Consider the following 56,861-nt stretch of genomic DNA (forward strand, 5'->3'; position numbering starts at 1 on the left):
GGTCCGCCGAAGCCGGCCTCGGCATCGGCGACGATCGGCGCGAACCAGGTGTCGACCGACAGGCCGTTGCCTTCCGAGGTCTCGATCTGATCGGCGCGCTGCAGCGTGCGGTTGATGCGCTTGACCAGTTCGGGCGCCGCATTGGCGGGATAGAGCGACTGGTCCGGATACATGGCCGACGCGGTGTTGGCGTCGGCGGCTACCTGCCAGCCCGAGAGATAGATTGCCTTCAGCCCGGCACGCACCTGCTGCATCGCCTGGTTGCCCGACATGGCGCCGAGTGCATTGACGAAGTCTTCCTCGTGGATGAGCTTCCACAGCCGGTTGGCGCCCATTTCGGCAAGACTCTGGCGTATCTGGACCGACCCGCGCAGCCGCTTCACATCGTCCGGCGAATAGGCTCGTTCGATGCCGTCGAAGCGGCCTTCGGGCGCGGATGGGACAAGATTGTAAAAATCAGTCATTGGTCACTCCAGATCAATCGATGCCAGTGTCTTGAAACGCCGCACCCTGGGATGGTGTGCGTCGTCTGTGTGTGACATCATTTACATTGCGCCGCGACGAGAGCGAGGAAAAAACGCCATTTCCGGTAGAAAATAAGAGAAAACCTGTGTTGTGTTTGACTGCTTGCCGCTGTAAATCTGTCATGATTGTAAAAAGATGGTGCGCCGTTCATCGCTCGCAAGTCGTGTAAATTCCTGTCAAGGAAAGCCGATGGCCGACCAGAAGATATTCGCCGGGCCGCGCATCCGCCGCATCCGCATCGCCAAAGGCCTGACCCAGACGGCGATGGCCGAGGGGCTCGGCATCTCGCCGTCCTATCTCAACCTGATCGAGCGCAACCAGCGGCCGCTGACGGTGCAACTGATCCTGAAGCTGGCCTCTGTCTACAAGGTCGACCCGCATGAATTGCAGGGTGAGGCGAGAGGGTCGATCTCGGCCTTGAAGGAAGTGTTCGGCGACCCGCTGCTTGCCGGTGAATTGCCGGGGGACCAGGAACTGATCGAACTGGCCGAGGCAGCCCCCAACGCATCGGCTGCGATGATAAAACTGTTTCGCGCTTACCGCGAGCAGGCCGAGCGGCTGTCCGATCTCAACGAGCTTCTGGCGCGCGAGGGCCGCGCCACGGCGCTGTCCGGTGCGCGGCTGCCGATCGACGAAGTGCACGAGATTTTCGAGCGCCGGCCGAACCATTTTGCAGCACTGGAGGAAGAGGCCGAGGCCTTCACCTCGGTGCTCGACCCCGGCGACGATCTGTTCGGCGCGTTGAAGGCGTGGCTGAAGCGCGAGTATGGCATTGTCGTTAAAGTGCTGCCGGTCGCCACCATGCCGAACTGGCGCCGCCGTTATGACCGTCATTCGCAGCGTCTTTTTCTATCGGAGCGGCTGTCGCCGTTCGACCAGTTGCGCGAAGTCGCCATGGAGGCCTGCCTGATCCGCATGACGGTCGCGATCGCCGGCGAAATTCAGGCGCTGAAGCTCGGTACGGACGAAGCCCGCCGGCTCGCCCGCTTCGAGTTCGGCCGCTACGCCGCCCATGCCTTGATGATGCCCTATCAGGCCTTTCATGCCGCCGCCGTGCGGGCTCGTTACGATATCGATGTGCTGCGCTCGCGTTTCGGCGTCTCCTTCGAACAGGCGGCGAACCGCCTGACCATGCTGCAGCGTCCTGGCTTGTCCGGGGTCCCGTTCTTCATGCTCGAGGTCGACAATGCCGGCAACCGCTTCCGCAAGGCCGGCGGACAGGGCTTTCCGCAAAGCCGCTTTGGCGGCGGCTGCCCGAAACTGCCGGTCCATGCCGCTTTCGCTTCGCCTGGCCAAATCCTGGTCGAGGCGGTGGAAATGCCCGACGGCGCCGAGTTCCTCTGCATCGCACGCACGCTCGAGGGGCCGCAGGGTTCGTTCTCCGAGCGCCCGCGCCGCACCGCGCTGCTGTTGGGCTGCGATATCGGCTTTCGCGACGAGACCGTCTATGGCGCCGGGCTGCCGGCAAAGGCCGGACAGGGCGCCGCCACGCCGGTCGGTCCCGCTTGCCGGCTGTGCGAACGCATCGGCTGCCTCGCCCGCGCCGAGCCGCCGGTGACCCGTCCGCTGGGCCTGGACGAGATGGTGACGGGCCTGAGCGCCTTCGATTTCCAGTGATGCTTCTCGGGATGGAGGTCGCGGAAGACTGCAGCTGTTTGCGCTAAGCAATAGAGCGCGGCCCGAACCATCGCCGAACCAAATATTGATTAAGCATCGGCGCTGCGCTATCGAAGGTGAGCTGCAGGGCAGCCAAGGGGGGGACGGCTTATGAACAGGAAAGCTTTGTGGCTTGGCGTGGCGCTCGCCCTTTTGGCGGGGCCTGTTCTGGCAGAAAAATCCTCGGAATTCTTCAAGGACTATCAACAGTATAGTGACGACGGCAAGGCATTCCTGGACAAGATCGACCCCAAGGCCGGCATGATCGACCTTCTCGAAGGCATCCATCTCGATCTCAAGGACAAGTTCTATTTTCTGGGCAAGAAGGACGCGACCTCCGTCCTGACCGAGGCCTGGGGCAATCCGGCTGATACCGCGTCCGAAGCAATCGGCATGATCTTCCCGGCCAAGTACGAGCCCATCGCCGGCAACGGTTGGGGCATCGAATTGCGCTATGAAAAGATCGGCCATGTCGATGACGCCGACGCCGCATCCATCGACTATACCGAATTGCTGAGCAGCATGCAGGCGGACACGCTGTCGGGCAATGATCAGCGGGTGAAGGACGGCTTTCCCCCGATCAAGCTGATCGGCTGGGCCTCGCCGCCGGTCTATGATTTCGTCCACAAGCGGCTGCACTGGGCCAAGGAACTGCAGTTCGGAGACGATACCGTCCACACGCTCAATTACGACGTCCGTTTCCTCGGCCGGGAAGGCGTCTTCGTGATGAGCTACATCGCTACGGTTGAACAATTGCCGGAGATCAAGCAGAGCCTGGACGAAGTGCTGGGCGTGGCGGACTTCAACACCGGCAAGAAATACACCGATTTTCTGCCCGGCACCGACACGGTCGCCGCGGTTGGCATTGGCGGCCTCATCGCTGGAAAACTCGCGGCAAAGGCCGGCCTGATTGCGGTCGCGCTCATCGCCCTGAAAAAGTTCGGCATTCTGCTGCTGGTACCGTTGGCCGGTCTTTGGCGCTTTATCCGCGGCAACAAGGGCATGTCCTAGAAACGGCGGTGTTTGCCCGTATGGCTGCCGGTTGGCGGTGCGCCAAAGGGAATGCCGGGCTGGATCACGTCCGGGGGTAGCCTATGCGCTAGGCGAATACGGCACGTTTCTGTCATCCATTGTGCATCATGCCGCCCCGAGATAGCCGACAGTCGCACCCCATGACCGATACCGCATCTTCTCCAATCGCCGCACCGCCGATCGTCTCGCCGCGCGAAGAGCGGGTTGGCTTGCTGCTGGTGTTCCTGTCGGCGCTGATGTGGAGCTTTGGCGGCACTATCGCCCGCTTCATCGACACCGCTGACAGTTGGACGGTGGTGTTCTGGCGCTCGCTGTGGGCAGCTGTGTTCCTGATTTGCTTCATGGCCTGGCGCGACGGCTGGCGCGGCATGTTGCGGCTGTTTCGCGACATGGGCCTGCCCGGCCTTGCCGTGGCCGTCTGTTTCGCCACGGCGTCGACGTGCTTCGTTGTCGCGCTCGCCTACACCACCGTTGCCAATATCCTGTTGATGCAGGCCGGTGTGCCGCTGCTGGCGGCATTGCTTGCCTGGGTGCTGTTTCGCGAACGCGTCGCCGTCGCGACCTGGGTGGCGATCGCCGCCGTCATCGCCGGCGTCGCCATCATGGTGTCGGAATCGCTCGACGGCGCCGTATCGCCCATCGGCGACGGGCTGTCGCTGCTGATCGCCGTCATGTTCTCGATTGCCACCGTCATCACCCGGCGCTTCGCCCATGTGCGCATGACGCCGGCGACGTGCCTCGGCACGATGCTGGCAGCGGCTTTCGCCGCATCGCAAGCCACGCAGTTTGCCACGTCGGCCCACGACATGGCTTTCCTGTTTGCCTTCGGCGTCATCAATCTCGGCCTGGGCCTTGCCTTCTTCGCCACCGGCGCGAGGCTGGTTCCGGCGGCGATCGCAGCACTCCTCGGCACGTTCGAGCCGATCCTCGCACCGATCTGGGTCTGGCTCGTTCATGGCGAGGTGCCCTCGGTGCGCACCATCATCGGCGGCGCGGTGGTGGTCGCCGCGCTGCTCGTCCATATCGCGCTTGAATTCAAGCGCCAGGCGAGGCCTGCACGGCCGGGGACCACCGGCCTGCCATCCCCTAATTGACCCGCCTTTCCCTTGGTTGAGCCCGTCTTCCCTAATTACGCCCGTCTTTGCCCAATTACCGAAGCCGCACGCCCGATTGACCGAGCTTCCCCGCGCGGGCCATTGACAACCTTGCTGCGGCACGGGCAGGCTGGGGGCACGGCAACAACAAGACAGGCTTATCTTGCCAAGTGTCCCCGCCGGTCGGACCAAGACCGGACCACAGCGTCGTATCCCTGCCCGCGCCACGGCGAAAGCCTCTGACGGCGTCAGCGCGCCCGCCATGCGGGCACACAGAGCCATCATCTGCCGCTCGTCGAACCGCCCGGACGGCGCTGGCAGTTCATGCTTGTGGCTGCCCGGAAAGCTCAATACTCTGAAGCAAATGCCCAATCGCGCTCGAACAGCGACGACTTGGCGAAGGAACACTCATCAAAGGAGAACAGCATGATCCGCAAAGCGCTCTGGCTTTCGGCAACCTCGGCATTTCTGACGCTTTTCGCCGTCGGCGGCCATGCCGAGGATCGCGTCGTCAACGTCTTCAACTGGTCGGATTACATCGACAGTTCGATCATTGACGACTTCACCAAGGAGACCGGCATCAAGGTCGTCTACGACACCTTCGATTCCAATGAAATCCTCGAGACCAAGCTGCTTGCCGGCGGCAGCGGCTATGACGTCGTCGTGCCCAGCGGCAACTTCCTGGCCCGCCAGATCCAGGCCGGCGTGTTCCAGAAGCTCGACAAGTCGAAGCTGCCCAACATTTCCAACATGTGGGACACGGTTTCGGAGCGCACCGCCAAATACGATCCGGGCAACGAATATTCGATCAACTACATGTGGGGCACGGTCGGCATCGGCTACAACATCAAGAAGGTGAAGGCAGCACTCGGCACCGACAAGATCGACAGCTGGGATGTGTTCTTCAATCCCGACAGCCTGGCCAAGCTGAAGGACTGCGGCGTCTATGTGCTGGACTCGCCGGCCGACATCATCCCGGCGGCGCTCAAATATCTCGGCCTCGATCCGAACAGCACCTCACCTGACGACATCGCCAAGGCCGAGGAGACGTTGCTGAAGGTGCGGCCGTATATCCGCAAATTCCATTCGTCCGAATACATCAACGCGCTCGCCAACGGCGATATCTGTTTGGCGGTCGGCTGGTCGGGTGACGTCTTCCAGGCACGCAACCGCGCGGTCGAGGCCAAGCAAGGCGTCGAGATCGGCTATTCCGTGCCCAAGGAAGGCGCCCAGATGTGGTTCGACCAGATGGCGATTCCCGCCGATGCGCCGCATGCCGCCGAGGCACTCGAATTTCTCAACTACATGATGAAGCCGGAAGTGATCGCCAAGTCGTCCAACTATGTGCTGTACGCCAACGGCAACAAGGCTTCGCAGCAGTTCGTCGACAAGGCGCTGCTGGATGATCCGGCGGTCTATCCGGACGCCGAGACCTTGAAAAAGCTCTATACGGTCCAGCCCTACGATCCCAAGACCCAGCGCCTGATCACGCGCAGCTGGACCAAGATCGTCACCGGCCAGTAAGCAATGCGACATGGTCCCGGCAGTCATCTGCCGGGACCATTCTTCTCTGGGGCAAGAAGCAAAAAAAACAGGACGGAGTGGGACATGAAATCGCTTGGCAGCATCCGCAGGGATTTCGCGCCATGGAACGACCCGAACGCCAAGCCATATATCCAATTCGAGAATGTCACCAAGAAGTTCGGTGACTTCACCGCCGTCAACAATCTGTCGCTGACCATTTTCGAGCGCGAGTTCTTCGCCCTGCTCGGCGCGTCGGGCTGCGGAAAGTCGACGTTGCTGCGGATGCTTGCCGGCTTCGAGGAGCCCACCGCCGGCCGTATCCTTCTCGACGGCCAGGACTTGCGCGGCATCCCGCCCTACCGCCGCCCGGTCAACATGATGTTCCAGTCCTTTGCGCTGTTCCCGCATATGAGCGTGGAAAAGAACATTGCCTTCGGCCTCAAGCAGGAAGGCATGCCGGGACCGGATATCGAAAAGCGCGTCGCCGAGATGCTGAAGCTGGTGAAGCTAGAGCAGTTCGCCAAGCGCAAGCCGCACCAATTGTCGGGCGGCCAGCGCCAGCGCGTCGCGCTCGCCCGCTCGGTTGCCAAGCGGCCAAAAGTCTTGCTGCTCGATGAGCCGCTCGGCGCGCTCGACAAGAAGCTGCGCGAGGAAACGCAGTTCGAGCTGATGGACCTGCAGCAAAATCTCGGCCTTACGTTCGTCGTCGTCACCCACGACCAGGAAGAGGCGATGACCATGGCCGACCGCATCGCCATCATCGACAAGGGCGAGGTGATGCAGGTGGCGACGCCGGCGGAAGTCTATGAAGCCCCCAGTTCGCGCTTCGTTGCCCACTTCGTCGGCAATGTGAACATGTTCGAGGGCAAGGTCGCCGAGCGTGCGGCAAACACCACGCGCATTACCGGCGCGACAGGGGCCCAGATCGTCGTCGAAAACAGCACCGATACAAAGGCCGGTTCCGACATCGTCTTCGCCATCAGGCCGGAGAAGATCAAGGTGTCGTCGAAGAAACCGGCCGACGCAGTCAATGCGCTTGAGGGCGAGGTCTACGACGTCGCCTATCTCGGCGACATGACCGTCTACCACATCAGGCTGGATGACGGCCAGATCATCAGGGCAAGCGCGCTCAACGCTGCACGCGTCACCGATGATCCGCTGACCTGGAACGACCGCGCCTGGGTCTCCTTCCGGCCGGATGCCGGCGTCGTGCTGACACGGTAGGGGGCGGCCATGTCCAACATCGCCACCACCGGCACCGGCCCATCGACAGCGGCCAAACCGTTTCTGACACGGCTCGGCGCCGGCTTCGTCAGCCGGCTCGTCATCATCGTGCCTTATCTCTGGCTGCTGTTCTTCTTCTTCATCCCGTTCATCATCGTCTTCAAGATTTCGCTGTCGCAGTCGGCGATCGCCATGCCGCCCTACACGCCGGCGCTCGATTTCAGGGACGGCATGTCCGGGTTCTTTGTCCGCTTCCGCGAACTCAGCTTCGACAATTATGTCTGGCTAACGCAGGACGCGCTCTACTTCAAAGCCTACGTGACCAGCGTTATCATCGCTGCAGTCTCGACGATCCTGACCTTGCTCGTCGGCTTCCCGATCGCCTACGGCATGGCCCGCGCGCCGGCGACGATCCGTCCGACCTTGCTGATGCTGGTAATCCTGCCGTTCTGGACGTCGTTCCTGATCCGCGTCTATGCCTGGATCGGCATCCTCAAGCCCGAGGGTCTGCTCAATCAGCTGCTGTTGTCGCTGCACATCATCAATCAGCCACTGATCATCCTCAACACTTACACGGCGATCTTCATCGGCATCGTCTATTCCTACCTGCCATTCATGGTGCTGCCGCTCTATTCCTCGCTGGAAAAGATGGATTATTCGCTGATCGAGGCGGCAAAGGATCTCGGCTGCCCGCCGACATCAGCCTTCTGGAAGATCACCTTCCCGCTGTCGCTGCCCGGGGTCATCGCCGGCTGCCTGCTGGTGTTCATTCCAGCGGTTGGCGAGTTCGTCATTCCCGATCTGCTCGGCGGCTCGCAGACGCTGATGATCGGCAAGACCTTGTGGAATGAATTCTTCGCCAACCGTGACTGGCCGGTGTCGTCGGCCGTCGCCGTCATCCTGCTGCTGCTCCTGATCGTGCCGATCATGCTCTTCCAGCAGGCCCAGGCACGCGCCCAGGAGCAGGACAAATGAACGCCACCTGGAGCCGCTTCAACGTCACCTCGGTCGTGCTGGGCTTTGCCTTTCTCTATCTGCCGATCGTGCTGCTCATCGTCTTCTCCTTCAACGAGTCGAAGCTGGTCACCGTCTGGGGCGGCTTCTCGACCAAATGGTATGCCTCGCTGTTCCACAATCAGGGGCTGATGGACGCCACCTGGGTGACCGCGCGTGTGGGTGTCATCTCCGCCACTGTGGCAACCGTGCTCGGCACGCTGGCGGCACTGACCTTGACCCGCTACACCCGCTTCCGCGGCCGCATCCTGTTTTCCGGCATGGTGTTTGCGCCGCTGGTCATGCCGGAAGTCATCACCGGCCTGTCGCTGCTGCTGCTGTTCGTTGCCGTCGGTCTCGACCGTGGCTTCCTGACCGTGACGCTTGCTCACATCACCTTGACCATGTGCTTCGTGGCCGTCGTCGTGCAGTCGCGCCTGGTGTCGTTCGATCGTTCGCTGGAAGAAGCTGCCTTGGACCTCGGCGCAACGCCGGTAAAGACCTTCTTTCAGATCACGCTGCCGGTCATCATGCCGGCCATCGTCTCCGGCTGGATGCTGGCCTTCACCCTGTCGCTTGACGATCTGGTCATCGCCTCCTTCACCTCCGGGCCTGGCGCCACCACGCTGCCGATGAAGATCTACAGCCAGGTGCGGCTCGGCGTGACGCCGGAAATCAACGCCGCCTGCACCATCCTGATCGCCGTCGTGGCGGTAGGCGTCATCATCGCTTCGGTCGCCAACAAGCGGCGTGAGGTGCAGCGCCAGCTCGACGAACAGGCCGCGCAGCGCGGTTGATTGCGTCAAACGAGGGATAGGGCGGTTCCGGTAAGGGACCGCCTATTCGCCTGAGACGCCGCGGCTGATCGGCGAGATGAACGGCGTGCTCCAGGTGCCGCCGACGAAGAATGACGACTGGTTGGATCCCTGCTGGCCATTGACCGGTGCCGCTGCCGGGTCGGCCTGGGTGACACCCCCCGAAAGCGCCAGCCCGCGTCCGCCGTAAGAGGCGATGCCGGACAGCCAGACCTTGTATTTCGCCGAATTGGCCTCGGCCTTGTCCAGCCTTGCCACACCCTTCGAGATGGTGGCCTTGAGCTCGGCGCCGTCCATCGGCAGTGTCCCGTCCGAGACGTCGTCGAGCGCGAAGAAGCCGCCCTGTTCCGTGTGCTTCAGAAATGCCGGCAAATTGAGCCCGCTCAGCGCGCCAGGCCCGAACGTCGCAGAGACCGAGCCGTCCGCGTTCTCGAAGATCGAGTCCCAGGATTTGCCCGGCCCTTTGAGAATGACCGAGACAGTGCCGGTGCTGGCCGGCACCAGCCGCGTCATTCCGGCCGCGGTGCCGAAAGCGGCGCCGTCAATGTCGGAGGCGAGCAGCCGGATCTCGACCTGCGAGCCCTCCGGTTTGCGGTCGAAACGCAGGCTACTTTGCACGTTGCCGCCAAAGGCCGACGCATCGGAGATATCGAAGACGGCAAGCCCGTTCTTCACCTGCGCCGTGGCGGCGACGTCGGCAAGCTGGATTGCGCCGGCCGAGGCATGCGCCGCTGACAGCCTCAGATCGAGATTGATCCGGTCGGCGAAGCTGGTGTCGATTTCGCCGGGACCGGTCTCGCCGGTCGGCGCCAGCGGCGTGAAGGCCGAAAACAGCGACCTGAGGTCGAGCGTATCGAAGGCGAGTGTGCCTGATATCACCGGCAAGGCGTCGCCGAACGAAAAATCCAGCGCCCCCATTCCCGGGTTGTTGTCGAGCGTCACCGCGGTGTTTTCGAATTTGACGCGGCCGGCGGTCGCCGTGATCTTGCTCGAAATCGAGACCGAACCGATCGCCGTACCAGGAGCAATGCCGGCCTGCGACCATTCCAGCACGCGCCGCAGCGAGGGCGCGGCGAATTTCGCCTGGCCATCGAAATAGGCGTTTTGCGACATGCTGGCCGTGCCGTCGAACGAGAAGCTGGCCGGCGCTGCCTTGAACGAAAACGTGACCGGTGCGGCGCCGCCGGCAAACAGCACCAGCGGCTTGGGCGAGGCGGCATCGACGGTGACGCTCTCGCCGCGCCAGATTCCGGTCGCCGACAAGGTCGCGTTGCTGTTCATCGCTGCCCAGCTCGCCTGGCCGGACAGGCTGGTCAGCAATTCGACGTCCTTGCCGCCGACGGAGGCGACCATGCGGCCGTCCCTGAATTCCACGGTGCCGAACGGATCGGCGGGCAGCTTGTTCAGATCCGGCTTCGTCGGATCGGCGTTGACCACGCCGCGCGCCGTGTCGATGGAGCGGGTGATGCGTCCGCCCGTTGGCATGGCGGGCAGGAATATGCCGTTTGCGGCGCGCTGGACCCGGATCGTCGGCCGCACCAGCCGCGCCGTCGAAAACACCACATCGCCCTGCAGCGCCGCCATGGCCGAAAGGTCGACCTCGACCCGTTCGGCCTCGATCACCGGCGGCGCGTCGGTCTCGGTCCACTGCGACAGCGTGACGTCGCTCAATATGGCGCGGAACTTCGGCCACACCTCGATGCGCGGCGAACCGGCGATGGTGACCCTGAATCCGCTCCACGCGCTCATCTCCCAGGCAATGCGATCGCGCACGATCCGGGTCGAGGCAATCAGCGGCAGAGCGGCGACGACCAGCGCGATGACGAGCACGGCAACGCCGATCGCCCATATTCCGCGCCGGATCAAAGGTGATGGCATATTGCCCCGGTTGCTTTCATTCCGATAAAAATCGCCTGACGGGTGTAACCGCCAGTTGTCACCACGCCTTCCAGTCGTCACTACGACTTAGGGCTGAGGCATTTCAAGTCTTTATGGCCCGGCGATGGCAATTGCGCACACATGGCCGAGTTTAGCGGAACAAAATCTTGCTCTGCCGCACGGTGGTAGGCATAAGCGATGCAGCTTCAGCCTGCTACGAGGCGCGGCGTTTTTGGGACAGCGCGCCTGTAAAGCTGAGGCTAGTGCATGTCGCCCGGAAGAGTGCAGCGGTTCCGGGACAACGACGTGCATCAAAACAAAAGCATATCTATCTTGCGACGCGACGGGCTTCAAGGAGGATCGATAATGGCTGCCGAAGCACCGCTCTGGACCCCGACGCAAGACCAGATCGACGCAGCACCACTGACCGCGTTCATGAAGGCAGCAGCGGCCAAAAGCGGCACATCCTTCGCCTCCTACGCCGAACTGCACCGCTGGTCGGTCGAGGATCGCGAAGGCTTCTGGAGCCTGCTGTGGGACTTTTGCGGCATTGTCGGCGACAAAGGGACCGATGGGACGGTGCTCGTCGATGGCGACAAGATGCCCGGCGCATCGTTCTTTCCCGATGCGACGCTGAACTTCGCCGAGAACCTGCTGAAGAAGACCGGTTCCGGTGACGCGATCGTCTTTCGCGGCGAGGGCAAGATCGAGCGGCGGCTGTCGTGGAACGAACTGCACCAGCTGACTTCGCGCTTTCAGCAGCTTTTCCTGTCGCTCAAGGTAAAAAAGGGCGACCGCATCGCGGCGATGATGCCCAACATGCCGGAAACCGTCGCCGCCATGCTGGGGGCCGCCTCGATCGGCGCGGTCTGGTCGTCCTGTTCCCCCGATTTCGGCGAGCAGGGCGTGCTCGACCGTTTCGGCCAGATCGAGCCGGTCATATTCATTGCGCCGGACGGCTATTGGTACAATGGCAAGGCAATCGAGGTAGCCGACAAGATCGCTGCCGTTGCGGCGAAGCTCGAAACCGTCCGCAAGGTCCTGATCGTCGACTATCTCGGTACCTCGCGCGATATCGCAGCGATCATCGACAAGGCCGTGGCGCTCGAAGAGGCGGTGTTACCCTTTACCGCCAAAGCGGTCACGTTCGAGCGGCTGCCGTTCGCGCATCCGCTCTACATCCTGTTCTCGTCAGGTACCACTGGCATTCCCAAATGCATCGTCCATTCGGCCGGCGGCACGCTGGTCCAGCATGTCAAGGAACACCGGCTGCATGCCGGACTCATCGAAGGCGACCGCTTCTTCTACTTCACCACCTGCGGCTGGATGATGTGGAACTGGCTGGTGTCGGGCCTGGCCTCGGGCGCCACGCTGCTGCTCTATGACGGCTCGCCCTTCCACCCCGACGGCAATGTGCTGTTCAGCTTCGCAGATGCCGAGAAGATGACCTTTTTCGGCACCTCGGCCAAATTCATCGATTCCGTACGCAAGGCCGGGCTCAAGCCGATCCGCAGCCATGATCTGTCGTCCGTGCGGGCGATTTCCTCCACCGGCTCACCGCTGTCGCCGGAGGACTTCCGCTTCGTCTATGACGGCATCAAGAAGGACGTGCATCTGGCCTCGGTTTCCGGCGGCACCGACATCGTCTCCTGTTTCGTGCTCGGCGTACCGACGCAACCGGTCTGGACCGGCGAGATCCAGGGTCCCGGCCTCGGCCTTGCCGTCGATGTATGGGACGATGACGGCAAGCCGATCCGCGAGCAAAAGGGTGAGCTGGTCTGCACAAAAGCGTTCCCGTCGATGCCGATCGGCTTCTGGAACGATCCTGAGGGCAAGAAATACCAGGCCGCCTATTTCGAGCGCTTCGACAATGTTTGGTGCCACGGCGACTTCGCCGAATGGACCGCGCATGGCGGCATGATCATCCACGGCCGTTCCGACGCGACGCTCAATCCGGGCGGTGTGCGCATCGGCACGGCGGAGATCTACAATCAGGTCGAACAGATGCCGGAGATCCTTGAGGCGCTGTGCATCGGTCAGGATTTCGACAATGACGTCCGCGTCGTGCTGTTCGTGCGGCTGGCCGCCGGCGTGACGCTGGACGAGGATCTGGAAAAGCGCATTCGTTCCAAGATCCGCAGCGGCGCCAGCCCGCGCCACGTGCCGGCAAGGATCGTCGCCGTCAGCGACATTCCGCGCACCAAATCGGGCAAGATCACCGAGCTTGCAGTGCGCGACGTGGTGCATGGCCGCGCCATCAAGAACAAGGAAGCGTTGGCCAATCCAGAGGCGCTGGAGCTGTTCAGGAACCTGCCGCAGCTGGCTGAGTGACGCGGCCGGGATGGTTAACCAGATATGTCGGTCGAATTTACCTAGATTTCATGAGTGGTACACATTCGTAAATTTTTTGGACGGCCGGTAAGGAGTTGTTAAGGCCCGGCGCCGATAGTCGCACGTAACTTGAGGGAGAAATCCCGTTCCTCGTCCCCTGAGGATCAGATTCGCTCAAGCCCCCGTTGTGACAGCAAATCCCATTTAAGGCGTCCTGTTGGACGCCTTTTCTTTGTCCGGGATTCTCGCCCGGGAATGGCCGGCCCTATTCGGCCAGCACCCGCGTCGACGGGAAGGCGACCTCGACCAGCGTCCCTTCGCCCGGCGTCGAGGTGATGGTGAAGCGGGCGCGGTTGGCTTCCACCATCGCCTTGGTCAGCGGCAGGCCGAGACCGGTGCCGTCGCCACGCCCGCGCTTCAGCGCATTGATCTGCTTGAATGGCTTCAGCGCCTGCTCGATCTCGGCATGGCTCATGCCAATGCCGGTATCGCGCACCCGCATGACAACGTCGCCGGAGGTTTCATAGGCGGTCGACACGATCACCTGTCCGCCGGCTTGCGTATAGCGAATGGCATTGGACAGGATGTTGAGCGCGATCTGGCGCACGCTTCTGAGGTCGGCGACCACTTCGGGCAGTCGCGAGGCGAAGCTGGAGCGAATGATGACACGCTCGCGGTTGGCCTGCGGCTGCATCATCGCCACCGTCTCCGCCAGCGTATCGTTGAGCGACACCGCCTCGTAGTCCATTTCCTGCTGGCCGGCCTCGATCTTCGAAATGTCGAGGAGGTCATTGACGAGATCGAGCACATGGTTGCCCGAGCGGTTGATGTCTCTGAGATAGTCGCGGTAGCGGTCATTGGCTACCGGGCCGAACTTCTCGTCCACCATCAGCTCGGAAAAGCCGATAATGGCGTTGAGCGGCGTGCGGATCTCGTGGCTGATGCGGGCGAGGAAATCGGTCTTCTGCGAGGAGGCGCGCTCGGCCACCGCGCGCGCCTGGGTCAGATCCTCTTCGGCCCGCTTCCACTGCGTGATGTCGCGCACCACGGCGCAGAAGCCGCTGTCATTGGGCAGCCTGCCGATGGTCATGAACAGCGGGATGAAGCGCCCTTGCGCCTCGCGCCCGATCACCTCGCGGCCATCGTTCATCACACTCGCCACGCCGGGCTCGGACAGGCCGTTCAGATAGTCGCGCGCCGCGCGCTGGCTTTCGATGGCAAACAGCGAGGCGAACGGTTTACCGGTGACGTCGTCGCTGTCGAAGCCGAACAGCGCCTCGGCCGGCCGGCTGATCGAGCGGATGTCGCCGTCGCGGCCGATCAACACCACACCATCGGTCGCGGTGTCGATGATGGTGCGCATCTCGGCAATGCGCGCTTTGAGTTCGGAGACATCGGGCTGCGTCTGCTCCTCGGCTGCGAGATGCGCAACCATCGGCGGCTCGTTATCGCCGGTACGTCGCACCACCAGCATCAGCGCCTTGCCGGCGCGCCACGGCACCGAACGCAAAATGGCTTCGATCGGAAATTCCTGGCCCTCGCGCGTCTTCAGTTTGAGTGTGTGGTCGCTTTCGCCGGCCATTTCTGAATAGGGATCGGCAAACAGCGCGTCGAGCCCGCCGGCGTCGCTCAGGTCCTCAAGCGTGTCATAGCCGGTCAGGCCGAGGAATTCCTCATTGGCGTAATGAAGCTCGTCGCCCGAATGGATGAGCAGCGGCACCGGCAGCTTGCCGAGGATCGACGTGTCAGGGGCCTTGTGTTCATCTCCGGCCGAGAATGCCGAAGGCATGAACCCCTCAAGCTTGAGCGGCGGCACTTTCAGGCGCTGTGGTTCTGCCGGCACTGTGTCCGCATCGCCGGCCTTGTCCCCGTCTTCCACGGCGGAATCGGTCGCCTCGTCGGACGGCGCCCAATCCTCATTGTCCTCGGCATCGCGGAAGTCGGCCGACGTCATGCTGTCGTCTTCACCGGCATTGGCCGGCGTCTCGGCAACAACCGGCTGTGGCTCTGCGGCCTCGACGATCTCTTGGGCTTGCGTATCATCCGGTTCGGAAGCCAGCGCAGGTTCGTCGTTGGACGACGTTGCTTCCGTACTGTCTTCGGTGACGGAGCCTCGTTCGGGATCGGCATAGTCGAGCAGGGAGCGCGACACTGTCGGCGCCTTCGCCTCGCCTGCTTCGCCGTCCGCAAGGCCGTCGTCCGGCTGCTCGCCGTCAAGCCGCGCGAGATCCTTTTCGTCCTCGGCATCGCTTTCCGGCGGTTCGGCCTCAGCCGTTTCATTTTCGGGTGCGGTTGCCGATGGTTCAGCCACGGCAGCCGGGCCGGCTTCGCCCGGACTCGAGACCTCGGCGGGCCGCCGGGCTGGCGCGGCTGTTTCAGCCTGGTTCGCCTCGACATGATCCGGCTTGAGCTCATCTGCCTTGGCCTGGTCTGGCGTTACCTGATCCGGATTGGCCGGTTCGGCCTGCTTGGCAGTCTCCGGCTGCTCCGGCGGGGGATTGTCCTTCTTCAGCCGCTCGCCGATTTCGCGGAAAGCGCTGCGCTCCAGCGTCGACAGGCCCCTCTCGCTTGTCGGCTGCTTGTCGTTGGCGGGCTGCCGATGCTCGGCCAGCCGGATGACCTTGTCGGCAAAACGACGTTCCTGCTTCGGCACGATGGTCAGCGCCGGCACTTCGCCCTCGAACGGATCGGCCGCCCTGGGAGCTTCCGCCACGGGCTGTTCCGGGGCCGGCTCAGCTGCTGCCGCTGGCGCGCCATTGGGGACCAGCGCCATGCCGATTGCTTCCGGATCGACCACCGCATCGCCGGCGCGGGCGACGCCGAAACCACGAAAACCTTCGAAGGCGCGGCTGCGGCCATAGACAGGCAGTGCTGCCAGATCGACCGGTATCTTCAGGTCGGAGCCGGCAACCGGCCACAGTACCGAGCGGCCCGACCAGGTGTCGCGCCGTTCAAGCAGGCCCGCGATCTCGCCCGAGGCGTCGAGGCCGAAAGTTGTCGCGACGTCCTTGAAGCGGCGGCCGATCACGTCGGCGGCGGCTTTGCCGACAATGTCGCCGAATTCCGGCGACAGCGCGCTGAACTTGCCGTCGGCGTCGGTGCGCCAGACGAAGCGCAGCGGCGGCGCCGAGCGGTCGACCTCACGTTTGGCGGGAGGCGCAGCCGGTGGGGCTGCGTCAGAGGGCAGGGCGGGCGCAGCGGCACTGCTGTCCAACTGCGCACTCTCGGCCGGGGAAACAGAGTCCGGCTCGGCCTGCGCCGGGCTGTCCGGCTCGCCCGCCTGCGGCTCTTCGCCGGCATGGAAGTACCAATGATCATGTTGCGCCGGCGCGCTGTCATTCGCCGCCTGCTCGCGGCCGGTCGTCTGCTCGCGATGGTCCGCCTTTGTATCGGTGGACGCCGAAGCATCATGCTCGGTGGCAGCCGGACCTGTCTCCCCGACATCAGGTGCGGCCGCGAGTGGGGCGCCCTGATTCCCGCTTGCGGTGGGCTGGTCAGCCACCGCATCCACCGTTACCGCGTTCTCCGCGGCGGCTTGCGCCGGGCCATCGTCGACCTGCGCTGCAGCAGGTTCGGCATCCAGCTCGCCGACAGGATTTTCCTCACCGAGCTGATCCTCGTCGATGACCACCAGCAGATGCCTGGACTCGGTCAGGCGCGCGAAGCCGGCCGGATAGGACGTGGCGCCGCCGGGGACCAGCCGCTTGACCATGCGGTCGTCCTGGCTCGCCACGTCGGCGACAAGCGCGGCCAGCGTCTCAGGTCGGATGGCGAGCGCGCCAAAGCCATCCGAAGCCGCCTCGACAGTGCCGGCGGCGTCGACAAAGGCGATGAAATGGCCGTCTTCGGTAAAGCCGCTGATCGCGCGGGCCGCAATCTCGGCAGCACTGCGCGAGCCGGCCTGCGCTGCCGGCACCACCAGCATGATGGCGCTTTCGCCGTCCGGCATCGTGACCGCACTGGCCAGGAAGCCGACGGCGCGGCTGGTGATGCCGGTCGCCAGCCGTACCGTAATGGCGCGGTCGCTGCCGATCTGCGGGAAGCCCGCGGTCGCCATGATCTGACGCCTGGCGATCAGCGGCAGCTGTGCCGAGGCGCCGATGATGGCCTCGATATCGGGATAGCCGAACACCGCAGCGCCCGGGCCGTTCGCCCAGATCACCTGTTCGAGGTCGGCCGACAGAATCGCGATCGCGTCGCCGGCGGCGAAGCGCTGGCGAACCGCATCGAGCACGGCGACATCGAGGAAAGAGTAGTTCTCGGAAGGCATGCGCTTGGCGGACCCTTTCGGTGAAACCTCTTGGCGAACCCCTCTTGGCGAACCTACAAGGCGGGCAATTTGCAGTTAACGCTTTGTTAATAAAAGCCCGCGCGGCGAAGGTCCACAAGCCATGGCGGGAAGCAGGTGGAATCTCTGGCCACTTGGTTAACAGCCCCTCGGAATGCCCTTGGGTAACCTCTTGGGGTAACGCATGGGAAGAAATTATGGTGCACTGCAACAAAGATATTGCATCGCACAAAAAAACCGCTATATTGCCATCATACATGAACGAGACGGCTTTTTGTCAAAGCCGCTACCCCGAAAGGATGGAAAATGACCAAGGCCAAGACCGCTGAGACCATCGAAAACGTCGAATTCCCGAGCTTCGACGCTTCCAAGGCAACCGACCAGATCCGCGCTTTCGCCGAAAAGGGCGTCGAGCAGTCGAAGGAAGCCTACTCCAAGCTGAAGACCGGCGCCGAAGAGACCCAGAAAGTCCTGGAATCGACCTTCGAGACTGCCAAGACCGTTTCCAGCGACCTGTCGCTCAAGACCATCGCCGCTCTGCGCGCCAATGCCGAAGCCGGCTTCTCGCATCTCGAGGCCCTCATCGGCGCCAAGTCGCTGTCGGAAGTGGTCGAACTGCAGACCGCCTTCCTGCGCAAGCGCGTCGAGACCACGGTCGAGCAGGCCAAGGACTTCCAGGCTGTTGCTTCGAAGGCTGCCGAAGACGTCGCCAAGCCGGTCAAGACCGCTTTCGAGAAGGCCCTGAAGGACATCAAGGCCGCCTAATAATTGCGCACAACTCTGCGATGCATCAAAACGTCGCATTTCGTCAGACAAATAGGTGTGCGATAGAGTTGTCCAAATGAATACCCGGCGAGTGGAACCTCCTCCCTCTGCTCTCCGGGGTGACCAGCCAGCACCTCCTCCCGCTGGCTCGTAACAGGAAAAGGCCGGCACCTCCTCCCGCCGGCCTTTTTCTTTTGCCGAAGAAACCGGCGCCTGTTGGCAGAACCGGCTTTGCCTTATCAAAGGCCTTGAATTAGTCTCTGATAGACCGTATTGGACGCATCGCCGAACGACAGAGCGGATCTCGGAGAATGAATTTTCACCACGATCTGGCTCAGGCGAACGTGCCGTTGTAGCTCAGATGGTTAGAGCGCCGGATTGTGGATCCGGAGGTCGCTGGTTCGATCCCAGCCAACGGTACCATCGAATTTCCCGCTAAAGTCTTGATTGCCGATCCCGACGATCCACGAGAGATCAAGACCTGTATGGCCCTGTCGGCAGGGCAGGAAGACCCTGACTGCGCACACACACCGCGGTGCGGATACCCGCGCCGCAGCTTAGGTTTCATTTTACTCCAGCGGTTCGTCGGTCGGCCGAGGCGTCGTGCCTGCCTGACGAGGACGGCCGGCATTGCGATTTGCAACGCGGCTGTCGAGCGGCGATCTGGACGCTTGCTGGGCGCCAGCGGTCTTGGGTGCCGTCGGCTTGGCGCCGGAATCGCTGTCTTCAGCATCGCGACGGGGATGTGGCAGGCCGGCGGCCTCGGGCGATCTGACCGAAGGTGTGGCGGCCGGGTTTGTCGATACGGGTTTGTCCTTGGCCATTTTCAACTCTCGCCTTTTCAGCATGCAGACGGCCGGACAACAAAGTCGGGCCACTGGGGCAGAACGGTCAGCCGTGCGGGCGCATCACGACTTTGATGCAGCCGTCCTCCTTGTCGCGGAAGGTTTTTGTAAAGCTCGGGCCCGGCCTCGAGGCCAGCCCGATGGGTGATCACGAATGACGGGTCGATATCGCCGTTCTAAACTTTCTGCAGCGATGTCGCGTTCATCCCGGATCGTCGGATCGGCCACCTGTTCGCAGCGTATGTCGCCTTTGCCGTGCCATGTGAGGGCCTGCATGTGCTGTTCCTTGAGGACAAGCTCTATGAGCCGAACTTGGCTTGATGTGAAATGTTCCCGCTTCGAACGAGCATCCGGCCTCAACCCTTGGCGGCCGAGCCGGGTTCGGCCATGCCGCAATGCTGCTCGGCCAGGGTGCCGGCCGGCGTGCCATGCGCCGCTGCAACCTGCAGCTTGTTTTTCCAGCCGCTGATCGCCTGCTGCCACGACCGCATCCCTGATCGCTTCGCAGGGCAGAGGTTTGGCGCAAGCGCAGGATCTGCTATCGCGCCAGCATCGCGGCGACAACGAACACGACGGCGGCAACGACGACAAGCGCGACAATGGCCAGCACCGGGCCGTTTTTACTCGGGGCCGGAGCGCGCTCGTCGTCCGGCCGCCGCATTGCATTGGCGAAGCTTGCTTGATTAGCGAAAGCCGGCGTGCCCGTCGCTGCGGGAACCGGCACGGCGCCGGTGTCTGCCGCTTCGGCATCGGTTTCCATAGGCGCCGCCGCCGGGTCGAATCCCGGCGTCTTGTCCTCTGTCACCCCAGACTGAATATCGCCTCTGTCTTCGGCCGGGTTACGTTCGACGTTCATGATTATGCTCCTGCCGCTGGCCCGGGCTTCCCCAACCGCGAGCGGATCAGGATGTTCCATTGGGCGGAATCGCCGACAAAGAGGAGCAAATTTCAGATAGCCTTCAAACAGATGTCCCTGGTGGCAACGCGGGCCTTGCAACCGGTCAGCACCGGATTGGTGGTCTCGTTGTAGTCGGCCATGGTCGGCAACCCGGCAGATTCGGCAAAGTTCCAGTCTGGCTCGCAATGCCCGCTTACGCACACCGCCGCTCGTTAACCTTGAGCTGGCTCGTTCCAGCCACTCCAACCCAAATTGCCAGTCCGGCTCCCGGCGGCGCGCTGTTTGGATTCCGTGGGAACATCAACAGCGCCAGCGAGTTCGGTATGTGCAGCAAGTTCCCTGTTCGCCGCATGGCCGACTGCCGGAGCCCTTGACTGCCCGCGTCTTCGCTCCTGGAGCGCGGGCCACTCCTCTTAGCCCAAGGTTGCGATCATGAGCAGAAACATTCCGGAAAAGCGGGCCAGGCAGGGTGGCTTGGGGCGACCGGTCCTTGGCGTGCTCTTGGCAGGCCTTGTCTTGGCGCTCGTTGCCTGGGGGATCGCTGAAATCTATGGCGAGCAGGCTAAGACACCGGCGACGCAACAAAACAGCCGGGTTCCATCGCCAGATACTTACAGCCCAAATCCTGGCCAAACGGACCCTGCAAACTCCAAGGCCGATGATGTGAATGGCGAACCGGTGGACCGAAATCCCAAGCTCGACAAGGATCCCACGCCGCGATCAAGCACTGGCGGGGATCAGCCAGGAACGCCGCCAACTCAACCTGCTTCGCCATAGCGTTCGGACCTGTTGATGAAAACAATCCAACAGCAGATGCGGAAATTTGGAGCGGCGATTTCAGCCAAGTTCAGGTGCCCGGGTCTGTCAATAATCGCCGACGCTCTCTGATAGCTGAAAGTCACGAAAACCTCCGCTGATTCTTACCGCTTGCTGGATGGCACTGGCGGCTCCAGACCGACTGCGCGCTGTGTCACGCCGGCAGAGCTTTGCACCTCTGGGCGCTTTTGAACTTGCAAGTCGATGGAATCGGGCAAGCTGGGTGTAGATGATGCAGTCGTCATCTTATCGAGGTCCGGCAGCAACACCATCTTTGCGTAGCGTGGAGGAACCAGATGGCCTCCGAAAACAGCGAATATCCCGCACACGAATAAAGCGAGAAGCAGGGCCGTAAGCACATCTGTGAAAATCTCGACAAATCTCATGTGCTCGCTCCGCGCGTAAGGATCCCGCCGCGCTCTCGACAGTAAGAGCGGCGGGATCCTCAACCGGCGATGAAGGGACTTTGATCGACGGTCTTCTCCTAATGTGGCTTCCGGTTGCGTGTTCCCTGGTTCGGACCTTATCCACCGACTATGGGACTAAGGTCCGGAACCTAAATGGAACCAATGGGGAAGAGCGGAATCCATGTGCCTTTAAGAGGCTTCAACCTGAGGGCACGACGGCTGATCGTCAGCCTCCCGCCAGAGACAGTCCACGGGCGCGCTCGCGCAGCAACGCAAGCAGTTCGTCGCGCCGTGGCTCCGGCGTGTCGACGGGTAACACCAAACACAAGGTCCTTTTGATGGCGCCGTGGCCGTCACGGATGGGGGCCGCCATGCACCAGGTGAAACGGTCGGCCAAGGCTGTGGTCTCGCTGAAACCCTGCCGGTGGGCCAAGGCAACATCGGCAAAGAATTCGGCTGGTGCAATGATGCGGCCGTCGGGAAGCCTGTAGTCGCCAGATGGGATGAAATCCCTCAACTCTTGCTCGTTCATATGGCCGAGGAGCAGCCGTCCGGATGCCGTCCATGGGATCGGCACCTCAACCCCAACATCGCTTGAGATCCGGAACGGGCCTGGGGAATCTCGGCAGTCAAGAACGACGTATTTGTTGCCACGCAGGCCGCATAGCTGGACCGTCTCGCCTGTCTCGGCGGCCAACTTATCCAAGGTCTCGATGATGCGACGGTAATGGGCATTGTGATGTGAGTAGGCCCAGCCGAACAGATGCATGGCGCGTCCGAAATAGACGTAACCTTCACCGCCGACGTTTTCGAGCATTTCGGCGTCGAGCAGGCTGTTGACGATCTCGTAGGTGGTCGAACGCGGCGCGCCGATCATTTTGGCGATGTCGCCGACGCGCATTGGCGCGCGGTGCCGCAGCAACGCCTCGAGCAGCATGATGACGCGGTCAATGCCGCGTCGTCGTTCGCCGTTGCGCGGCTCCGCGCCGGCTTCCTTCCCGATCGCATCGTTAGTGCCGTCGCTCATGACCATCCGCCAAAATCATTTCGTTCTCGTCTCAAGGCGCTTGAAAGATGTCAAGGCTCGGTCTAGCATCCAATTTGTCCGATATACAGACACATTGTCTGAAATACCAGACAAACTAACGAGCCTGACGCAGACAAATCCCGAGGCGACACACGGTTTCCAAAATCCGGCGACCGACGGGTTTCCTCGCCTTGTTCTGCACGTCGAGGCCACAACCTCTGAAGGGAACAGTCATGATGAAATCACCGTTTTTCGCATCCGCCAGCGCGCTTTGCCTCGGTCTCGTGCTGAGCTTTGGCGCCGGCTCGGCAGCCAATGCCGCCGCCAACTGCATCAAGGGCGACCGCAAGGCGCCGTACACGATCGGCTGGGCCAACATCTATTCCGTGCCGACCTGGATGAAGCAGACCCAAGGCACGATCGAAGCCGAAGTCGAGACCCTGAAGAAGCAGGGACTGGTCGACAAGCTCGTCGTCACCGACGCTCAGGGCGATGCCAACGTCCAGATCCAGCAGATCCAGTCGATGATCGATTCCGATGTCGACGCCATCATCCTGATCGCCGGTTCGTCGACCGCACCTGCACGCGTTCTGGCCGATGCCTGCGCCAAGGGCATCGCCATCATCAACTTCGACAGCCTCGTCGATACCGACAAGGTCACCGCCAAGGTCAATACCGATTCTTCGCAGTGGGGCGACCAGGCGGCCAAGTTCCTGATCGACGCTATCGGCGGCAAGGGCAAGATTCTCATCCTCAACGGCCCGGCCGGGGTTTCGGTCAGCGATGACAGACGCAAAGGCGCCGACGCTGAGCTCAAGGCCCATCCCGACGTGACGGTGCTTGCCGAGACCAACACGCCCTACAACGTCGCGCCGGCACAGGAAGCCGTCACCAGCCTGCTCTTCGCCAACCCCGAGATCGACGGCATCCTGTCGCTCGGCGGTGCTCTGTCGGCAGGCGCCGTGCTGGCCCTCGACAAGCAGGGCCGCGAACAGGTGCCGATCACCGGTGAGAACGCCCGGCAGTTTTTGGAACTCTGGAAAGAAAAGGGCTTGAAGAGCTGGGCGACGATGCAGCCGAACTGGCTCGGCGCCTTCGCCACCTACACCGCCGTTCAGGCGCTGGAAGGCAAGGATGTGCCGGCTTTCGTCAAGATTCCGCTGCCGGTGATCGACAATTCCAACATCGACGAATACCTCGCCCGGGCCAAGGACTTCCCGGCTGACGGCTACATCTTTTCTCCTTACGATGAGGAGCTGTTCAAGAAGCTGCTGGCTCAGAAATAAGCCTGAAGGGTTGTAGCGTTGACAACCATGGCTCCGCTGCTCGCGGCGCGCGGGGTGTCGAAGTCTTTCTTCGGCAACCCCGTCCTGCGCGACGTTTCAATCGCTCTCCAGCCGGGCCGCGTGCATGCGCTGCTCGGCGAGAACGGCGCCGGAAAGTCGACCTTGATCAACCTTTTGTCCGGCGCCTTGAGACCGGATGGCGGGACGATCGAGGTCGATGGACGCGCGGTCTCACGCATGACGCCAGCTGTTGCGCGGCAGGCCGGCATCGCCGTCGTCCAGCAGGAACTCAGCCTGACGGCCAGTCTTTCCATCGCCGAAAATGTTGGTCTCGGCGCCTATCCCAAACGGTTCGGCCTGATCGACTACCGCGAACTCGCTGCGCGGGCGAGGGCCGCATGCGAACTTGTCGGGCTGCACGAGCCGCTGTCGACGCCGGTCGGGCATCTGTCGCTCGGCCGCCGCCAAATGGTGGAGATCGCCAAGGCGCTCTACCGCCGGCCGCGCGTGCTCATTCTCGACGAACCGACATCGTCGCTATCGGCAACCGAAACCAAAATCCTCACCGATCTGCTGCAGCGGTTGCGCGGCGAAGGCATCGCCATTCTCTACATCTCGCACCGACTGAACGAAGTCATGGCGCTGTGCCAGCACGTCACCGTTCTGAAGGACGGCACCTGCACGGCCGACCGCACCCTGGAAGGCACCGACGCCGCCGGGTTGGTTCGGCTGATGGTCGGCCGCGATCCCGGTGATCTTTTTCCGCAATGGCAGCCTTCCAGTTTGCCTGCCAACGCTATCTCTGTCCGAAATCTTTCGGCCGGCCTGATGCGCGACGTCGATCTGGATATCAAAACGGGCGAAGTGCTTGGCATTGGCGGCCTGGTCGGGCAAGGGCAGGAAGATCTGCTGCTCGGTCTCTACGGCGCCATTCCGGCACGGACGGCGTCGGCGACCGTCAACGGCGCCTCCGGCCTGCCCGGCGGCGTGCCGAAAGCCAACGCGCTGGGGCTGGCCTATGTGCCCGCGGATCGCAAGCGCGAGGGCCTGCACCTGATCCATCCCATCATCACCAACATGATGCTGCCCGCCTTTGCCAGGCTGCCGGCGCTGAAGCTGCGCAGCCGCCGCGCAGAGCGCGAGACGGCCAAAAGCCTTGCCGCCCAACTCGGCATCAAGGGCCACCTCGGGCGGGCGGCGCAGGCTCTATCGGGCGGCAACCAGCAGAAGGTGGCGCTGGCGAAATGGATGCCGCACGACCCGCTGGTGCTTCTGCTCAACGATCCGACGCGCGGCGTCGACGTCGAAACAAAACGTGAGATCTACATGATGCTTCGCAATTTCGCCGCCGCCGGCAAGGCGGTCGTGATGCTCAGTTCCGACACGCCCGAACTCGTGCACCTTTGCGACCGTGTAGCCATCGTCCGCGAAGGCCGCATCGTCGCCATGCTGGCGCGTGGAGCGCTGAGCGAGCAAGCCATCGTCTCCGCGGCGATGGGCGCCGAACAGCGGAAGGTTGCGGCATGAACACATCTTCCTCCGCCCGGCAGACCGATGCGCTCTACTGGCCGGTGCAGATGCGTCGCAATGTCGGCGTGCGCAGCCTGTTTGCCGTCGTCCTGGTGTTTCTCATCGCCTATGGCGTCCTCTTTCCGGGCCTGTTCACGGCGTCCGGCTTCGCCAAATTCACCCAGAGCTGGTTCCCATTGGCGCTGGTCGCCATGGCGCAGGCGATCCTGATGCTCACCGGCGGCATCAGCCTAGCCATCGGCGCGACGGTCAGCTTGGGCGCGGTCATCGCCGCGACGACGATGGCCGGGCCGCTGGGCGTCGCCGGGGGCACTGCCGCGGTGGCGCTGACGGGCCTCGGCATCGGGGCGGCGACCGGCTTCATCGTGGTACGGCTTCGGCTGCCGGCCATCGTGGTGACGCTTGCCGGGTCGTTCATCATCGGCGGCGCCGCACTGCTGATCCTGCCGCGGCCCGGCGGCGCAATCCCGGCGTGGCTGTCCGACCTGCTTGCCGGCAACACACCGGCGGCATTCGTGCTGCTGGTGGTCATCATTCTCCTGTGGAAGCTCTATCTCGCCACGCCGCTTGGCTTGAGCCTCTATGCCGCCGGCGAGAATCCGGTCGGCGCCTATCGCTCCGGCGTGCCGGTCGACGGCGCGCGCATTGCGGCCTATGCGATCAGCGGTCTGCTCTCCACTGGCGCCGGCTTGTTCGTCGCCGCACAGACCGGTTCGGGCGACCCGGTCATCGGCGCCGCCTTTACCCTGAACTCGATTGCCGCTGCGGTGCTCGGCGGCATCGGCTTCCTCGGCGGCCAGGGCACGATGCGCGGCGCGCTTGCCGGCAGCCTGCTGCTCAGCCTGATGATCAGCGTCATGTTCTTCCTCGGCTTCACGCCGGTCGCACAATATGTGGCCCAGGGCCTGATCATCATCGGCGCGGTCGCCATCCCGCAATTCCGCAAGGCACAGCAATGACAGCATGGAATGACAGCGCGGGCGGCAAACGCGCCCTGACGGTCCTGCGCAGCCGGCCGTTTCTCACGGTTGCCATCGTTGCCGCGGTCTGGATCGTGGCGAGCTTCGTTTCGCGCGGCTTCGGCGCTTATGGCCATCTGCGCTATCTGGTGGAACTCGGCGCCGTCATCGGCCTGGTTGCCGCGGGCCAGACTTTTGTGGTGATCGCCGGCGGCATCGACCTTTCCGTCGCGGCCATCGTCACGGTCAGCGCCGTCAGCCTGCCGCTGCTGTCGTGGCAGGTGGATCCGACCGGCATCACCGCCATTCTTGCCGTTCTGGTGCTGACCACGGCAATCGGCCTGGTCAACGGGCTCGGCGTCGCTTTACTGCGCGTCCACCCGATGATCATGACATTGGCCATGGCGACATTCCTGCAGGGTCTGTTGATCATCATCGCCGGCGGCAGCGCCGTGACCGCCGAGAACCCGCTGGTCCACTGGCTCGGCAATGGCCGGCCGGCCGGCATTCCCGCTGGCGTATTGTTGTGGGTGGTCGTCTCGGTGATCGTGCTGACCACGATGCATGCGACATCGCTCGGCGCCCGGATTTTCGCCATGGGCGCCAACCCGCTTGCCGCGGCGCTGTCCGGTGTTCCGGTCACGTCCACAACGCTTGCGGTCTACGGCATCAGCGGCTTCTGCTCGGGACTTGCCGGCGTGCTCGTGTTGGGCATGAACGGACAGGGCTATGTCGGCATCGGCGATCCCTATCTGCTCGCCTCGATTGCCGCCGTGGTCCTCGGTGGCACCTCGATCCTCGGCGGGCTCGGCACCTATGCCGGCACCATCCCCGGCGCCATCCTGCTGGTCACCATCACCGCGCTGATCACCGTCGTCAACGCATCGCCCGGCTGGCGCAGCATCCTGTTCGGCTCGCTGATCCTCGGCCTGCTGCTGCTCTCAGGCCGGGAGCAGGCGCGCCGATGACACATCGTCGAGCCGATAGATGCGCCTTGCGTTGCCGAAGAACAGCGCCGTCTGCTCGTCGGCGGAAAAGTCCGCTGTGATGGTTTTGAAGCCGTCATATATGTCATCGAACGAGGCATGCAGGCCGGCGACCGGAAAGTCGCTGCCGAACATGGCGCGACCGGTGCCGAAACAATCGATGCAATGCAGGACGACGGGCTTCAGGCTGTCGAGCGTCCAGTCATGATCGTAGGCGACCAGATCCGATATTTTGATGGCGACGTTGTCGCATTGCGACAGAAGCCGCAGCCCGTCGCGCCACACCTGCATGCCATCGGCGTCGCGGTCGATCGGGCTACCGCAATGGTTGAGCACGAATTGCTGATCGGGGAAGGCAGCCGCAAGGCGAGCCGCGCCGGCGAGCTGGCTCGGAAACACCATCAGGTCGAAGGCCAGCCGATGCTGGCCAAGCAAGGCAAGCCCGGCACGCCAGGCCGGCTCCTCCATGATGCCGTCACGGGTCGCAAAACGGCGGGCAGGGTCGGGATCCCAGCTCAATATGTCGCGCACGCCGACGACACGCTCGAACGCGGCTTGCGCTTCGATCAGCGCAGGCGCCTGGCGATCGGCGAGCGGCACGTGAACGACATAGCGGGCGGCGACGCCGCGCGATTTGTCGAGTGCTTCAAGCCAGCGCGTTTCTCCGATGCAGTCGCCACTCGCCCAGCCGGCTTCGACATGGACGGTGGCGACGACATTATGCCCTATGGCATCGCGCGCATAATCCCCGGGCAGATAGTTCCGCCGCAAGGGGCCAAGCTCGCCCAGGCCGCCGCGCTCGCCGGCCGTGGCGGCGAGCCAGGGATGCCGTCCCAGGCTGAGATCCCAAAGATGATGATGGGCGTCGATGATCGGTCCGGCGTAAGGTTCTGGCACGTATCTCTCTCAGGCTGTGACCGGCGATCGATTCTGGCTTCGTTCTGCGGCGGTGAAAGGGTTAGCATCGGATGACTGAAAACTCACCGGTTCCAGCCCTTTCGGTGCACGAAAATTTTCAGCTCGACGACCGCATCCGCGGCGTGCCTCCCGGCACAACCGGGCTTGACAGCAGCCTTGTCGCGGCCGAGCACTGGCATCCGGCCGATGGACGCATGGCGCTTCCGGTGCTGACCCTCGACGAGGCGGCCTTCTCCGCCAATCGCGACCTGTTCCTGCGCTATGCGCGCGAACACAATGTTGCGATCGCTCCGCATGCCAAGACGCCGATGGCGCCCGACCTTGCCCGGTCGCTGGTCGAGGCCGGCGCATGGGGCACGACGGTCGCCGACATCAGGCAAGCGACAGTGATGCTGAAGGCCGGCTTGACACGGCTGATCATCGCCAATGAGGTTGGCGGAGCCGGCGGCGCCAACCGGCTGGCCGTGCTTGCTGGTGCCTGGCCGGATGCCGAGCTCTATGTCTTTGCCGACTCGGTCGACGCCGTGAACGCGCTTTCCGAGGCTTGGCGCGCCAATGCGGCACTGCCGCCTTTGCATGTGCTGGTCGAACTTGGTGCGGGCAGGGCGGGCGCCCGCACCACCGCGCAAGCCGAGGCCATCGCCGATGCGATCACGGCTGCCGGCGGGCGGCTGCTGATAGCCGGCGTTGCGACCTATGAAGGGGCGGCGGCGCAACCCGAGCCCGGTCGCACCGATGAGGTGATATCCGGCCTGCTGGCGATGACCGCCGACATGTTCCTGCGGCTGCGTGCCCGCGTCGGCGGCGACGCACCCCTGATCGTCACGGCCGGCGGCTCCGCCTTCTTCGACCAGGCGGTCGCGGCGCTTGCACCCCTCGTTTCCAGCGACGGCAACGCAACGCTGGTGCTGCGCAGCGGCGCCATCTTCTTCCACGACCACGGCACCTATGACCGTTCGCTCGGCGCCCTCGATGCCCGCAAGGGTTTTGCCATAGGCGGCATCAGCGCTTCGGCGCGGCATTCCTTTCGCCCTGCGCTACGCCTGTGGGCCGAAGTGCTGTCGCGGCCGGAGCCGGGCCTTGCCATCTGCGGCATGGGCATGCGCGACGTGTCGTTCGACCAGGGCTTTCCAACGCCGCTCACCGTCTTTCGTGCCCGCAAGCCGCTGCCGATGCCGGCGGCGCGCGCCGAGGTGGTCAAGCTCAACGACCAGCATGCCTTCCTGTCGATTGCGCCGAGCGACGACATCGCCGTCGGCGACGTCGTCGAATTCGGCATCTCGCATCCCTGCACCTGCCTCGACCGTTATCGCGTGATCTTCGGCGTCGACGCGACCGGCCACGTCCGCCACGCTTTTCCCACCTGGTTCGGCTGACCAGATCCCCAAAAAGAGAACCTCGAAAGGATCCGATATGATCAAGTATTTTCAGTCCGGCTCGCGCATGTCGCAGGCAGTCGTCTATGGCGGCCTCGTTCACATAGCCGGCCAGGTGGCCAACGATCGCAAGGCCGGCATCGAAGGCCAGACCAGCGACGTGCTGGCCAAAGTCGAGGCGCTGCTGGTCGAGGCCGGCAGCAGCAAGTCGAAGCTGGTGGCGGTCAACATCTTCCTGCCGCAGATCGGTGATTTCGAGGCCATGAACAGCATCTACGACGCCTGGATCGATCCTGCCCGGCTGCCGGCGCGGGCCTGCGTCGAGGCGCGGCTTGCCGACCCTGATTTACGCATCGAAATCACCGCGGTCGCGGCGGTCTGACCATGCACACCGGCCTCGCCCACACGCTCGAGTTCGACCGCGACGGCAAGACGCTCAGCCATCTCAGCATCCCGTTCTCGATCGATCGCTCGCCCTACTTTCAGGTCAAGGTGCCGATCTGCCTCATCCGCAACGGCGACGGCCCCACACTGCTTTTGATGGCCGGCAATCACGGCGACGAATATGAGGGCGAGCTGTCGCTGGCAAAACTGGTGCGCCGGCTCGATCCGAAGCGCATCAAGGGCCGCATCACCATCATGCCGATGGCCAACGCCCCTGCGGTGATGGCCGCCAAGCGCTGCTCGCCGCTCGACGGCGGCAATCTCAACCGGGCCTTTCCCGGCGATCCCTCGGGAACGCCGACAAGCCGGCTCGCCAATTTCCTTGAGACGGAGCTGTTCCCCCGTCACGACGTCGTCTTCGATATCCATTCGGGCGGCACGTCGATGGAGCATCTGCCGACCGCGCTGGTCGAACGCAACGCCGATCCCGAGCGCCACCGGCGTGGCGTCGAGCTGATGCGCACGCTCGGCATGCCCTACGGCTTTATCGCTGACAACGGCCAGGCCTCGCCAACCTCGATGGGCGCAGCGCGCCGCGCCGGCGCCGTCGGCGTCAGCGGTGAGTTCGGCGGCGGTGGCACCGCAACGGTCGATTCAATGGCGATCACGGCCCGCGCACTCGACCGTCTGATGACAGCAATGGGTGTGGTCGACGCGCCGGTCCTTGGCGCAGGCGAAAAGCCTTCGGCGCCGACAAGGCTGCTGTCCCTGTCCAGGCACAGCCAGGGCCTCTATGCCACCCGCCGCGGCTGGTTCGAGCCCGCCGCCAGGCTCGGCGACAGTGTCACTTCAGGACAATTGGCCGGCTGGTACCACGATCTCGAGCGGCTCGATGTTGCCGAGGAGGCCCTGCATTTCGCCGAAAGCGGCTTGGTGCTGTCGCGCCGGCTGCACACGATGTGTGAGGCGGGCGACTGCCTAATGCAGGTCGCAGAGCCGGTCGACGGCTGAGCCAAAGGCAGAGGATATTCCATGCAGCAACTGTCCATGTGGACCTATCCCTGGGACATCCAGGATCTCGGCCTGGAGACGGTCGAACGTGATCTTGTCGAGCGCGCCGGGCTCAACATGATCAGCCTGGCGACATCCTATCATGCCGGGCGCTTCCTGCAGCCGCGCAGCCCGCGCCGCAAGGCCTATTTCCCTGAGGACGGCACCATCTATTTCAAGCCGACCGCTGCGCGCTGGGGAAGTCTAGCCATCCAGCCCAAGGTGGCTGACGTGATCGCTGAGGGCGGCGACGTGCTCGGTCAGCTTATCCGCAGGCGCGACGCAGGCGGGCTAGGCGTTTCGTGCTGGACGGTCTGCCTGCACAACACCCGCCTGGGCATGCTGCATCCGCAGGCCGTCACCCGCAACGCCTTCGGCGATGCCAACTACTACAATCTCTGCCCGTCCCATCCCGATGCGCGCGCCTATGTCCGCGCGCTGATCGCCGACATCTCGCACAGCTACCGGCCGGACCGGATAGAACTTGAAAGCCCGTCCTTCATGGGCTTTGCCCATGAATACCATCACGAGAAGGACGGTGTCGGGCTGACGCCGGAAGACGATTTTCTTTTGTCTCTGTGCTTCTGTCCGTCCTGCGTCGCCCGTGCGGCAAAAGCCGGCATCGATGCCGAGGCGGCGCGCAAGCTGACCAGGCAATGGATCGTCGAGACCTGCGAGCGTGCAGTGCCTGAGCGGCGCTTTCCCGATTTCCCCGCCTGCGGCCTCGACGCCTTTGCCCCGTGGCCGGAGCTCCATGCCTATCTCTTGTGGCGATTCGAGCCAGTGACCAGCCTGGTCGCCGAACTGCGCGAGGTAGCCGATCCCACGACGCGGGTCGTTATTATCGATCTGAAAGACGGCTGGCTTGGCGGTTGCGATCTGGCAGCGCTGGGCAAGGTCTGCGACGGGGCGATCCTGTGCGCCTACGACATGCAGGCCGGCGATGTCGCCAGCCTGATGGCGGCCGGCCGTGCGGCACTGGGCGCGGACAAATTCCTCGGCGCCGGCTACCGGCTGTTCTATCCGGAAATGGCCCGCCCCGACATCCTCGCGGCCAAGGTGAAGCCGGCGCTGGCGCCCGGTGTGGACGGCGTCAATTTCTACAATTACGGCCTCATTCCAGCCGCGCGGCTCGACTGGATCCGCGCTGTTCGGCAGTCTTGAGCCAGCCGGCCAATGCTCGTGGCCACGAGGCGTTGAGGCCGGATTCGGGCGCGAGCGCTGCCGGGTTAATCAAATCAGCGAAACCTGAAGCCATCCATGGTGTAATCCGGGTAGGCGTCCATCGTGTCTAATAGGTCGAACAGGTCAGGTGTGTCCGCCAATATTCCTGACAGAACCAGCACCGTGGCCACGCCGGCAGCAAGTCCGCCGGCGATGTCGTGTTCGACGCTGTCGCCGACGCAGACCACAGTGCTGCGGTCTGGATTGCCTGCCACCGCTAGCGCAGCGCCGAATATAGTGGGGTAAGGCTTGCCGATACGCGTGACGCTACCACCGAGGTCCTCGTAGAGATCCGCCAGCCGGCCGGCGCCGAAGCGCGGCCCCACTGCCGTTAGCATGATCTTGTCAGGGTTGGTGCAAAAGCATGGCACCTGCCGCACCGCAGCCGGCGCAAGAAGCCGGCGATAGTGCTCAAGATCGTAGCGGTCGCCCTCGCTGGCCGAAATCAGCACCAGCCCGGCATCGTCACCGTCCTTGGTCAATGCGAAGGGCAGACCTTCGATCGCCGAGCGGTCATCGTCGCGGCTTATCAACAGGCATTTCGTGTTTGGCAGTAGCTTTCCGGATACCGCCATGTCGTGGAAGAACTCCCACGCGACCTCGCCGGAAGAAACAAAATGGTCCCAGCTTCCCGGTTCGAAGCCGAGCTTTAGCAGCCGGCTCTCGTTAGGCCCCGCCCGCTTGCCGGAGTTCGAGATCAGCACAATGGTCTTGCCGGCGCGCTTCAGCGCCGACAGTGCTTCCACCGCCCCTGGATAGGGGCTGGCGCCGTCATGGAGCACCCCGAACTGATCGAGCAGGAAAAAATCATAGCGCTCGGCCAGCTGGTTGACGCCGTTGAGGTGTTCGACTGTTTTCGCGCTCATAGAAGCCCCGCCGCGCTTGCGCCCGTCAGCGCCAGCCGCGCCGTGCCGGCGGCGGCTTCGTGCGAAAGCGCCGGCAGGAAATCAACACCAAGTCTGCGCTGCCGGATCGCCGTCCAGGCGGCATTCGCCGCACCGCCGCCGACGCTTCTGACCGACGTCAGCCGCGGCGCGCCGAGCTCTGCGAGCCTGTCATAGCCGAGCGCCTCGATCGCGGCGATACCCTCCAACATGGCTTTCAGATAGTCGGCGTCCTCCACCGGTCGCGGCACAAGACGAGGCGGCAGTGCCGGATCGGCGATCGGAAAGCGTTCGCCTGCAGTGGCAAGAGGATAGTAGTCGAGGCCGGTCTCGGTCATCGGGTCGATCGCCATGCTCAGCTCGACGATGCGCGCCAGAGGGAAATGTTGTGTCAGCACCTTGCCGCCGGAGTTCGATGCGCCGCCCGCCAGCCAGACATCTCCAAGCCGATGGCTGTAGATGCCGAAGCGTGGCGCCGAGATAGGCCGGTCGGACAGGATCTTGACGGTCAACGACGACCCCAGCACGGTGACGCCGTCGCCTATTGCCGCGGCACCTGTCGCCAGGAACGAGGCGCAGCCATCGGTCGTTCCGGCGACGACGGCGATTTCGCGCGGTAAGCCGAACATATCCGCGGCATCCGCGGTTAGCTTGCCGACGACATCGCCCGGCCTGACGACGCCGGGCAGCAACTCCATGCGCATTTCGGTGGCCGCAATCCAGTCCGGCCAGCAGCGGGCCGTGATGTCGTAACCGGTTTTCAAGGCATTGTTCTCGTCGCTGACATCGAAGCGACCGGAGAATTGTCCCGCGATCCAGTCCGCCTGATGCAGCACCGCGGCAACACCGGGCGTGCGCTGGAACCAGAGCGCCTTGGCAAGACCGGACGTTGCCCCAAGTGCGGCACTGGTCGCTGGGGCTTCGCGAGCGATCGCGACCAGAATGGCGTTGTCGGCGACCGTATCGTTGTACATCAACGGCTCGGCCAGCGGCCGCCCGGCGCCGTCGACCGGCAGCAACGTACCTGAAGTGCCGTCAACAGCGATCGATCGGACCGCTGTTCGGTCGATGCCCGAAAGCAGTTCCGCCAGCGCTGCGCCGACCGCTGACCACCACACTGCAGGGTCGCGGGCATTCCGGCCAAACAACTCGAGCGAAACGGCGGAACGCGCGGCAATGGAAAAATCTGGACGCATGGCGACCGCGCGCGCGCCGGACGTGCCGATGTCGATGCCTATGGCAAGCGGCGTGTCAGCGGCTGGCGGCATTGAGTTTCTGGCGATACTTCTCGGCGTCCCAGTTGACCAGTTCATCGTTCTCGGCGGCGGTGAGGTAGTTCAGCCGCGCTGCAATGTCGATGCGTGCCGTCACGTCGGCAAGGCAGCGTTGCATGGCGTCGGCGCCGGCACTGGCGTCGCCGCGCATCAGCACGCCCAGCCCGGGAAACAGGATCGCCACGGGCTTTGCACCGCACCGCTCGATGACGCGCGGCACATCCTCACCGGGCTTTGCCACCACCGACCCCCGACCCAGAAAGATGACGTGATCGGGGTAGAGGCTGCCCCCGGACGCCATGCGGCGGCTTTCGGGATCGATGGCGACCGCGTGCGCCTCGATTTCCGCCGGCAGCCTGTAACCGGTTTTCCCGGCCAGCGCCGCCAATCCCGCAACATCCGGTTCCGCCACTTGGCGCGCCGGCCGCGCCAGAAGCAGCGTGACGCGGCGCAGCAGCACTTCGGCCTCGGCGACGGTATCGGCCGCGACGACCAGCCCGTGATTGGCAAGGATCAGCACGTCGACCCCAGCCTGAAGCCGCTCGGCAATACCCTGGGCAAGCGGCAGGCCTGGACGGAAATAAGGAACATACGCCCATTTGAGACCATCAAGGCGTCTGGCGGCTTCCACCTCGCAATCGGCCTGTACCGCCAGCGAAATGGTCTCGACGCAATGGACATGCAGGACGACGCGCTGCGGCATCAAAGCGTGAACGGTGGTTTCAATCGAAGGGCGCAGGCGCCGGGCGTTGAGCGTCTCGATGGCGAAGATCTGCGGCTGGTCGGCGGCGCTGTCGCGCTGTTCGACAGCCCTGAGCAGCGGCGCCATCGCCACCGGGACCATGATGTCTTCGGAGAGCGCATCCTTCAGCCATGTGCCGGAAGCCTTGATCCACAGCGTGTCGCCGGCTTTCAGCGAGGTGTTGCCGCCGGCGGCCTGGGTCAGGTTTGGATTGCGCCCGATGCTGGCCGAAAGCGCCCGCAAGGCAGCCATTTCCTGCGCATCCGCATAGGTCGCCATGGCGCATTTCCTCTATCAGCTCCGCCAGCCTCGCAGCTTCGGATACCCGTCGTGGGATGTTGATGTGTATCGCAGATGCGAGCGACTTGCGTCAATAGTGATCTAATGTCATCAAAGGTTCTTGCAACCGGAAAGATGTTGAGTAAGTTGCGTCAAATGCCGTGGCAAAAACGGCTTCTGGGAGGAAAAACGATTGAGCGACTCCGGCCGCCAGCGTCAGATCGTCGAGTTGCTGCGGGATCGCCCCTTCGCGTCGGTGCGCGAACTGCAGGAGCAGCTCGGCGTGTCGGCGGCGACGGTGCGGCGCGACATCGACAAGATCGACGAGGCCGGTGAAGCACGGAAGGTCTATGGCGGTATCTCGGCGCTCGACGGCGCTTCACAGGCGGGTGTTGCCTATGCCAGGCCCTATGACGAGAACCGCGACCTCGCGGTCGAGGCCAAGCGGCAGATCGCCGCTCTCGCGGCCACGATGGTGCGCGACGGCGATGCGGTCATCGTGCATGGCGGTTCGACCTGCTTCCACCTCGGGGTCAAGCTCGCCGAGCGCAGCATCCGTCTCTATACCAATTCGATGCCGCTCGCGGCCTATCTGAGCGACCACGGCCGTTGCAGCCTGACCGTTGCCGGCGGCGATCTGCATCGTGAGCCGGGCATCATCCATTCACCGACCCAGGCGGAGCCGTTCTACGCGTCGAAGTTCTTTCTCGGCGCCCAAGGCCTTGGCCAGGAGGGCGTGCTGGAATCGCACCCGCTGCTGGTCCGCTCCATCGCCGATCTCAGCCTGTGTGCCGACCAGATCGTGGTGCTGGCCGACAGCCGTAAGCTGTCGATCCACGCCCGTAACATCGCGCTGCCCTTGTCGCGCATCGGCACGCTGGTGACCGATGACGGCCTGTCCGACGTCGACGCGCGCATGCTGGAAGGCGCGGGCGTCATGGTGCGCATCGCTTCGGCTTCGGGAGCCATCCAGTGAAGATGGCCGTCCTCGATTTCGGCAAGACCAATTCGAAGCTGTTCGTCTTCGCTCAGGACGGGCGCATCGTCGACGAGCGCCGGACCCGGCCGAACTGGATGCGCAAAGATGGCTTCAGCGTGCTTGATGAGGCAGCACTTCACGATTGGGCGGTTCGCGCCGTAAGCGAGGCCGCCGACATCCATGGCGTAGAGGGCGTGATGGTGTCGGGCCATGGCTGCACCTTTGCCCTGGTCGACGAGGCGGCGCTGACGCATCCGATACTCGATTACGAGCAAGAGCCGCCGGCTGATATTGCCGCGCAAATTGATCGCCTCGTTCCGGATTTCACCGAGACCTTCTCGCCGCGATTGCCGCTCGGCTTCAACTACGGTCGCCACATGCTGTGGCTACAGGCGGTGCAACCCGGTGCATTCACGGCCGCGAAATCGATCCTCGGCTATCCACAATACTGGAGCTGGCGGTTTGGCGGCCGGGCGGTCTCGGAAGTGTCCTATCTCGGCTGCCACTCGCATTTATGGGCGCCGCGCAATCGCGACTTCAGTTCGCTGGTCGACATCGAGGGCTGGCGCGACCGGATGCCCGCCTTCGAGCGGGCGGGCTCGGTTATCGGCGAGCAACGCCTCGGCGACACGAAGCGGCGGATCGCCATCCACAATGGTGTCCATGACAGCAATGCCGCGCTCCATGCCTATCGCCGGCAGGAGCTTGGCCCGGTCACCGTCGTCTCGACCGGCACCTGGGTCGTCGTGCTTAATCCGGATTGCCTGCTCGACGCGCTCAATGGTCAGCGCGACATGCTGGTCAATGTCGATGTCGACGGCGGCCCTGTGCCGACCATCCGCTTCATGGGCGGGCGCGAATTCGCCACGATCAGCGACGGCTGGCAAGGCGCGATCGCGCCGGCGGCGGTGCAGCGGGTGATCAACGCCGGCAGCATGGCGCTGCCGAGCTTCGCGCCGGGCGGCCCAATGCCCGGCCGCGCCGGCAAATTGGTCGGTCGGATGCCGAGCGCCGAGGAACGCGCAGCCGTGGCGCTGCTCTACGTCGCGCTGATGGTCGACCTCTGCCTCGACCAGATCCATTCGGACAACACCGTGATCGTCGATGGCGGACTGAACGCTGGCGGCCTGCTCGCCGGGCTAGTGGCGCAACTGCGTCCCAGCCAGGCCTTCCTGCAAGGGGCCACACTGGAGGGCAGCGCCACCGGGGCGGCGGCGCTGGCCTTCGAGACCGTCGGCCGCGAATTTGCCGCGGAAGTGCCGGAGCCCGTGCGTGCTGCAAGCTTCACCGGACTTGCCCGATATCGCGACACATGGCGTGGCCTCATCGGCGAGCAGGGCATCCCCCGCGCGGCAGCGGGAGGCGCACGGTGATCGTCGCTGCTCAGGCCGAAGTCACGCGCCAGCCAGTGCTGGAAATGCGGCACATCTCGAAGACGTTCGGGCCAGTCCGCGCCTTGCAGGACGTGTCGCTGACCGTCCATGCCGGCGAAGTCCATGCGCTGATGGGTGAAAACGGTGCCGGCAAGTCGACTTTGATGAAGGTGCTGTCCGGCGCCTATCGGCCTGATGCCGGCGGCGAGATACTGATCGACGGCGTGCCGGTCGCCACCGGCGACCCGATCAAGGCGCGGGCTCACGGCATTGCGGTTATCTATCAGGAACTGTCGCTGGCGCCCAACCTGACGGTCGCGCAGAACATCTTCCTCGGCAATGAGCCGAGGCGTTTCGGCATCGTCGACCGCGACCAGTGCTACCGGCGCAGCAATGAGATCATCAAGCGTCTCGGCGTGTCCTTCTCCGCACGGGCCCAGGTTTCCAGCCTGTCGCTCGGCGAGCGTCAGCTGGTCGAAATCGCCCGCGCGCTTTCGACCAGCGCGCGCATCATCGTCATGGACGAGCCAACCACCTCGCTGACCTCGCGCGAGACCGACCGTCTGTTCGAGGTCATCGCGACGCTGAAGTCGCAAGGCATCGCCATCATCTACATCAGCCACCGCATGGAAGAGGTCTACCAGTTGGCCGACCGTGTCAGCGTGCTGCGCGACAGCGGCTATGTCGGCACGCTCGAGCGCGCCGAGCTGAACGCCTCGCGCCTCGTCTCGATGATGGTTGGCCGCGACCTGTCCGCTTTTTACAGGAAGGATCATCGCCCGCCGGACAACAAGCGCGCGGTCGCCTTGTCGGTGCGCGGCATGGCGGACGGCAATCTCCTGAAGAACTGCTCCTTCGAACTGTATAAGGGCGAGGTGCTGGCTTTGGCTGGCCTTGTCGGCTCGGGCCGCACCGAACTCGCGCGACTGATCTTCGGTGCCGACAGACGCATCGCCGGCACGCTGGAACTCGACGGCAAGCCCGTAACCATCGGCTCGCCAAGCGAGGCACTGAATGCCGGCATCGCCTATCTCACCGAGGACCGCAAGGAGCTCGGCCTGTTCCTCGACATGTCGATATCCGACAACATCAGCATGGGCGTGCTGGCCAGGGATGCGCGGCCCGGCGGCTTGCGGGATTTCAAAGCCGCCGAGAGACGTGCTGCCACGGCCGTTTCGGATCTCTCCATCCGCACCAGGTCGGTACAGGCCAATGCCGGTTCGCTGTCGGGCGGCAACCAGCAGAAAGTGTTGCTTGCCCGCCTGCTCGAGACCGAGCCGCAAGTGGTCATCCTGGATGAACCGACGCGCGGCGTCGATGTCGGAGCGAAGTCGGAAATCTACCGGCTGATCGACAATCTCGCCAAAAAGGGCATCGCCATCCTGATGATCTCCAGCGAACTGCCGGAGGTGATCGGCGTCGCCGACCGCGTGCTGGTAATGCGCGACGGCACGATCGCCGGCGAGGTGACGGCGTCCAAAGACCAGCCGCTGCGCCAGGAAGCAATCATGGAACTTGCAACGGGAGCGGCCAAGGGATGACCGACAAGGCGACCGAGATCAGTGGCCAGGCTGTCGGCAGGAGCCGGCGGTTGCGCACCGCCTTCGCCGCCCTTGGCATGCTGCCGATCCTGATCCTGCTGGCGGTCGGCTTTCAGTTGATGAACGCGCGCTTCTTCACCCAGACCAATTTGCTGATCGTCATGCAGCAATCGTCGATCAACATTGTGCTGGCAGCGGGCATGACCTTCGTCATCCTGACCGGCGGGATCGACCTTTCCGTTGGCTCGATACTTGCGGCCTCGGCGATGGTGGCGGTGATGGTGTCGCTGGTGCCTGATTGGGGACTGCTGGGCGTGCCGGCGGCCATTCTCGTCGGCCTCGGCTTCGGCGTCATCAACGGGCTGCTGATCGCCTATATCAGACTGCCGCCCTTCATCGTCACGCTGGGGTCGCTGACCGCTGTGCGCGGCGTCGCCCGCCTGCTGGGCCAGGACACCACGGTGTTCAACTCGGACCTGCCGTTCGACTTCATCGGCAACGGTTCGCTGTTCGGCATTCCGTGGCTGGTCATCATCGCGTTGTCGGTCGTGGTGCTGTCCTGGCTGGTGCTCAAGCGCACCGTGCTCGGCACCTGGATCTATGCCGTCGGCGGCAATGCCGAAGCGGCGCGGCTGACCGGCATCAAGGTGCCGCTGGTGCTGCTCTTTGTCTATGGCGTTTCCGGCCTGCTGGCCGGCCTTGGCGGCGCCATGTCAGCGGCCCGGCTCTATGCGGCCAACGGGCTGCAGCTTGGGCAGTCTTACGAACTCGACGCCATTGCCGCGGTCATTCTCGGCGGCACCAGCTTCGTCGGCGGCGTCGGCTCGATCTGGGGTACGCTGATCGGTGGCCTGATCATAGCGGTGCTGTCCAACGGGCTCATCTTGGCCGGTGTCTCGGACATCTGGCAGTACATCATCAAGGGATTGGTCATCATCGTGGCAGTCGCCCTCGACCGCTACAGGCTCCAGGCAGGAGCGAGAACGTGATTGACCTTGGTCGCCGGCGTAAACGACCGGTTTGTGTAACGCACCGTGAGAGGCGCGGGGCAATTGGAGGAAAGCAATGAAGACCATCGCTAAACTGCTCTGCGGCGTCGCACTCGCGGCTGCCGCCATCGCGCCCGCATCGGCCAAAGACCTCAACAAGGTCGGCATCTCGGTCGGCCTGCTCGGCAACCCCTTCTTCGTCGCGACCATCAAGGGTATCGACGACGCGGCCAAGAAGATCAACCCGAAGGTCGAGGTAACCTCAGTGTCGGCCGACTACGACCTCAACAAGCAGGTCTCTCAGGTCGATTCCTTCATCGCCGCCGGGGTCGACGTGATCATGCTCAATGCGGTCGATGCCAAGGCGATCGGCCCGGCGGTGAAGAAGGCGCAAGCAGCGGGCATCGTCGTTGCCGCCTTCGACGTCTCGGCGCCAGGCGCCGACGTCACCGTCATGACCAACAACGTCAAGGCCGGCGAAGAGGCCTGCCAGTATCTGGTCGACCACACCGGCGGCAAGGGCGACTACGTTATCCTCAACGGCCCGGCGTCGTCGTCGATCCTGGAGCGGGTGAAGGGCTGCAAGGACGTCCTTGCAAAACACCCCGACATCAAGATCCTCTCCGACGATCAGAATGCCGAAGGCTCGCGCGACGGCGGCCTGAAGGTCTTTCAGTCGCTGCTGACCCGCTTCGACAAGATCGATGCGGTGTTTGCCATCAACGATCCGACGGCGATCGGCGCCCAGCTTGCGGCCAAGCAGCTCAATCGCTCGGAGTTCATCTTCACCGCAGTGGATGGAGCGCCCGATATCGAGAAGGAACTCGCTTCCGGCACCTCGATGATCAAGGCCTCGGCTTCGCAGGATCCCTACGTGATGGCTGGCCAGTCGCTGACGATGGCGGCTGAGCTGCTTGCCGGCAAGAAGCCGGCGGAGCCGACCGTGCTGCTCGACCCGAAGCTGATCACGGCCGAGAACCTGAAAGACTACAAGGGCTGGACCGCAGCCCGCTAAGCCTCCCAATGCCGATGCGGCCGGGGCAACCCGGCCGCATCTCAATTCAGAAACGGGAGACGATCATGTCGCGCATCGGTATTCATTCCTTCGTCTGGTCGGCGAGCTCGGCGCAAGGCGACCTCGAACGCACGCTGGCCAACACCAAGGAGGCCGGTTTCGACCTGATCGAGTTCTCCTATCTTGACCCGGCCAATGTCGACGTTGGCGGGTTGGCCAGGCGCATCGCCGACCTCAAGCTCGGCGTCGCGATCAGCATCGGCCTGCCGGCCGACGGCGACATTTCGAGTGCGGACAAGGCGGTTGCCGCGCGCGGCGTCGAGATCCTCAACGAGACGATCGCGCTCACCCGCGATCTCGGCGGCCAGAAAATTGGCGGCATCCTCAGTACCAGCCACGGCTTGCAGACGCAGGCGCCGACGCGCGATCAGTGGAACCGCAGCGCGGGGACACTTGCGAAGGTTGCGGAGACGGCCAAGGCCGCCGGCGTCACGCTCAATCTGGAGATCGTCAACCGCTTCGAAAGCAATCTGCTCAACACCGCTTCACAAGGCCTGGCCTTCATCGCGGACACCGGCTCCGACAACATCTTCCTGCATCTCGATACCTTCCACATGAACATCGAGGAGGCCGATGTCGGACTGGCTATCCGCCATGCCGCTGACAAGATCGGTTATGTCCATATCGGCGAGAGCCATCGCGGTTTCCTAGGCACCGGCAATATCGACTTTGCCGCCATCTTCGATGCGCTGACCGCAATCGGCTATAGGGACGACCTCAGCTTTGAATCCTTCTCGTCGAAGATCGTCGACGAGAACCTGTCACGGAAGACCGCGATCTGGCGCAATCTGTGGGCCGACAATATGGAACTGGCCCGGCATGCGCGCGCCTTCATCGCAATCGGCTTGGAGACGGCGCAGCGCAAGGCAGAGCTTGTCGCATCGAGACATCGTCCTTAGCAGGAGCGCGCTGCCAAAGCGCCAATGTTGTCGTTCATCCGGCCCGCGCCTTACGTGCAAGGGATCGACGTCGGAGGCGCTGAGTGTGGCGGAGGCAGTCGAGCGGGTGACGCTGACGAGAGTTTTCTGATTTTGGCCCACGAAACGCAATAAAATCAACATCTTCATACGCCCTCCGGGGCCATCCGATCTCCATACTGGACGGAGATGACGTTTGACACAGCGCGGCGGAAAGAAGCAGGATGGCTGATAGAGTCGACATCGCATAATGATGTCACTATATAGCGGCGGCTTCGACCGTGTAGCTGTGGCGGTGTACCACGAAGCAGCAGAAAATGTGTTACGCGTTGTGATCCCTATTGTGATACAAATCGGCCGTCGACAGCAGGAAAAGATCGTAAGAACAACAGCATAGAGCCGAAGCCGATCCCGGCCAACGTACCACTCTATCAAACAATCAGAACGTGCTCATTGAACCCTTCCCTTCATTCGGCTCTTCGGACCTCCGACAAGATCAACTGCCGGGCGAAGCCGACTCGGTTCGAATGGCAGCATGCATCCTTTACCGGGTGCGGACGTTTACGGTTACCAACCGGCATAGCCGCCAGGGAAAAGCAGTATGAGTGAACATGCGATCGAGTTCTTGCGCGGATGGATCGGTGAAAAGGTCCACTGCCAGCACTCGCCGGTAAAGATCGAGAAGCAGGCCGAGACCCTCGCCAAGGAGTGCGCGGCCAAGGCCGCTGAGGTCGGCATTCCGCTGGAAGATATCCAGGAAGAAGTCGGCGACATCCAGGAACTGATCGCATCGCGGCTCGAAGAGGCGGCCGAGGCCGACCAGAGCAACGCGGCCAAGCCGTGACGCAACAGGCCTGGCGCCGCCAGGCCTTGTCCTCTATCCAAATCGATCTTTCAGCCAGGCCTTCGGCAGCGCCGGCACGAAATTGCCGTCGCGTCCGCTCATATCCTCATTGGCGACCATTGCATTGAGGATCGCCTCCTCTACGCCTTGCGCCACCGCATCGAAGAACGGATCGATATCGACGTCCGGGATGTAAGCGGCGTTTGCGGTTCGTCCCGATGGCGCAAGTGCTGCTTGCGGATTGGCGGTGGTGAAGGCCAGAAAAATGTCGCCCGAACTGTGGTAGCCGAAGCCGCCTGTCATGGCGATGCCGAGCGGCACGCGCTTTGCCAGCCGCTTCATCTGGTGCGGCAGAAATGGCGCATCGGTGGCGACGATGGCGATGATCGAGCCCTTTTCGGCACGCGGCGTGCCTTCGCGCATCGCCGGCTCTACCAGATCGGGCCCGACGCGGGCGCCGCGCAGTGTGAAATTGCGCCGCTTGCCGAAATTCGCCTGCACGAATACGCCGACCGTATGCCTGATGCCCTGCCACTCGACGATGCGCGATGCCGTTCCCGAGCCGGCCTTGAAGCCAAAGGCAATCATGCCGGTGCCGCCGCCGACACTGCCTTCCTCGATCGCTCCACCGGCGGCACCGTCGAGCGCGGCTTCGACATGTTCGAAGCCGACGTGATGACCGTTGATGTCGTTGAGGAAACCATCATAGGTCTCCGCCGCAACCGGCAGGCCCCAGCCGCTGTCGAGCGCCGTCGGCAGCACGCGTTGCATCCAGCGCAGCGTGCCGTCGCGGGTAACGCCGCAGGAATGCGTGTTGGTGATCGTGACCGGCAGGTTGAAGGCGCCGACTTCCTCGATAATGTGCGACCCCGTCAACTCGCCATTGCCGTTCTGGCTGAAGACACCGGCAAGCACCGGCGTGGCGAGCTCAGCCAACGGCCGCGGCAGGATGGCGGTGACGCCGGTGCGCACCGGCCCCGTGCCAACCTCGAGCAGACCCTCGCCGGAAATCAGCGTCGCATAGCCGACCGATACGCCGGGCACATCGGTGATGGCGTTGAAGCCGCCCGGCGTGCCCTCGAAGGCAATGCCGAAAGCACGGGCGCGCGGCTTGCCCGCCGGCGTTTGAAGATGCGGGTCATGTCCGGTCATGCGGTCCTCTAAAAAAGCGAGCCCTGATTGCCCGGTTCTTTCGGTTTGCTGGCCGTCGGCTTTGCGGCGGGTTTGCTGGCGGGCGGCGTGGCCGCTGGTTTGGCAACGGCCTGCACCCGCTCGGCGTCGCCGGTCGCGACTGCATTTACGATGCCGTCGGCGAACTCCAGCTGCAGGCCAGCGCCCGGCACCACATCAACTGCCAGTTTGATCACCGCGCCGTCGGCATCCTTGACCAGCGCGAAGCCGCGCGCCAGCACAGCCTTGTGCGACAGCGTTGCCATCAGCCTCTCGGATTGGACGATGCGGCCGCGCAGTCGCTCCAGCCTGAGCAGTACCGCTTGCGTGCCGCGTCTCGTCAAAGCTGTCAGCAGATCCCTCTGCACGGTTTGCCGCCGCGCCGTTGGCTCGATCGTAATGCGCCCTTGCAGCAAAGCTAACTGCTGCCTGTGCCGTTGCAGAGATGCTTTCGCGCATTTTGGCAGTTGATCCGCTGCGCGATTGAGTTCCGCGCGCCGGGCTCTCGCCAATGCGCGCAGCGCCCCCTGGGCGCGCAAAAGGTTGCGGTCGTTGGTGCGTCGCGCCTCGGCAATCCGCCGCGACAGCGTTGCCGGAGTGAGCTTCACGGCGAAGAACCGAGCTTGCTTTCTTTCGGTGGAGACCATCAGCCCCCGGCTAAGCCGGCTGGCCGCCTCGTCCAGCCGCCGTCGCGGCAGCGCCAGCAACTGGTCGGGTGAGGGCAGTGCCCGGGCCGCCGCACGCGAGGCCTGCCGCTTGCGTTCGAAATTGCGCAAGGTGGCTGCTTTGAGACGTGCGCCAAGACTGGCTAGTGTCGCTTCGAGGTCCGCTTTCACCGGCACCGCGATCTCCGCCGCACCTGTCGGCGTCGGTGCGCGCATGTCGGCGACGAGGTCGATCAAGGTCCAGTCGGTCTCGTGCCCGACGGCCGAAATCACCGGAATGCGCGAGGCGGCGACGGCGCGCGCCAGCCCTTCATCGTTGAACCCCCAGAGGTCCTCGAGGCTGCCGCCGCCGCGCGCCACGATCAGAAGGTCGGGCTGGGCAATCGCGCCATCCCAGGCCAGCGCGTTGAAGCCGTTGACGGCGGCCGTCACTTCCGCCCCCGCCGTCTCGCCCTGGACTCTTACCGGCCAGACCAGCACATGCAGCGGAAAGCGGTCCTTGATGCGATGGATGATGTCACGGATCACCGATCCGGTCGGCGAGGTGACGACGCCGATGGTGCGCGGCATGAACGGCAGCCGCCGCTTGCGGCCGGCATCGAAAAGTCCTTCGGCCTGCAGTCGCCGCTTGCGCTCTTCCAAAAGCGCCATCAGCGCCCCGGCGCCGGCGGGTTCTAGATTGTCGATGACGATCTGGTAGTTGGATTTGCCGGGATAGGTGGTGAGTTTGCCGGTGGCGATCACCTCCATCCCCTCTTCGGGGCGGAATTTCAGCCGGCTCATCGTGCCTTTCCAGACCACGGCATCGAGCCGCGCGCGGTCGTCCTTCAGTGTGAAATAGGCATGGCCGGAAGAGTGCGGCCCGCGATAGCCGGAAATTTCGCCGCGCACCCGCACATGGCCGAAGACATCCTCGACCGTGCGCTTCAGCGCGCCGGAAATCTCGCTCACCGTGTATTCGGTGGCATTGGTTCGTGATTCGGATTCTGCGTCGCTCATCGGCCGATTGAGCGGCTGTTGTCGCTCCGCGTCAAGATTCCATAACTTGATCTTAAGCCTGTCCTGATTGACTCTGGGCCAAGGAGGACGCATGAGCGCCCGCAGACAACGCAGCCCGTTGACGTTCCAGGTCACCCTGACGGTGCTGACGCTTGCCGTTTTTGCACTGGCCATCGTTGTCGGCTTCGGCCTTTACGCCACCATGCAGGCCGACCGGGTCTCGCTCGATCGGCAGAAGGTTTTCCTGGCCAACGGCCTGCAGGACCAGGTCGCCGCGGTAAAGCGCGAGCAGGAAAGCGTCACCGTCTGGGATGATTCCGTTATCAACGCCAAGGCCGGCAACCAGACCTGGATGGCAGAGAATCTCAGCGTCTGGATGTCCTCGTATTACGGCCACAACCGGGTCTATGTGCTGGACGACGCCAACCGGCCGGTCCACGCCATGCGCGAAGGGAAGGTCGTGTCGCCTGCCGTCTTTGGCGAGGACGAACCCGCTTTGCGGCCGACAATCGCCAGGTTGCGCCAGATGATGAGCAAGGACGCAAGCCAGGCCGGCGCAAAATTCGTTGCCGACGATCTGGTCTCGCTTGGCGGTCAGCCTGCCATACTCAGCGTCATGCCTCTGGTGCCGAGTTCGGATCGCGTCGCCCAGGCATCCGGCAGCGAATATCTGCATGTCTCCATAGAGTTCATCAACGACGCGGTGATCGGCAAGATCGCGCAGAAATATCTGCTGGCGGGGGCGCATCTCCTGCCGATGGCTCAGCCGCTTGGCTCGGCTGCCATTCCGCTTATCGACAAACAGGGTGTCATCCTCGGCTATATTGCCTGGGACCAGGAACGGCCCGGCCTGACGCTGGTGGGCAAGGCCAGCCCGGCCCTGGCTCTGGCCGCGCTGGTTGCGGCGAGCGTGCTCGCCTTTCTGCTCCGGCGTCTGCGCCGTGCGTCATCGGCGCTGCAGACCAGCCAGGCCCAGGCGCAATATCTCGCCTTTCACGACACGCTCACCGGCCTGCCCAACCGGGCACTGTTCGAGGACAGGCTGCGGCGTGCCTTGCTTACCTCCTGCAATGAAAGCAAGGTCGCGCTGCTTTATCTCGATCTAGATCGCTTCAAGCATGTCAACGACACGCTTGGTCACCCGGCAGGCGACGAACTCGTGCGCCAGACGGCGGCCAGGCTTCACCATACTGTTCGCGACGTCGACACGGTGGCAAGGCTGGGTGGCGACGAATTCGCGGTAATCCTGATCGATGTCCGCGACGTCAGGAACGCAGAGGATATTTCCGAGAGGGTGCTGCAGAAACTGCAGGAGCCGTTCAAACTGATGGACGATCAGGTCTTTATCAGCGCCAGCATCGGCATAGCCTTGTCGACAGGCCCTGATGCCGACGCAGACGATCTGCTGCGCAAGGCCGACATCGCGCTCTACGAAGCCAAGAAGAACGGCCGTGGCCGCTACCAGGTCTTCGCCGGCGACATGGACGACCTTTTGCTGCGCAAGCGCAAGGTCGAGAGCGAGCTGCGCAGCGCGCTGAATGGCGGCACCGGTATCAAGCTCGCCTACCAGCCGGTCTTTGCCAGCGACGGCAAGACCATTGTCGGCGCCGAGGCGCTGATCCGCTGGGCGCATGAGGTCCATGGCGCACTGCCGGCGGCGCAGTTCATCGCCATCGCCGAGGAACGCGACATGATCGGGCAGCTCGGCGCATGGGCCCTGCTGGAAGCCTGCCGCTTCGCCGTGAAGACCAAACTGCCGTGGCTCGCCGTCAATGTCTCGCCGCTGCAATTGCGCGACGCCGGCTTTGCCGAAGAGGTTGCCTCGATCCTCGCCGAAACCGGACTGGCGCCGAAGCGCCTGCAGCTCGAAATCACCGAAAACGTTCTCCTGGAAAACAACGACACCACCAGAGCGGCTCTGGCAGCCTTGCGCCAGTCGGGCGTCGGCATTGTGCTCGACGATTTCGGCACCGGCTATTCGTCGCTGAGCTATCTGCGCCGCCATGCCATCGACAAGCTCAAGATCGACCGCTCCTTCGTGCGGCTTCTCGACGGCGACGGCAATTCGGGCGCCATCGTCAAGGCGCTGATCGATCTCGCCGGCGCGCTCAAGGTCGAGGTCACCGCCGAGGGCGTAGAGACCGAGGTGCAAAAGGCGCTGCTGGTCGCCATGGGCTGCCAGCAGCTGCAGGGCTACCTCTTGTCGCCGCCGCTGGAACCGGCGCAATTGGTGGCGCTGCCCGGCCTGTCGTCGGCCAACGCAACGACGGAGGCGGCAGCGTCGGCCTGATCGTTCCTACCAGCCAGGCAGGATCTGGTTCGGCTTGCCCCGCTTCATCTTGGCGAAGGCGAGCGAGGCGAAATCGAAGCCTCCCGTTTCTTCGCCGAGCGGCACGGAAATATTGTCGAGGCTTTCCGAGATGTGCCGGGCCAGCGCGTCGACGATTTCGGGACGCGAGGTCTGGCCGCGCATGATGCCGATGCGGCAGTCGGGCAGGGCGCCAAAACCGTCGGCTTCGCCCAGCACTCGCATGCCGGGCCGCAGCGCGCATTCCGGCAGCACCGAGATCGCCAGCCCCGACAGCACCGCGGCGGTGATGACGGTCGCCGAGAAGCTGGTGAACAGGATGCGATAGTCGCGGCTTTGCCGGTCGAACACATCGACGGCGGCGCGCCGCCAGATGCAGTTCGGCCGGCCGAAGGCCATCGGCAGCACTTCCTGTTCGTGCGTGGCATGGTTGGCCGAGGTCACCCATAGCAGCGGCTCGCGCCGCACCACTTCCGACTGGCCGCGCGTGTCGTTGTGCGTCACCAGCGCAAGATCGAGATTGCCGCGCTTGATATGCTCGACCAAGCCTGGTGTCGGCTCGCAGACGACGGTCAGTTCGACGCGCGGGTTTGACCGTGTGAAGCGTGCCATGATTTCGGGCAGGAACCGGTCGGCATAGTCGTCGGGGGTGCCGATGCGGATGGTGCCTTCGAGCCGCTGGTCATCGAAGGCGGCCAGCGTTTCGCGGTTGAGATAGAGCAGGCGGCGCGCGTAGGAGAGCAGCTTGTCGCCTTCCTCAGTCAGCCTGTTGGTGCGGCCGTCCTTTTCGAACAGCGGCTTGCCGATCCGCTCTTCCAGCCGGCGCATCTGCATCGACACCGCCGATTGCGTGCGCAGCACTTCCTCGGCCGCGCGGGTGAAGCTGCCGGTATCGGCAATCGAGATGAAGGTCTGCAACTGGTCGAGATCGAGTGGCGCTTTCATCGGTCCAATCCATCACTAGCGTTGATGCTAAAGATTAGAAACATTCGTTGGATTAATCAATCGGTGCGTGGCAAATTCACATTGTCCACATGAAGGCATGTGAATCGAGACCGGAACGGCCGCTGTCCCCAGCGCCGATCGCCTGGTCTTGTCCAGTTCGAGTCTGAAGGAGACCGACATGACCACGTTTGATTTCGCCACCGAGACCTCGCGCATCACCTCGCGTCCGGCCGTTGCGACGCGCGTGGCCAACACTCTTCTCAATGCCTACCAGGCCTGGAAAAATCGCCGCGCCTTCTATCGCCTTGGCGAGATGTCGGACGCCGAACTCGCCGATATCGGCCTGACGCGCGCGGACCTCCATGTCGCCATCGATGTGCCGTTCGGCGCCGATCCGACCGTGAAGCTGCGTGCGATTGCGAGCGATCGTGCCGATACGATCGAAGATCTCGCCCGCCAGATAGCGTGATATCGGGCGCATTGTTTCGGTTGCCGTGAACCTTTCTCAGGCTCGCCGCGACCAACGAGTATAGCAGGCTCCCCACTCCCTGCCGGTTCCCCGCCGGCCAGCCTGCACACTGGCCCGGTCCTCCTCCAGGACCGGGCTTTTTCTTTTAAAGCTCCGTCGTCATCGTGCGGTCTGCGCCGCGTCCCTTCGCTCCTTGCTCCGAAGCCGCGAAGGTCAGCGCCCAACTACCGCCGGTCCATGTCCCGCTTGAACTGGTCGAAGATCGTTTCCACGCCCTTCTGATACTCGTCGCGCTGCTGGGCGCCGGTCTCGAACATCTTGCCGAAAATATCGTCGAACGGATTGCGTGGCCTGCCGCTCGGATTGGCCTGCGGTTGCGGCGCCTGGCGCTCCTGCGGTGCCTGTCGCCGCTGGGGTGCTTGCGGCTGCTGCGGCGCCGGCTGCCCACCGGGCAGGCCGAAGCCGCCACCACCGCCTTGCCGCATCATCTCTTCAAAAATCTTGCCCAGCGGGTTGTCGCCGTAAGGGCTCTGCGTCTGTTGCGGCTGTGTCGGTTGCTGCGAACGGCCCTGCGGTTGCTGTGCAGCACCACCGCCGAACATGTCCTGCAGCACCTTCCCGAGCGGATTGTCGCCATAGGGGTTGGGCGCCTGTTGCGGCTGGCTTTGCGGCTGTTGGGCGCCGCCGCCGAACATGTCCTGCAGCACTTTGCCTAGCGGGTTCTCACCGTAAGGGTTGGGTGCTGGCTGCGGCGCAGGCTGTGCCCCGCCGCCCGCCTGCCGCATCATCTGTTCGATGATTTCGCCGAGCGGATTGCTGCCTCCGCCGAAGCCACCGGCGGCCTGCATCTGACCCCCGGTCAACTGGTTTGTCGTCTGCTTGAACAATCCGCCCATCACCATCGAAGCGATGGCCGGCAGCATCTGCTGCAATATCTGCTGGCTGACGCCGGTCGCCTGCGCGGCCTGGCTGGCCACCGCGCGCGACAGCTCCTTCGAGCCGAACAGATGACCCAGAATGCCATTGCCCTCATTGACGCCTTGCGGCGAGAAAGCCTTGGTCGCGTCCTCGAAATATTTGGCGTGCTGGCCGCTTGCCATCGCCGTCATGAAGGCGCCTAGCCCATATGGATCGGCCGTGTTGCGTTGCAAGCCCTGCGAGAAGGCCGGCAGCAGAGCGGCGACAGCCGCCTGCGTCTGCTGCATGGAAAGCCCGTACTGCTGGGCAAGCGCCTGCATGCCGTTGCCGTTCTGCGCCTGCGCCAATATGTCGAACAAGGTAGGCATCGGTTTCTCCTCCGGGAAATCCTCAAGGGAGAACCTAGTTCGTTTCGATGTTCGATTGAAGCGGCTTTTGCCGCTGCTCAAGGCGCGACGCTAATACGCATATTCCATGAACACCGGCTCGATCGAGCCGCCCCAGCGCGTGTGGTAGGCCGACAGCATTTCCTCGGCACTGGTGGTGCCGCGCGCCACGACTTCGTCCAGCGTGTTGAGGAACGAGGTCTCGTCATAGCCGTCGCGGTTTTTCCTGCCGCGATTTTTCAGCCCAAGGCGCGAAATGGTCATTACATCGCGGCCGATCTCACGCAGCGTCGTGTTGCGGAACGGCGCGGAAATGCCTTGTTCCGGCACCCCATTGCGCATCGCCAGCGTTTCTTCATAGGTCCAGCTCGAAGTCAGCGCCTCGGCGGCGTCGAGCGCGGCCTCGTCATAGAGCAGCCCGACCCAGAAGGCCGGCAGTGCGCAGATGCGGCGCCACGGCCCGCCATCGGCGCCGCGCATTTCGAGGAAGCGCTTCAGCCTGACGTCGGGGAACAGCGTCGACAGATGGTTCGCCCAGTCGCCCATGGTGGGCAGTCCGTCCGGTACTTCATTGCGGGCAGCGCCGGCCATGAACTGGCGGAAGGTGATGTGCGTCATGTCGTGATAGTGGCCGTCGCGGATGACGAAATACATCGGCGCGTCGAGCGCCCATTCGACATAGTCGGCAAAGCCGAACTCGGGCGAGAAGCAGAATTCGAGCAGCCCCGAGCGTTGGTTGTCGGTGTCGCGCCAGATGTCGCCGCGCCAGCTCTGCAGCCCGTTCGGCCGGCTGTCGGTGAAGGGCGAGTTGGCAAACAGCGCCGTCGACAGTGGCTGCAGCTTCAGCGACACCTGCATCTTGCGGCGCATGTCGGCTTCGCTTTCGAAGTCGAGGTTCACCTGGATGGTGCAGGTGCGATACATCATGTCGAGACCCTTGGTGCCGACCTTGGGCATGTAGCGGGTCATGATTTCGTAGCGCGATTTCGGCATTTTCGGCGTCTCGGCCAGCGACCATTTCGGGCTGCCGCCGAGGCCGAGAAAGCGGATGCCCATCGGCTCGGCGATCTCGCGTACCTGCGCCAGATGCGCATTGCCCTCCCGGCAGGTCTGGTGGATCGTTTCCAGCGGCGCGCCCGACAGCTCGAACTGGCCGCCAGGCTCCAGCGAGATCGCGCCCTGTCCGGTCGGCTCGACCAGGCCGATGATGCGGCCGTCATCGATGATCGGGTCCCAGCCGAGCTTTTGCTGCATGCCTTCGAGGATGGCGCGGATGCCGCGCTCGCCGCCATAAGGCACCGGCGCGTTGCCGTCGACATAGAAGGGGAACTTCTCGTGCTCGGTCCCGATGCGCCACTTGTCGCGCGGCTTGTTGCCTTCGGCCAGATGCTCGACCAGTTCGTCGATGCCTTCGATTGGCCGGAAATCGGTTGTGTCGCGCGCCATGGGGCCCCCTCTGCGGCTCTCGGAGCCCGCCGGCGCTAAATGGACGAAATGTCAGCAGCCGATCAAGCGAAAAATCCTGAGCCACAGGTCAACAGGAATTGATCTTTACGCCTCTTACCAGTCTCCGACCGTCGCCTGCATCACCGCAAGCGCCGCTACAGCTGCTGTGTCAGCGCGCAGGATGCGCGGTCCGAGCGGGATGGCAGTGACGAAGGGGAGCGCCCGCAGCATCTTGCGTTCGTCATCGGAAAAGCCGCCTTCCGGCCCGACCAGCAGCGCCAGCTTCCTCTCAGGTATTGCCTGCAATGCCGGCAGCGGGTTGTTGGTCGAGGCATCCTCGTCGCAGAAGATAAGCCGGCGTTCCTTGTCCCAGCCGGAGAGCAGGCGCTCGAATTTCTCGGCCTCGCGCACTTCCGGCACCGCCAGTATGCCGCATTGCTCGGCCGCCTCGACGACATTGGCGCGCAGCCGGTCGATGGAGGGTTTTGCCACTTGCGTGTGCTGGGTGATCACCGGCTGCAGGATGCCGGCGCCCATCTCGACCGCCTTCTGCACGAGATAGTCGAGCCGGCCCTGTTTTAGCGGCGCGAAGCAATAGATCAGGTCAGGCAGGGGCGGTTGCGGTCTCTGCGAGGCCAGCACCTTCAGCCGCACCGCCCTTTTCGACCTGGTGGCAATCGCCGCCGACCACTCGCCGTCGCGGCCGTTGAAGACCAGGATCTCGGCGCCTTCGCCGAGCCGCAGCACATGCGTGAGATAATGGCTCTGCTGCTGGCCGGCATCGAATTCGATGCCTGCCGCGAGGTCGTCCGGCACGAACAGCCGCTGCATCTTGTAATTGGCGCGCATCGCCGAGGAATGGGCGAGGCGGTGCCTGGCGTCAAGTCTCGGCGGAACGATGCCATAGCGGTTCAAAACCGTGCCGCAGCACCGAAACGGTCGTGGCCGGTGTGAGCAGGCGCAGCGACCGGCCGGCAAGGCTGTCGAAGGCCGCCGCATCGCCATAGCCTGCGAACGACCAGGGCAGCGCGTTGCCGCCGCGCAGCGCATAGGCCGAGCCGCCATCCGCGATCATCGCTCCGTCCGGCAATTCGGCAAGCTCTCCCATGGTGACATCAGGTGGCTTGCCGCCGGAAGCCAGCCGCTCCTTGTGCAGCCGCTTGTCCACCATTGGCACGCGCGGTTCGTTTACACCGAAGACTTTGCCGAAACGCCCGACAAAATCCGTGGCTCGCTCACGCCGGCAATAGAAACAGGGACGGTGCCCGGCGGCCAGCGCCGTCACCTCGTCGAGGAAGAACAACTCGGTCCAGCCGGCCCTGCCGCCCGGCCTGTTCCTGCCCATCGGCTCGCGCCGCACATTGCGGAATTGGCAGACGCAGATGATCCAGGCCGGCAAGGCCCAACGCTTTTTCAGCAGCGTCTTGGTCTCAGGATCGTGGATGATGCCGCGATTGCCGGTGAACAGGCCGCGCTCGGATATGGCATGGATGGCGCCGAACGGATCGACCCGGTTCTGCAGTGGCATAGCTCTCTCCCGAATACGCATCTTGGCTGCAATACGGGCGACATGATATCGCTCGTCGCGTCATTTCATGTCAGCAGGGTTTTGCGATGCGGGTGCTGGTGGTCCAGAACTACGACAACACCGGCCTTGGCCAGGTTGGTGCCGCGCTCGCCGAAGCCGGCGCCGATCTCGACCTGCGCCGGCCCTACAAGGGCGATGCGCTGCCGGACGACGCGACCGGACACGATGCCATGGTGATGCTTGGCGGCGGTCAGAATGCGCTGGCCGACGATGACTACCCGTATTTCCCGGCGCTGCTCGAACTGACCCGCGATTTCGCCGCCAAGGATCGCTCGGTTCTCGGTATCTGCCTGGGCAGCCAGTTGGTTGCCCGCACTTTCGGCGGTGAGAACCAGATCGGCGGCGCCTCGGAATTCGGCTGGCACAAGGTATCGCTGACGCCGGACGCCAGAACCGATCCGGTGCTCGGCGCACTTCCCCAGGATTTCCCCATCTTCGAATGGCACGACGACACTTTCGCGCTGCCGTCAAATGCGGTGCGGCTTGCCGGCAGCGAAATTGCCGAGAACCAGGCGTTCCGTATCGGCCGCGCCGTCTACGGCTTCCAGTTCCATTTCGAGGCCGACCGGCCGATGGTGAGGGACTGGAGCACGTCCTTCGCGCCGCTGATTGCCGATCGCCATCCCGACTGGCACGATCGCCTCGACAGCGAAATGGCACGCAACGGCCCCGAGGCCGACGCCGCGGGCTTGGCCATTGCCCGCGCCTGGGTGGCGACGATCTGAGACTGGCCGCGCGCAGTCAGCAATTCCAGGAAAAGTGTGAAGCGGTTTTCCGTCCGGAATTGCGTCAGATAAAAAGATAGAGCGGTTCGCCGTAGCGGCGAACCGCTCTATCCGTTGCATAATTGGCACGCGGCGGGGAATCTGCCGGGGACAACTTCTTTCGTCCTTGGTTTGTGGCCGAACGCTATCCTACAAGGCGCGCGCTATGCAACGGCAATGGCAACCGCGATGAACCTTCTGTGTGATCCGCGCGACACACCGCCGATACAGAATCGACCTACAAGCGCGAAATCGTCGAAACTTTGAGACGAATTCTCGGTTTCAACCCATTGGTAACCGCCTCGTGCCCAGATGCAGGAAGCTCAACTAGAGATGACGTCCGTGAAAGCAGCGCTTCTGTCCTTTGTCATGCTGTCTGCCATCGTTTTGTGCGGTCTCGGCATTTATTCCGCCGATGCAGCCAACAACCATCAGGCCGTCGACGGCTACGGCGTCACCGCCGCGCTTCGCTAAAACGCTTTTCCCTGCACAGTCAGGATACGCTTGTCCGCGCCGTCCACGGCGAGCGCGCTGAGCATGCCTGACTGCCAGGCGAGTGTGTCGACATTGACGCGGTTCGGCATCACCTCCGCCTGCGGCACCGGTGTGTGGCCGTGCACGATCACCTTCGGGTAAAGCCCTGGATGGTTGTGGAAGACGTCGCGGATCCAGACCAGATCCTGCGGGCTCTGGCTCGCCAGCGGCACGTCAGGCCTGACGCCGGCATGGCATAAGAAGAAATCACCTGATATCAGTGACAATTGCAGCGACCGCAGGAAGTCGACATGGGCTTGCGGTACAGCATTGACCAGTGCCTGGTGTCCCCGCCGTAACGCCTCGGCCTTGCCGAACCAGCTTGCGTGTCCCGCTAAGTCGACACCATAGGATTGTGCCGTCTGCACGCCGCCATAACGGATGAACAGCCCTTCCGGGTCAGGCTCGTCGAGAAAGTCGAGGAAGCCGATATCGTGGTTGCCGGCGAGCATCAGATGCCGCGGATCGCGTTTCTGTGCCTCGATCAGGAAGTCTATGACGCCCTTGGACTCTGGTCCGCGGTCGACATAGTCGCCGAGGTGGATGACGCGCCAATCGCTGGTCGGCTTGTATTCGAGTTCGCTCTCGATGCGGCGATGCATGGCGGCGAGCAGATCGAGCCGGCCATGCACGTCGCCGATCGCATAGAGGCGCATGCCATCGGGTGCGCGCGCGTCGAGGTAGTGGATGCCGGTCTCGGTCAAGGCGGCTTCGTCTCCGTGATCCAGCGAGGCTAGGGTCTAATCGGTGAACAAGACCCTAGCGCCGCAACTGGTCCTTGCCCATGTCGGTCACCAGCCGCTTGCCGCACAGTGCCAGCGTGATGTCCATCTCCTTGCGGATGATGTCCAGCGCCAGGGTCACGCCTTGCTTGCCCATGGCGCCCAATCCGTACAGGAACGGGCGGCCGATATAGGTGCCCTTGGCGCCGAGGCAAAGCGCCTTCAGCACGTCCTGGCCCGAGCGGATGCCGCCGTCCATATGCACCTCGATCCTGTCGCCGACGGCATCGGCGATCTCTTCCAGCGCCATGATTGACGACGATGCGCCGTCGAGCTGGCGCCCGCCATGGTTGGAAACGATGATGGCGTCGGCGCCGGTCTCGACCGCCATCAGCGCGTCCTCCTTGTCGAGAATGCCTTTCAGGATCAGCTTGCCGCCCCAACGTTCCTTGATCCAGGCGACATCCTTCCACGACAGATGCGGGTCGAACTGCTCCGTCGTCCACGATGCCAGCGAAGCGACGTCGCCGACGCCCTTGGCATGGCCGACAATGTTGCGGAAGGTGCGGCGCTTGGTGCCGGCAATGCCCATCAGCCAGCGTGGCCGCATGGCGATGTTGGCAATGTTGGCCAGCGTCATCTTGGGCGGCGCCGACAGCCCGTTGCGGACATCCTTGTGGCGCTGCCCCAAGATCTGCAGGTCGAGCGTCAACACCAGCGCCGAGCATTTTGCAGCCTTCGCCCTGTCGATCAGGTCGAGCACGAAATCCTTGTCGCGAAGCACGTAGAGCTGGAACCAGAACGGCTTCTTGGTCACCGACGCGACATCCTCGATCGAGCAGATGCTCATCGTCGACAGCGTGAACGGCACGCCGAATTCCTCTGCCGCCTGCGCGGCCAGCATCTCGCCATCGGCATGCTGCATGCCGGTCATTCCAGTTGGGGCAAGCGCCACCGGCATCGCCACTTTCTCGCCGATCATGGTCGATTCCAGCGAGCGGTTGCTCATGTCGACCAGTACGCGCTGACGGAATTTTATCTTCTGGAAGTCCTCTTCGTTGGCGCGGTAGGTGCTTTCGGTCCAGGCGCCGGAATCGGCATAGTCGAAGAACATCTTCGGCACCCGCCGGCGCGCCAGGTCCTTGAGATCGGCAATGGTGAGGATGTCGCTCATGGTGGTTCCTCGTTAGCCAGTCGTCTTGAAGCCGTCGTCGGCGTC

49 protein-coding genes, 1 tRNA gene and 2 pseudogenes (2 of these 52 only partly in view) are annotated in these 56,861 nt (G+C 63.6%); 29 read left to right on the forward strand and 23 right to left on the reverse strand.

What is annotated here, in order from left to right; translation table 11 throughout:
- Positions 1-464, reverse strand: partial view of an isocitrate lyase gene (aceA, locus tag NKJ76_RS22295; protein ID WP_352538367.1) — the 5' end (the start) only. Its footprint begins 826 nt before the window's first position; the window shows 464 of its 1,290 coding nt (coding positions 1-464); the start codon lies at positions 462-464; its stop codon lies off the left edge, out of view.
- A 250-nt stretch (positions 465-714) separates the two neighbouring features.
- Here aceA and NKJ76_RS22300 point away from each other — a divergent pair, with 250 nt between their 5' ends.
- The 7 genes from NKJ76_RS22300 (at position 715) to NKJ76_RS22330 (ending at position 8,845) form a co-directional block, all read left to right on the forward strand.
- The gene (locus NKJ76_RS22300) at positions 715-2,142 is read left to right on the forward strand and encodes a helix-turn-helix domain-containing protein (protein ID WP_352538368.1); all 1,428 of its coding nucleotides are present in this window, start codon (positions 715-717) and stop codon (positions 2,140-2,142) included.
- Between the two features lie 150 nt (positions 2,143-2,292).
- Positions 2,293-3,192, forward strand: coding sequence for a DUF2167 domain-containing protein (locus tag NKJ76_RS22305; protein ID WP_352538369.1), 900 nt, complete (start codon positions 2,293-2,295; stop codon positions 3,190-3,192).
- A 161-nt stretch (positions 3,193-3,353) separates the two neighbouring features.
- A complete protein-coding gene (locus tag NKJ76_RS22310) occupies positions 3,354-4,307 on the forward strand; it encodes a DMT family transporter (RefSeq protein ID WP_352538370.1) in 954 nt (317 codons plus the stop codon).
- Between the two features lie 426 nt (positions 4,308-4,733).
- Positions 4,734-5,831, forward strand: coding sequence for a polyamine ABC transporter substrate-binding protein (locus NKJ76_RS22315; RefSeq protein WP_023681872.1), 1,098 nt, complete (start codon positions 4,734-4,736; stop codon positions 5,829-5,831).
- A gap of 84 nt (positions 5,832-5,915) precedes the next feature.
- Positions 5,916-7,055 (forward strand): ABC transporter ATP-binding protein, encoded by a 1,140-nt coding sequence (locus tag NKJ76_RS22320; RefSeq protein ID WP_352538371.1) that lies wholly within the window; start codon positions 5,916-5,918, stop codon positions 7,053-7,055.
- 9 nt (positions 7,056-7,064) lie between these two features.
- A complete protein-coding gene (locus NKJ76_RS22325; protein ID WP_352538372.1) occupies positions 7,065-8,030 on the forward strand; it encodes an ABC transporter permease subunit in 966 nt (321 codons plus the stop codon).
- A complete protein-coding gene (locus tag NKJ76_RS22330) occupies positions 8,027-8,845 on the forward strand; it encodes an ABC transporter permease (RefSeq protein WP_023669326.1) in 819 nt (272 codons plus the stop codon). The genes NKJ76_RS22325 and NKJ76_RS22330 overlap by 4 nt, the downstream gene beginning before the upstream one ends.
- Positions 8,846-8,887: 42 nt before the next feature.
- Here the strand turns inward: NKJ76_RS22330 and NKJ76_RS22335 are convergent, their stop codons facing one another.
- Positions 8,888-10,741, reverse strand: a complete 1,854-nt coding sequence (locus tag NKJ76_RS22335) for an AsmA family protein (RefSeq protein ID WP_352538373.1) — start codon at positions 10,739-10,741, stop codon at positions 8,888-8,890.
- A 366-nt stretch (positions 10,742-11,107) separates the two neighbouring features.
- Between NKJ76_RS22335 and NKJ76_RS22340 the strand changes: the two genes are divergently transcribed.
- The gene (locus tag NKJ76_RS22340; protein WP_352538374.1) at positions 11,108-13,072 is read left to right on the forward strand and encodes an acetoacetate--CoA ligase; all 1,965 of its coding nucleotides are present in this window, start codon (positions 11,108-11,110) and stop codon (positions 13,070-13,072) included.
- A gap of 265 nt (positions 13,073-13,337) precedes the next feature.
- Here NKJ76_RS22340 and NKJ76_RS22345 read toward each other — a convergent pair whose 3' ends face one another.
- Complete coding sequence (locus NKJ76_RS22345; protein ID WP_352538375.1) at positions 13,338-17,342, reverse strand: PAS domain S-box protein; 4,005 nt, start codon at positions 17,340-17,342, stop codon at positions 13,338-13,340.
- Positions 17,343-17,666: 324 nt separating this feature from the next.
- Here NKJ76_RS22345 and NKJ76_RS22350 point away from each other — a divergent pair, with 324 nt between their 5' ends.
- On the forward strand, positions 17,667-18,125 hold the full coding sequence (locus NKJ76_RS22350) for a phasin (protein WP_023746256.1): 459 nt from the start codon (positions 17,667-17,669) through the stop codon (positions 18,123-18,125).
- Between the two features lie 346 nt (positions 18,126-18,471).
- Positions 18,472-18,548: transfer RNA gene (locus NKJ76_RS22355), tRNA-His, on the forward strand.
- Positions 18,549-18,694: 146 nt separating this feature from the next.
- On the opposite strand, the gene NKJ76_RS22360 is transcribed toward NKJ76_RS22355, so the two are convergent.
- The 6 genes and pseudogenes from NKJ76_RS22360 to NKJ76_RS22385 all read right to left on the reverse strand — a co-directional run bounded on the left by NKJ76_RS22360 (position 18,695) and on the right by NKJ76_RS22385 (position 22,124).
- Positions 18,695-18,949 (reverse strand): hypothetical protein, encoded by a 255-nt coding sequence (locus tag NKJ76_RS22360; RefSeq protein WP_023823649.1) that lies wholly within the window; start codon positions 18,947-18,949, stop codon positions 18,695-18,697.
- Between the two features lie 67 nt (positions 18,950-19,016).
- A pseudogene (locus NKJ76_RS22365) lies at positions 19,017-19,143 on the reverse strand (glutathione-dependent formaldehyde dehydrogenase); the annotation flags it as partial.
- Positions 19,144-19,326: 183 nt separating this feature from the next.
- Positions 19,327-19,440, reverse strand: a pseudogene (locus NKJ76_RS22370) (SDR family NAD(P)-dependent oxidoreductase); the annotation flags it as partial.
- Positions 19,441-19,508: 68 nt separating this feature from the next.
- The gene (locus tag NKJ76_RS22375; protein WP_031208350.1) at positions 19,509-19,826 is read right to left on the reverse strand and encodes a hypothetical protein; all 318 of its coding nucleotides are present in this window, start codon (positions 19,824-19,826) and stop codon (positions 19,509-19,511) included.
- Positions 19,827-20,788: 962 nt separating this feature from the next.
- On the reverse strand, positions 20,789-21,070 hold the full coding sequence (locus tag NKJ76_RS22380) for a hypothetical protein (protein ID WP_031193250.1): 282 nt from the start codon (positions 21,068-21,070) through the stop codon (positions 20,789-20,791).
- Between the two features lie 247 nt (positions 21,071-21,317).
- Positions 21,318-22,124, reverse strand: coding sequence for an IclR family transcriptional regulator (locus NKJ76_RS22385; RefSeq protein ID WP_023723361.1), 807 nt, complete (start codon positions 22,122-22,124; stop codon positions 21,318-21,320).
- A 227-nt stretch (positions 22,125-22,351) separates the two neighbouring features.
- Here NKJ76_RS22385 and NKJ76_RS22390 point away from each other — a divergent pair, with 227 nt between their 5' ends.
- The 4 genes from NKJ76_RS22390 to NKJ76_RS22405 are packed head-to-tail and all read left to right on the forward strand — an operon-like array spanning position 22,352 to position 26,861.
- A complete protein-coding gene (locus NKJ76_RS22390) occupies positions 22,352-23,404 on the forward strand; it encodes an ABC transporter substrate-binding protein (RefSeq protein ID WP_023723360.1) in 1,053 nt (350 codons plus the stop codon).
- 27 nt (positions 23,405-23,431) lie between these two features.
- Positions 23,432-24,931: a sugar ABC transporter ATP-binding protein gene (locus NKJ76_RS22395; RefSeq protein ID WP_352538400.1), complete on the forward strand. Its 1,500-nt coding sequence runs from the start codon at positions 23,432-23,434 to the stop codon at positions 24,929-24,931.
- Complete coding sequence (locus tag NKJ76_RS22400) at positions 24,928-25,893, forward strand: ABC transporter permease (RefSeq protein ID WP_023834041.1); 966 nt, start codon at positions 24,928-24,930, stop codon at positions 25,891-25,893. Before NKJ76_RS22395 ends, NKJ76_RS22400 begins: the two co-directional genes overlap by 4 nt.
- Entirely contained in the window at positions 25,890-26,861 is a 972-nt protein-coding gene (locus NKJ76_RS22405; protein WP_023748645.1) for an ABC transporter permease, read from the forward strand. The genes NKJ76_RS22400 and NKJ76_RS22405 overlap by 4 nt, the downstream gene beginning before the upstream one ends.
- On the opposite strand, the gene NKJ76_RS22410 is transcribed toward NKJ76_RS22405, so the two are convergent.
- Positions 26,835-27,776 carry an amidohydrolase family protein gene (locus tag NKJ76_RS22410; RefSeq protein ID WP_352538376.1) on the reverse strand — a complete coding sequence of 314 codons (942 nt, stop codon included), beginning with the start codon at positions 27,774-27,776 and terminating at the stop codon, positions 26,835-26,837. The genes NKJ76_RS22405 and NKJ76_RS22410 overlap by 27 nt on opposite strands.
- A 71-nt stretch (positions 27,777-27,847) precedes the next feature.
- Here NKJ76_RS22410 and NKJ76_RS22415 point away from each other — a divergent pair, with 71 nt between their 5' ends.
- The 4 genes from NKJ76_RS22415 to NKJ76_RS22430 are packed head-to-tail and all read left to right on the forward strand — an operon-like array spanning position 27,848 to position 31,771.
- Complete coding sequence (locus NKJ76_RS22415) at positions 27,848-29,173, forward strand: alanine racemase (RefSeq protein WP_031243566.1); 1,326 nt, start codon at positions 27,848-27,850, stop codon at positions 29,171-29,173.
- Positions 29,174-29,210: 37 nt separating this feature from the next.
- On the forward strand, positions 29,211-29,555 hold the full coding sequence (locus tag NKJ76_RS22420) for a RidA family protein (RefSeq protein ID WP_023670576.1): 345 nt from the start codon (positions 29,211-29,213) through the stop codon (positions 29,553-29,555).
- A 2-nt stretch (positions 29,556-29,557) separates the two neighbouring features.
- Positions 29,558-30,568 carry a succinylglutamate desuccinylase/aspartoacylase family protein gene (locus NKJ76_RS22425; protein WP_352538377.1) on the forward strand — a complete coding sequence of 337 codons (1,011 nt, stop codon included), beginning with the start codon at positions 29,558-29,560 and terminating at the stop codon, positions 30,566-30,568.
- Positions 30,569-30,589: 21 nt separating this feature from the next.
- On the forward strand, positions 30,590-31,771 hold the full coding sequence (locus NKJ76_RS22430; RefSeq protein WP_031243564.1) for a hypothetical protein: 1,182 nt from the start codon (positions 30,590-30,592) through the stop codon (positions 31,769-31,771).
- Between the two features lie 74 nt (positions 31,772-31,845).
- Here NKJ76_RS22430 and NKJ76_RS22435 read toward each other — a convergent pair whose 3' ends face one another.
- The 3 genes from NKJ76_RS22435 to NKJ76_RS22445 are packed head-to-tail and all read right to left on the reverse strand — an operon-like array spanning position 31,846 to position 35,010.
- Complete coding sequence (locus NKJ76_RS22435) at positions 31,846-32,697, reverse strand: TIGR01459 family HAD-type hydrolase (protein WP_023748641.1); 852 nt, start codon at positions 32,695-32,697, stop codon at positions 31,846-31,848.
- The gene (locus NKJ76_RS22440) at positions 32,694-33,983 is read right to left on the reverse strand and encodes an FGGY-family carbohydrate kinase (RefSeq protein ID WP_023748640.1); all 1,290 of its coding nucleotides are present in this window, start codon (positions 33,981-33,983) and stop codon (positions 32,694-32,696) included. The genes NKJ76_RS22435 and NKJ76_RS22440 overlap by 4 nt, the downstream gene beginning before the upstream one ends.
- Positions 33,967-35,010, reverse strand: a complete 1,044-nt coding sequence (locus NKJ76_RS22445; RefSeq protein WP_352538378.1) for a class II aldolase/adducin family protein — start codon at positions 35,008-35,010, stop codon at positions 33,967-33,969. The genes NKJ76_RS22440 and NKJ76_RS22445 overlap by 17 nt, the downstream gene beginning before the upstream one ends.
- Positions 35,011-35,203: 193 nt before the next feature.
- Here NKJ76_RS22445 and NKJ76_RS22450 point away from each other — a divergent pair, with 193 nt between their 5' ends.
- The 7 genes from NKJ76_RS22450 (at position 35,204) to NKJ76_RS22480 (ending at position 42,728) form a co-directional block, all read left to right on the forward strand.
- Complete coding sequence (locus NKJ76_RS22450) at positions 35,204-35,986, forward strand: DeoR/GlpR family DNA-binding transcription regulator (RefSeq protein WP_352538379.1); 783 nt, start codon at positions 35,204-35,206, stop codon at positions 35,984-35,986.
- Positions 35,983-37,362, forward strand: coding sequence for an FGGY-family carbohydrate kinase (locus NKJ76_RS22455; protein ID WP_352538380.1), 1,380 nt, complete (start codon positions 35,983-35,985; stop codon positions 37,360-37,362). Before NKJ76_RS22450 ends, NKJ76_RS22455 begins: the two co-directional genes overlap by 4 nt.
- A 44-nt stretch (positions 37,363-37,406) precedes the next feature.
- Positions 37,407-38,903, forward strand: coding sequence for a sugar ABC transporter ATP-binding protein (locus NKJ76_RS22460; protein ID WP_050588083.1), 1,497 nt, complete (start codon positions 37,407-37,409; stop codon positions 38,901-38,903).
- On the forward strand, positions 38,900-39,892 hold the full coding sequence (locus NKJ76_RS22465) for an ABC transporter permease subunit (RefSeq protein WP_023740485.1): 993 nt from the start codon (positions 38,900-38,902) through the stop codon (positions 39,890-39,892). The genes NKJ76_RS22460 and NKJ76_RS22465 overlap by 4 nt, the downstream gene beginning before the upstream one ends.
- Before the next feature lie 76 nt (positions 39,893-39,968).
- Positions 39,969-40,907, forward strand: coding sequence for an ABC transporter substrate-binding protein (locus NKJ76_RS22470; protein ID WP_352538381.1), 939 nt, complete (start codon positions 39,969-39,971; stop codon positions 40,905-40,907).
- A gap of 65 nt (positions 40,908-40,972) precedes the next feature.
- The gene (locus NKJ76_RS22475) at positions 40,973-41,866 is read left to right on the forward strand and encodes a sugar phosphate isomerase/epimerase family protein (RefSeq protein ID WP_352538382.1); all 894 of its coding nucleotides are present in this window, start codon (positions 40,973-40,975) and stop codon (positions 41,864-41,866) included.
- A gap of 619 nt (positions 41,867-42,485) precedes the next feature.
- On the forward strand, positions 42,486-42,728 hold the full coding sequence (locus NKJ76_RS22480; RefSeq protein WP_023670565.1) for a DUF768 domain-containing protein: 243 nt from the start codon (positions 42,486-42,488) through the stop codon (positions 42,726-42,728).
- A 33-nt stretch (positions 42,729-42,761) separates the two neighbouring features.
- Here the strand turns inward: NKJ76_RS22480 and NKJ76_RS22485 are convergent, their stop codons facing one another.
- Together NKJ76_RS22485 and xseA are read right to left on the reverse strand one after the other, a co-directional pair.
- Positions 42,762-43,880, reverse strand: a complete 1,119-nt coding sequence (locus tag NKJ76_RS22485; protein WP_352538383.1) for a DmpA family aminopeptidase — start codon at positions 43,878-43,880, stop codon at positions 42,762-42,764.
- An 8-nt stretch (positions 43,881-43,888) separates the two neighbouring features.
- Positions 43,889-45,562, reverse strand: coding sequence for an exodeoxyribonuclease VII large subunit (xseA, locus tag NKJ76_RS22490; RefSeq protein WP_352538384.1), 1,674 nt, complete (start codon positions 45,560-45,562; stop codon positions 43,889-43,891).
- Positions 45,563-45,653: 91 nt separating this feature from the next.
- Between xseA and NKJ76_RS22495 the strand changes: the two genes are divergently transcribed.
- Positions 45,654-47,852: a bifunctional diguanylate cyclase/phosphodiesterase gene (locus NKJ76_RS22495; RefSeq protein ID WP_352538385.1), complete on the forward strand. Its 2,199-nt coding sequence runs from the start codon at positions 45,654-45,656 to the stop codon at positions 47,850-47,852.
- A gap of 6 nt (positions 47,853-47,858) precedes the next feature.
- On the opposite strand, the gene NKJ76_RS22500 is transcribed toward NKJ76_RS22495, so the two are convergent.
- Complete coding sequence (locus tag NKJ76_RS22500; RefSeq protein WP_352538386.1) at positions 47,859-48,815, reverse strand: LysR substrate-binding domain-containing protein; 957 nt, start codon at positions 48,813-48,815, stop codon at positions 47,859-47,861.
- Between the two features lie 178 nt (positions 48,816-48,993).
- Between NKJ76_RS22500 and NKJ76_RS22505 the strand changes: the two genes are divergently transcribed.
- Positions 48,994-49,284 (forward strand): DUF1127 domain-containing protein, encoded by a 291-nt coding sequence (locus tag NKJ76_RS22505; protein WP_023670560.1) that lies wholly within the window; start codon positions 48,994-48,996, stop codon positions 49,282-49,284.
- Positions 49,285-49,508: 224 nt separating this feature from the next.
- On the opposite strand, the gene NKJ76_RS22510 is transcribed toward NKJ76_RS22505, so the two are convergent.
- From NKJ76_RS22510 to NKJ76_RS22525, 4 genes are all read right to left on the reverse strand, one after another.
- Entirely contained in the window at positions 49,509-50,570 is a 1,062-nt protein-coding gene (locus NKJ76_RS22510; protein WP_352538387.1) for a DUF937 domain-containing protein, read from the reverse strand.
- Positions 50,571-50,660: 90 nt separating this feature from the next.
- A complete protein-coding gene (locus NKJ76_RS22515; protein ID WP_352538388.1) occupies positions 50,661-52,034 on the reverse strand; it encodes a glutamate--cysteine ligase in 1,374 nt (457 codons plus the stop codon).
- Positions 52,035-52,148: 114 nt separating this feature from the next.
- The gene (locus NKJ76_RS22520) at positions 52,149-52,883 is read right to left on the reverse strand and encodes a 16S rRNA (uracil(1498)-N(3))-methyltransferase (RefSeq protein WP_023715634.1); all 735 of its coding nucleotides are present in this window, start codon (positions 52,881-52,883) and stop codon (positions 52,149-52,151) included.
- Between the two features lie 31 nt (positions 52,884-52,914).
- A complete protein-coding gene (locus NKJ76_RS22525; protein ID WP_352538389.1) occupies positions 52,915-53,562 on the reverse strand; it encodes a hypothetical protein in 648 nt (215 codons plus the stop codon).
- A gap of 86 nt (positions 53,563-53,648) precedes the next feature.
- On the opposite strand from NKJ76_RS22525, the gene NKJ76_RS22530 reads away from it, so the two are divergent.
- Positions 53,649-54,347, forward strand: coding sequence for a type 1 glutamine amidotransferase (locus tag NKJ76_RS22530; protein ID WP_023701293.1), 699 nt, complete (start codon positions 53,649-53,651; stop codon positions 54,345-54,347).
- A gap of 372 nt (positions 54,348-54,719) precedes the next feature.
- The gene (locus NKJ76_RS22535; RefSeq protein ID WP_006206855.1) at positions 54,720-54,860 is read left to right on the forward strand and encodes a hypothetical protein; all 141 of its coding nucleotides are present in this window, start codon (positions 54,720-54,722) and stop codon (positions 54,858-54,860) included.
- On the opposite strand, the gene NKJ76_RS22540 is transcribed toward NKJ76_RS22535, so the two are convergent.
- The 3 genes in view from NKJ76_RS22540 to NKJ76_RS22550 are tightly spaced (at most 55 nt apart) and all read right to left on the reverse strand, a layout consistent with a single transcriptional unit that may run on beyond the window.
- Positions 54,857-55,624, reverse strand: coding sequence for a metallophosphoesterase family protein (locus NKJ76_RS22540; RefSeq protein WP_023681837.1), 768 nt, complete (start codon positions 55,622-55,624; stop codon positions 54,857-54,859). The genes NKJ76_RS22535 and NKJ76_RS22540 overlap by 4 nt on opposite strands.
- A gap of 55 nt (positions 55,625-55,679) precedes the next feature.
- Complete coding sequence (locus NKJ76_RS22545; protein WP_023681836.1) at positions 55,680-56,816, reverse strand: alpha-hydroxy acid oxidase; 1,137 nt, start codon at positions 56,814-56,816, stop codon at positions 55,680-55,682.
- Between the two features lie 12 nt (positions 56,817-56,828).
- Positions 56,829-56,861: the end of an FCD domain-containing protein gene (locus tag NKJ76_RS22550; RefSeq protein ID WP_023692349.1), read on the reverse strand. It continues 765 nt past the right edge of the window; 33 of the gene's 798 nt are visible here — the last part of the coding sequence; the start codon falls outside the window, past its right edge — the gene reads right to left on this strand; its stop codon occupies positions 56,829-56,831.

This window comes from Mesorhizobium sp. M0029, from assembly GCF_040323735.1.
Classification (GTDB): Bacteria; Pseudomonadota; Alphaproteobacteria; order Rhizobiales; family Rhizobiaceae; genus Mesorhizobium.

Coding starts and splice junctions, on each gene's coding strand:
- NKJ76_RS22300 (WP_352538368.1), top strand. CDS start 715: ATGGCCGACCAGAAGATATTCGCCGGGCCGCGCATCCGCCGCATCCGC.
- NKJ76_RS22305 (WP_352538369.1), top strand. CDS start 2,293: ATGAACAGGAAAGCTTTGTGGCTTGGCGTGGCGCTCGCCCTTTTGGCG.
- NKJ76_RS22310 (WP_352538370.1), top strand. CDS start 3,354: ATGACCGATACCGCATCTTCTCCAATCGCCGCACCGCCGATCGTCTCG.
- NKJ76_RS22315 (WP_023681872.1), top strand. CDS start 4,734: ATGATCCGCAAAGCGCTCTGGCTTTCGGCAACCTCGGCATTTCTGACG.
- NKJ76_RS22320 (WP_352538371.1), top strand. CDS start 5,916: ATGAAATCGCTTGGCAGCATCCGCAGGGATTTCGCGCCATGGAACGAC.
- NKJ76_RS22325 (WP_352538372.1), top strand. CDS start 7,065: ATGTCCAACATCGCCACCACCGGCACCGGCCCATCGACAGCGGCCAAA.
- NKJ76_RS22330 (WP_023669326.1), top strand. CDS start 8,027: ATGAACGCCACCTGGAGCCGCTTCAACGTCACCTCGGTCGTGCTGGGC.
- NKJ76_RS22335 (WP_352538373.1), bottom strand. CDS start 10,741: ATGCCATCACCTTTGATCCGGCGCGGAATATGGGCGATCGGCGTTGCC.
- NKJ76_RS22340 (WP_352538374.1), top strand. CDS start 11,108: ATGGCTGCCGAAGCACCGCTCTGGACCCCGACGCAAGACCAGATCGAC.
- NKJ76_RS22345 (WP_352538375.1), bottom strand. CDS start 17,342: ATGCCTTCCGAGAACTACTCTTTCCTCGATGTCGCCGTGCTCGATGCG.
- NKJ76_RS22350 (WP_023746256.1), top strand. CDS start 17,667: ATGACCAAGGCCAAGACCGCTGAGACCATCGAAAACGTCGAATTCCCG.
- NKJ76_RS22360 (WP_023823649.1), bottom strand. CDS start 18,949: ATGGCCAAGGACAAACCCGTATCGACAAACCCGGCCGCCACACCTTCG.
- NKJ76_RS22375 (WP_031208350.1), bottom strand. CDS start 19,826: ATGAACGTCGAACGTAACCCGGCCGAAGACAGAGGCGATATTCAGTCT.
- NKJ76_RS22380 (WP_031193250.1), bottom strand. CDS start 21,070: ATGAGATTTGTCGAGATTTTCACAGATGTGCTTACGGCCCTGCTTCTC.
- NKJ76_RS22385 (WP_023723361.1), bottom strand. CDS start 22,124: ATGGTCATGAGCGACGGCACTAACGATGCGATCGGGAAGGAAGCCGGC.
- NKJ76_RS22390 (WP_023723360.1), top strand. CDS start 22,352: ATGATGAAATCACCGTTTTTCGCATCCGCCAGCGCGCTTTGCCTCGGT.
- NKJ76_RS22395 (WP_352538400.1), top strand. CDS start 23,432: ATGGCTCCGCTGCTCGCGGCGCGCGGGGTGTCGAAGTCTTTCTTCGGC.
- NKJ76_RS22400 (WP_023834041.1), top strand. CDS start 24,928: ATGAACACATCTTCCTCCGCCCGGCAGACCGATGCGCTCTACTGGCCG.
- NKJ76_RS22405 (WP_023748645.1), top strand. CDS start 25,890: ATGACAGCATGGAATGACAGCGCGGGCGGCAAACGCGCCCTGACGGTC.
- NKJ76_RS22415 (WP_031243566.1), top strand. CDS start 27,848: ATGACTGAAAACTCACCGGTTCCAGCCCTTTCGGTGCACGAAAATTTT.
- NKJ76_RS22420 (WP_023670576.1), top strand. CDS start 29,211: ATGATCAAGTATTTTCAGTCCGGCTCGCGCATGTCGCAGGCAGTCGTC.
- NKJ76_RS22425 (WP_352538377.1), top strand. CDS start 29,558: ATGCACACCGGCCTCGCCCACACGCTCGAGTTCGACCGCGACGGCAAG.
- NKJ76_RS22430 (WP_031243564.1), top strand. CDS start 30,590: ATGCAGCAACTGTCCATGTGGACCTATCCCTGGGACATCCAGGATCTC.
- NKJ76_RS22435 (WP_023748641.1), bottom strand. CDS start 32,697: ATGAGCGCGAAAACAGTCGAACACCTCAACGGCGTCAACCAGCTGGCC.
- NKJ76_RS22440 (WP_023748640.1), bottom strand. CDS start 33,983: ATGCCGCCAGCCGCTGACACGCCGCTTGCCATAGGCATCGACATCGGC.
- NKJ76_RS22445 (WP_352538378.1), bottom strand. CDS start 35,010: ATGGCGACCTATGCGGATGCGCAGGAAATGGCTGCCTTGCGGGCGCTT.
- NKJ76_RS22460 (WP_050588083.1), top strand. CDS start 37,407: ATGCGGCACATCTCGAAGACGTTCGGGCCAGTCCGCGCCTTGCAGGAC.
- NKJ76_RS22465 (WP_023740485.1), top strand. CDS start 38,900: ATGACCGACAAGGCGACCGAGATCAGTGGCCAGGCTGTCGGCAGGAGC.
- NKJ76_RS22470 (WP_352538381.1), top strand. CDS start 39,969: ATGAAGACCATCGCTAAACTGCTCTGCGGCGTCGCACTCGCGGCTGCC.
- NKJ76_RS22475 (WP_352538382.1), top strand. CDS start 40,973: ATGTCGCGCATCGGTATTCATTCCTTCGTCTGGTCGGCGAGCTCGGCG.
- NKJ76_RS22480 (WP_023670565.1), top strand. CDS start 42,486: ATGAGTGAACATGCGATCGAGTTCTTGCGCGGATGGATCGGTGAAAAG.
- NKJ76_RS22485 (WP_352538383.1), bottom strand. CDS start 43,880: ATGACCGGACATGACCCGCATCTTCAAACGCCGGCGGGCAAGCCGCGC.
- xseA (WP_352538384.1), bottom strand. CDS start 45,562: ATGAGCGACGCAGAATCCGAATCACGAACCAATGCCACCGAATACACG.
- NKJ76_RS22495 (WP_352538385.1), top strand. CDS start 45,654: ATGAGCGCCCGCAGACAACGCAGCCCGTTGACGTTCCAGGTCACCCTG.
- NKJ76_RS22500 (WP_352538386.1), bottom strand. CDS start 48,815: ATGAAAGCGCCACTCGATCTCGACCAGTTGCAGACCTTCATCTCGATT.
- NKJ76_RS22505 (WP_023670560.1), top strand. CDS start 48,994: ATGACCACGTTTGATTTCGCCACCGAGACCTCGCGCATCACCTCGCGT.
- NKJ76_RS22510 (WP_352538387.1), bottom strand. CDS start 50,570: ATGCCTACCTTGTTCGACATATTGGCGCAGGCGCAGAACGGCAACGGC.
- NKJ76_RS22515 (WP_352538388.1), bottom strand. CDS start 52,034: ATGGCGCGCGACACAACCGATTTCCGGCCAATCGAAGGCATCGACGAA.
- NKJ76_RS22520 (WP_023715634.1), bottom strand. CDS start 52,883: ATGCGCGCCAATTACAAGATGCAGCGGCTGTTCGTGCCGGACGACCTC.
- NKJ76_RS22525 (WP_352538389.1), bottom strand. CDS start 53,562: ATGCCACTGCAGAACCGGGTCGATCCGTTCGGCGCCATCCATGCCATA.
- NKJ76_RS22530 (WP_023701293.1), top strand. CDS start 53,649: ATGCGGGTGCTGGTGGTCCAGAACTACGACAACACCGGCCTTGGCCAG.
- NKJ76_RS22535 (WP_006206855.1), top strand. CDS start 54,720: ATGACGTCCGTGAAAGCAGCGCTTCTGTCCTTTGTCATGCTGTCTGCC.
- NKJ76_RS22545 (WP_023681836.1), bottom strand. CDS start 56,816: ATGAGCGACATCCTCACCATTGCCGATCTCAAGGACCTGGCGCGCCGG.